Source organism: Rhodococcus sp. 3258 (assembly GCF_031456475.1).
Taxonomy (GTDB): domain Bacteria; phylum Actinomycetota; class Actinomycetes; order Mycobacteriales; family Mycobacteriaceae; genus Rhodococcoides; species Rhodococcoides fascians.
Genome location: NZ_JAVDUT010000014.1, coordinates 1 through 56740, shown reverse-complemented (window position 1 = coordinate 56740; position 56740 = coordinate 1). Strand labels below are relative to the sequence as shown.

Sequence of the window (56740 nt, the reverse complement as noted above, 5' to 3'; positions counted from 1 at the left end):
GACTCGATTCAGAACGAATCGGACTGTGTTCTGGGTTACCCGCGCTCCATTACCTGTGGCTACTATCAGGAACCTCGTGCCTTGTCGCATGGGTTCGTCCACTCGTCGCAGATTTCGAGCCATTGGCCGATCGGTGGGCACCATTCAACGCAGGAAGACGGAGATTTGGATACATCGCAGAGCACTGAAAAGGGTTCGGGATCCACGACGGTCGTCGGTGTGGTCCGCGAATCGGGGGAAGGTGAGCGACGTGTCGCTCTGGTCCCGAAGATCGTTGCCGCGCTCACGGGCAAGGGCGTCGAGGTCGTCGTGGAATCGGGTGCCGGACTCGGCGCTCTGATCCCGGATGAGCTCTATGTCGCAGCCGGGGCCACGATCGGCGATCCCTGGGGCTCGGAGGTCGTGGTCAAGGTCGCGCCGCCCACCGACGCAGAGATCTCGAGGCTGAAGTCGGGCTCGACGCTCATCGGTTTCCTCGCCCCACGCAATGCCGAGAACAGCATCGGCGCGCTGAAGGCCGCCGGAGTACAGGCGTTCGCGGTCGAAGCCATTCCGCGTATCTCCCGCGCTCAGGTGATGGACGCCTTGTCTTCTCAGGCGAACGTCGCCGGGTACAAGGCCGTTCTGTTGGCCGCGTCGGAGTCCACGAGGTTCTTCCCGATGCTGACCACCGCCGCCGGAACGGTCAAGCCGGCGACTGTGCTCGTTCTCGGTGTCGGTGTGGCCGGCCTGCAAGCCCTGGCCACCGCGAAGCGTCTCGGTGGTCGACCCACCGGCTACGACGTGCGACCGGAGGTAGCCGACCAGGTCCGTTCCGTCGGCGCGCAGTGGCTCGATCTGGGGATCGATGCTGCCGGCGAAGGCGGCTACGCGCGTGAGCTGACCGAGGACGAACGCGTCCAGCAGCAGCGTGCCCTGGAAGAGGCGATCAAGGGATTCGACGTCGTGATCACCACGGCGTTGGTGCCCGGCCGTCCCGCACCGCGTCTGGTGACGGCCGCCGCAGTCGAGGGTATGAAGCCCGGCAGCGTTGTAATCGACCTGGCCGGTGAGACCGGCGGAAACTGCGAACTCACCGAGCCCGGCCAGACCGTCGTCAAGCACGACGTCACCATCTGCTCGCCGTTGAACCTGCCTGCCACGATGCCCGAGCACGCCAGCGAGCTGTACTCGAAGAACATTTCGGCTTTGCTCGAGCTCATGCTGGTCGACGGCGCACTCGCTCCGGATTTCTCCGACGAAGTGCTCGCCGGTGCCTGCGTGACACGTGAGAAGGAGAACTGATGTACACCCCGCTTCTCGCGAACATCGCGATCCTGGTGTTGTCCGGGTTCGTCGGTTTCGCGGTGATCTCCAAGGTGCCGAACACCTTGCACACCCCGCTGATGTCGGGAACCAACGCCATCCACGGCATCGTAGTGTTGGGCGCGTTGGTCGTCCTTGGAAAGGTGCACGACCCGTCCATCGGACTGCAGGTCATCCTGTTCGTCGCGCTGGTGTTCGGAACCGTCAACGTCATCGGTGGCTTCGTGGTCACCGACCGCATGCTCGGCATGTTCAAGTCCAAGCCGGTGCCCGCCAAGACCTCGAAGGGTGCTGACTCCTGATGGACAATCTCGTCAACATTCTCTACATCGTCGCCTTCGGCATGTTCATCTACGGTCTGATGGGTCTGACCGGACCTAAGACCGCCGTGCGGGGCAACCAGATCGCCGCGGTCGGCATGTTCATCGCCGTGGTGGCCACGCTGATATCCATTCGCGACACCGGTAACTGGATCCTGATCATCGTCGGACTCGTCGTCGGCGTGGCGCTGGGAATCCCGCCTGCGCGACGGGTGAAGATGACGGCGATGCCGCAGCTGGTGGCTCTGTTCAACGGCGTCGGCGGTGGCACGGTCGCACTGATCGCGTGGGCCGAGTTCCTCGACACGTCCGGATTCTCGAACTTCAACCACGGAGAGTCGCCGACGGTGCATATCGTCATCGGCTCACTCTTCGCGGCGATCATCGGTTCCATCTCGTTCTGGGGCTCTCTCATCGCCTTCTTGAAGCTGCAGGAAACTCTGCCCGGCTCGCCGATCACCATCGGTAAGTTGCAGCAGCCGCTCAACGCTCTGCTGCTGATCGGCGCTGTGGCCGCTGCAGTGGTCATCGGCATCAACGCCACTCCGGGCGGCGGCGTGTCGCAGTGGTGGATCGTCGCGGTTCTCGTACTGGCAGGCATCCTCGGTCTCACGGTGGTACTGCCCATCGGCGGCGCGGACATGCCGGTCGTCATTTCGCTGCTCAATGCTCTGACCGGTCTGTCTGCTGCGGCTGCGGGTCTGGCGCTCAATAACACCGCGATGATCGTGGCGGGCATGATCGTCGGCGCGTCCGGCACGATCTTGACCAACCTCATGGCCAAGGCCATGAACAGGTCCATTCCGGCGATCGTCGCAGGTGGATTCGGCGGCGGCGACGCGGCTGCAGGCCCGGCCGGTGCAGGCGGGGGAACCGCCAAGGCGACCTCGGCGGCAGACGCAGCGATCCAGATGGCCTACGCCAACCAGGTCATCGTCGTGCCCGGCTACGGCCTTGCCGTCGCTCAGGCACAGCATGCCGTCAAGGACATGGCCAAGTTGCTGGAGTCCAAGGGTGTCGAGGTCAAGTACGCCATTCACCCCGTCGCCGGTCGCATGCCGGGACATATGAACGTGCTGCTCGCCGAGGCCGACGTCGCATACGACGCGATGAAGGAAATGGACGACATCAACGACGAGTTCTCACGCACCGACGTCACGTTGGTCATCGGAGCGAACGACGTGACCAACCCGGCGGCGCGCAACGATCCGTCGAGCCCGATTCACGGGATGCCGATTCTCAACGTCGATCAGTCGAAGTCGGTCATCGTCCTCAAGCGGTCGATGTCGTCCGGCTTCGCCGGAATCGAGAACCCACTGTTCTTCGCGGAAGGCACGTCGATGCTGTTCGGCGACGCAAAGAAGTCGGTGTCCGAGGTGACCGAGGAGCTCAAGGCCCTCTAGTCGGTCGCCGTCTCGGCCCGGATGGGACGCTTCCGTGTCAACGGAAGCGTCCCATTCTGCGTTGGGCGACGAGGGCAGCGGTATCGAACGGGTTTCGAGCCTCGCGGGCAGCGGCTGCGGGTGAGAAGAGCATCACCACCGAGCACGCCGGCCACCACATGCCCGTGATCAGCAGTGCGCTGACAATCCCGACGGGGGAGACGGACCCGACGACCAGTTGTGCCGCTCCGACAGCGAGGGCGGCGACGGTTCCGAGCCCGAGGATCATCGGCCGCCACGTGGCCGATGCCACCATCGACGCGGCCCCCACCAGCGCTGTGACAGCGACGAGCTGCCCGCTCGGAAGGTCGGTGGCCGTTGTCGACGACGCCGCGAGGTGACGCACCAGAGCTGTGGTCACTTCCGCGCCGACGACGCAGGCAATCACCACTCCGATGCCGTAAGGCAGTTTTCGGACCAGGGCGACAACGGTGAGGGCGGCGAGGACGGTCAGCACGGCGGTGACGTCGATCGTGTTCAGTGCTCGCGAGGCCAGGGCGGCAGCCGGGCTCGTGGAGACGGGCCACACCGGTGCCATGTTCGGCACCCACATCAGTAGTACCGACAAGAGCGCCGCACAGAGGCCCGACACCGTCAGCCGGGTGCGGATCGCCCGCCGGTGCGCTCGCTCGGTCGTGTTCGCCGAACGGCTCTCGTTGCCGGCTCCACGGGGTGACCGGATCGGTCCGCTGTCGAGACTCGGTGATCGCATGGACGCCAGACTGCCGCAGTCGGCTGAGCGTGAGGTGTGAGCATCGTGGGAACCGGCTGAGCATCTGCGGTAACGGTCGGATCACGACGAAGAAGCGTCGATTTATTGTTGTAGCCGCAACCTAGTAATGGCGATCTGTCAAATTCCTGGAGTCTGCAAACAGCCGAAAAACCGATCCGAAAGTAGAATTCGACCCTGCAACCAACCGATCGGTCGGAGTGTGTGGTCCAGTGCGGTGTAGAGGAGGCTACTCGACTGCGGCCTCCGAGTAGTTGCTCTCGAGTGTCGTACCCCGCCTACCTGGACTTCTGTGCGGATTTTGTCTCCTGTCACAGTATTTTGAAATGCGAACTATGAATTCGTTGCAAGTCGTTGATCGGATGGGCCGATCTGTGTGACTATGGTCACATAGTCCAGTTCACCCTGGGCGAGACCGTCGAAAAGGGCGTAGTTTCAGCCGCATCGGAAAACCGTATTCCCCCGTTACGGCCAAGTTGGTAACGATCTGAACACGGTCTGGTCGGCTCATCGCAACTCGTGAACGGGCATTCGGCACCAACAGAAGTCGGAAACTCGAAGGAGAAGAACATGACCACAATGTCGCAGGGGCAGCTCGATATGGTCCGCGCGTTCTTTTGCAACGAGTTCCAGGCGGACTCGCTGGACCGTACGGTGATGCCGGAGCCCACGGCCGATGCCGTTGCCGAATGGATCGACGCGCTGTCCACCAGTGGACTGTTCGCGCCAGCGGAGGTGCACAACATCTCGTCCGTCTGGTGTGCCGAGCCCGAGTCGATGACTGCACTGCTCGTCGGCGAAATCGACGAAATTGCTGTCAAGCGGCACGAGGCCGCTGCCGTTGCTACTCCGGCGCTGATCTCCGCGTTCGGTCGCGCCAGCTGACCGTCTGTGCTCGTGCCACCGGCATCCGTTGGCACCGCTTCGTTACGATCACCCGAACCGGTGATGTCCGTCGGCAACGGTGCCGCACAACGAAGTGAGGGTTTTGTATGGGCGTGGTGGGCTTGGACGAAGATGCAGTGTCGACGTGGATCGCGGAGCTGGGGATAGGCGCAACATCGCCGCTCTCGTTTCAGCGCATCGGTAACGGCCAGTCCAACCTCACGTACGCGGTTCGCGACGCCGGTGGCAGTGCGTGGGTCCTTCGCCGGCCGCCGTTGGGCAAATTGTTGGCGTCGGCTCACGACGTCGTGCGCGAGCACCGGATTCTCTCCGGTCTGCAGAATTCGCCGGTCCCTGTGCCGAAAATGATTGCGATCACGCAGGATCCAGCCATTTCCGAGGTTCCGTTGGTCCTGATGAGTTTCGTCGACGGGGTCGTCGTCGACTCGGTGTCGGCTGCCGAACAGTTGGACCCCGATCAGCGTCGACGTGTCGGACTCGGTCTGACCGCGGCGTTGTCCGACATACACCGTGTCGACCTCGAGTCGTCGGGTCTTGCCGACCTCGCCGGCCGCAAGCCCTACGCTGCGCGTCAGATCGCGCGGTGGACCACGCAGTGGGACTCCTCCCGAACCCGGGAGGTTCCTGGAATCGATTCGCTCGCAGCACGATTGACGGCCAAGATCCCCGAGCAGCACGAGGTGACGCTGGTTCACGGCGACTTCCATCTGAGCAACGTCATCACCGCTCGAAACGACGGCCGCGTGGTTGCCGTCGTCGACTGGGAGTTGTGCACGCTCGGAGACCCGTTGGCGGATCTGGGTGGTCTGCTCGCCTACTGGCCTCAGGCGGACGACGGGGTTGCCGGTCCTTTCATGGCATCGACTCTGCCCGGTTTCCCTACCCGGGCGGAGCTGGTCGAGTCCTACGCGCACAACACGGGCCGCGATGTGACCGATGCCGGATTCTGGGAAGTGCTGGCGCTGTGGAAGTTGTCGATCATCGCCGAAGGCGTCATGCGCCGGATGGAAGCCGATTCACGCAACCGCGCCGTGGGCGGCGCGCCGACCACGACGCTGATCGACGACATCGTCACCCGAGCGCTGCAGCGCGCCGACGAAATCGGGCTCTAGATTCAGGCGTCTACTGACGTTCCGATCACCAAAGTGCGTGCCGCGGTTTCGATTTCGGAGGGAATGGGGACGGGGCGACGGGAGTTCGCGTCGACGTAGACGTGAACAAACCGTCCCCGAGCGGCCAATGTCAGTGCGTCGTCCTCGGCTTCTCGGAACAAGGCCAGCGAGTAGACGATGCTGCGGGTGCCCAGCTTCTCCACCGCAAGACCGACCTGAAGGCGATCGGGAAAACTGAGCTCGGACAGATAGCGGCACGAGGTTTCGGCCACGACGCCGATCGCGGGCAGAGTCCTGATGTCCACACCCGTCGTTTCCATGAGCCACCCGTTCACTGCGGTGTCGAAGTATGCGTAATACGTCACGTTGTTGACGTGGCCGTAGTGGTCGTTGTCGTCCCATCGGGTCGACACCGGCCACAGTGCCGGGAAATCCGACGCATTCGACAATTCCACGCTGTCCTTCGGCGACTCCGTCATGGCACGACGCTAACCCGTCGCCACGTCGGCAACAAACGCGACCGGATTCGAGGCATCGGAGAGCTGAGTCCGGGCGAATGCTTCCTCGGTATCGCCGTCGTGACGTAGTCTTTGGTTGGACCGGACCAGTCCGTACCGCTGGTTCTGCGAGTGATCGAAAGGCCGGCGCAGTGGTGATGCCCGTACACCTGAGGGACAGTCAGATCCCGAAGCACGAACAGCTACGCGCAATTCTGTTGCACCGCTGCACCAAGGAGCTTTCGCCGGGGGATCTGATGCCGAGCGAGCGTCGGTTGATGGAGGACTACGGCGTCAGTCGCATCACGGTACGCGAGGCGATAGGACAGCTCGTCAACGACGGACATCTGGTTCGGGTACGTGGGAAAGGGACGTTCGTTGCTTCTCGTACCGTGCAGTCGCGGTTGCACCTGGCGTCGTTCTCCGAGGAGATGCGTGCCCAGGGGCTGACGCCGACGACGGTGGTCCTGTTCGCGCGACTCGAAAAGCCCTCGGCAGCAACGATTCGTGCTCTGGGCCTGGTCGACGGTGATCGGACGTACCACATCAAACGGCTACGGCTGGCCGATGCCGAGCCGGTCAGTGTCGACGACGGGTGGTACCGGGCCGAACTCCTTCCGGGGCTGATCGACCACGATCTGAGTCAGTCGGTGTACGAGGCCGTGCGCAACCACTACGGCCTGACCATCGATCGAGCCGAGCAGACCGTCAAAGCGACAGCCGCCGACAGTGACACATCCACGCTGCTGGGGACCAAACGCGGCGCACCGGTGCTGTACTTCGACCGAGTGTCGTTCAGCGGCGACGAACCGATCGAGCACACGGAGAGTTGGTACCGGTGCGACCGGTACCAACTCTCGATGGAGGTGCAGGGGGAGCGGCGCACCACGCAGCGCCGCTAGGCTCAGGGCAACACGAACAGCGAGTCACCCTGTGCCACCGAGGTTCCGACGGCCGCGCTCGTGACGGCATCGGGCTCGGAGTCCATCAGGACCACGGGAATCACGTCGGAGTATCCGGCCTCCGCGATCGCCGCAGGGTCGTAGGTGATCACGAGATCGCCGGACTGGACCCGATCGCCCTCTGCTGCAACGAGTTCGAAACCCTGGCCCTTCATCTTCACGGTGTCGATGCCGATGTGCACCAGCACTCCCGCCTTGTCGTCGGTGAACACGACGAACGCATGTGGGTGGAGTTTGAGGATCTTGCCGGCTATCGGAGACCGCACCTCGACGGGCCCGCTACCGGCCGCCGGGCGCACGGCGACCCCGGAGCCCACCATCTGCGAAGAGAAGACCGGGTCGGGGACGTCGGCGAGCGAGATGACCTGACCGGCAACAGGACTGGAGATCGTCGAGGTCCCGCTCACAGAATGTCGCCGATATCCTCGGCGAGGGTGTCGGCCTCCGGGCCGACGATGACCTGCACGGCTGTCCCCTTGTGGAACACCCCGTGCGCACCGGCTGCCTTGAGCGCAGCCTCGTCCACCAGCGACCCGTCCTTGACCTCGGTACGGAGCCGGGTGATGCACGCTTCGATCTCTACGATGTTGTCGGCACCGCCGAGGCCCTTCACGATCGCGTCCGCCTTGGCCATGTTCTGTTCCCGCTTCCTTCTCGTGTGCAGTGATGTCGGCGAGGTCACATCTCCGGGTTGACATGTGGTCGTCACCTGGCCAAACTACAACTGGTAATGACCGGACAGTACCCCTGATGTCATCCGGTCACAACAGTAGAACTCCCTTGCCGGACCAGCCTCGAAGAGAAGGTCGCCATGACCCTGAAGAAGACGGACTCGGCCGAAGCCGAACCGAAGAAGGAATCCAGATCTCTCGCCGGGTTGCAGCGATTCGGGCGCAGTCTCATGCTGCCCATCGCGGTTCTTCCCGCGGCGGGAATCCTGTTGCGGTTGGGCCAGGACGACCTCCTCGGCAGATTCAGTGCTCTGGGCACCGCGGCGGCCGTCATCTCCGCTGCAGGACAGGCGGTCTTCACCTGGTTGCCTCTGATCTTCGCCGTGGGCATCGCTATCGGCTGGGCCAAGAAGTCGGACGGCTCGACCGCCCTCGCCGCCGTCGTCGGCTACATGGTGATGAACGGTGTCTTCACCGCAATGTCACCGGTGGTACTGGAAGGCAAAGTCGACGCGAACGGCGATCCGGCCGTGATCGACTACGGCGTGTTGGCCGGCATCGTCATCGGCTTGCTCTCCGCCATTCTGTGGCAGCGGTTCTACCGCCAGAAACTGCCGGATTACCTCGGCTTCTTCAGCGGACGACGTCTGGTTCCCATCCTGACCGCTGTCACCGGCCTCGTCGTCGCCGTCGTCATGTCGTTCGTCTATCCGCTCTTCTACAGCGCACTGAACTGGGTCGGAAACACCGTTGCCGACCACAGTGTGGTGGGTAGCGGAATCTACGGTTTCGCCAATCGCATGCTGATTCCGACGGGACTGCACCACATTCTCAATTCGGTCGTCTGGTTCCTCGTCGGCGATTATCAGGACGCGAGTGGTCAATTGGTGCGTGGCGATCTCAACCGATTCTTCGCGGGAGATCCGTCCGCGGGAGTTTTCATGACCGGCTTCTTCCCCATCATGATGTTCGCTCTGCCTGCCGCTGCATTCGCGATCTATCGCAACGCCAAGCCGTCGCAGAAGAAGATCGTCGGCGGAATCATGTTGTCCACCGGTCTGACTGCGTTCGTCACCGGCATCACCGAACCGCTCGAGTACTCGTTCATGTTCGTCGCCTGGCCGCTCTACATCATCCACGCCGTGCTGACCGGAACCTCCATGGCACTGACCAATGCCCTGGGAATCCATGACGGCTTCTTCTTCTCTGCCGGCGGTATCGACTATCTGTTGAACTACGGAATCGCTACGAAGGCATGGCTTCTCATTCCTATCGGCCTGGTGTATGCGGTGATCTACTACTTCCTGTTCAGCTTCGTCATCAAGAAGTGGAACCTGCGCACCCCCGGCCGCGAGGACGACGCGGTGCTCGAACCCGGCCGGGCATGAGCGAATTCATCACGACGGCGCTCAGGGGGCGGGTCGTCACACCCGATGCGGTCATCGAGGATGCCGTCGTGGCGTTGTCCGGCGATCGAATCTCCTGGGTGGGTCCGGTGGCGGCGTGGCCCGACGAGGCCCCACCGCAATCGAACTCGACCATCCTGCCGGGGCTGGTCGACGTGCACTGCCACGGTGGCGGCGGGGCGTCGTTCCCGGATTCTGCCCGTGCCGATCTGATGACCGCGGTACGGCACCACCGTGGCCGCGGCACCACCACGATGCTCGCATCGCTGGTGTCGGCATCCCCTGGGCGACTGGTCGAGCAGACGTCGACGCTCGCCGATCTGTACGAGTCGGGGGACATCGCCGGGGTCCACCTCGAAGGGCCGTTCCTGTCTGTTGCCCGCTGCGGGGCGCAGGACCCCGCGTCACTCCGTGGCGGCGACACCGGTCTGCTGGCAGACATCATCGACGCCGGGCGGGGATCGGTACGGTCGATGACACTTGCTCCCGAAGTCGACGGCTTCACGGCCGTCGGACACATGTTGCGAGAGAACGGCATCGTCCCCAGCATCGGGCACACCGACGCCGACGCACGCACCACTCGCAGCGCAATCGACGCCCTCGGAGAGGGTGCCATCGGTGCCACGCACCTGTTCAACGGGATGCCCACCTGGCATCATCGGTCGCCGGGGCCGGTCAGCGAATGCTTGGCTGCCGCGGCGCGAGGGTCGATGGTGCTCGAATTGATCGGCGACGGAGTACATCTCGCCGACGAGACCGTGCGAGCGGTGTTCGATCTCGTCGGCGGTGGGAACATCGCGTTGGTGTCCGACGCGATGGCTGCAGCGGGAATGGCCGACGGCCGCTACCGGCTCGGGCCGCTGGATGTCACCGTGCACGATTCGGTCGCCCGCCTGTCGCGGGAGAACGATCCCGAGTCGGCCCCGATCGCGGGCGGCACGTCGAGTGTGCTCGACCTGGTACGCCGCGCAGTCCTCGACGCCGGCGTGCCATTGCTCGACGCAGTGTGTGCCGGGGCAACCACCCCGGCAGCATTGATCGGGATCGGGGCCGAAACCGGTTCTCTCGTCGCCGGATCGAGAGCGGACGTGCTGGTGGTCGACGCATCCTTCGAGCCGGTGCAGGTCATTCGCGGCGGACGCGCGATCGAGGAGGAAAGTTAGATGGAGATCGTCGTACTCCCCACAGCTACCGACGTGGACCGAACCGCGGCCGACATCGTCGAGCGCGTCGTGCGAACCGACTCGGTCCCGGGATCGGGCCCCGTCCTCGGGTTGGCGACCGGGTCGAGTCCCGTCGGCACGTATCGCGAGCTGGCCCGCCGACATCGCGAGGAAGGGCTGTCCTTCGCTGGGTGTCGAGCGTTTCTGCTCGACGAATACATAGGGCTACCCAGAACTGCTGAGCAGTCGTATTTTTCGTTCATTCGCGAGAACTTCGTGGACCTCGTCGATCTGGACGATTCCGCGGTGTTCTCGCCGGACGGTGAAGCCGTCGACAGCGCTGCCGAAGCGCGACGATACGACGCCGCGATCGCGGAGGCCGGTGGTATCGATGTGCAGATTCTCGGCATCGGCACCGACGGACACATCGGCTTCAACGAGCCCGGGTCGTCACTACGGTCGAGAACCCGGGTGAAGACGCTCACCGAACAGACTCGGGTCGACAATGCGCGCTTCTTCCCCTCGCCGGAGGAGGTGCCGCACCACGTGCTGACGCAAGGCCTCGGCACCATCGACGAGGCGCGTCATCTAGTGCTCATCGCTACCGGAGAATCCAAGGCAGACGCGGTGGCCGCGGCCGTCGAGGGGCCGTTGTCGGCACGCTGTCCTGCGTCCGCGATTCAGTGGCATCCACACGTGACGGTACTGGTGGACGAGGCAGCTGCTGCGTCCCTCGCTCTCACGGACTACTACCGCCACGCCTACGCGAACAAGCCTGCGTGGCAACGCCTGTGAGTCAGCGACGGGAGAATTCCGACGCCCGCTGGATCTGATCGTCGGTCGGGCGAACTCCGGTGTAGAGAACGAACTGTTCTGCTGCCTGCAGGGCAATGACCTGAGCGCCGGTGATCACCGGTTTGTTCGCCGCACGCGCCGCGGTGATCAGCGGTGTCTCCGACGGCATCGCGACCACGTCGAACACTGCCTGTGCCGCATGGATCTGCGACTCGGTGAAGGGAGTCGAATCGGCAGCGGGGCCGCCCGCCATTCCCACCGGGGTGACGTTCACCAGCAAGTCGGCTCCGACGGACTCGGCCGACCAGCCGTATCCGTACGCCTCGGCGAGAGCCGGACCGGTCGACGTGTTGCGAGCAACTACGGTGCCGCGGGTGAAACCCGAATCCCGCAGTGCGGCAACGACTGCCTTGGCCATACCGCCGCTGCCGGTCACGGCCACCGAACAATCGGTCGAGAACTCGCTCGACGCGAGCAGATCGGCCACAGCCTGGTAATCGGTGTTGTAGGCGTGCAGCACGCCCGCCTCGTTGACGATGGTGTTGACCGATGCGATCGCGCTCGCAGATTCGTGCATGACGTCGACCAGCTCGATCACGTCCTCCTTGTACGGCATGGAGACCGCGCATCCCCTGATGCCGAGTGCACGGACTCCACCGACCGCGGCCGCGAGATCGGTGGTGGTGAACGCCTTGTAGACGAAATTCAATCCCAGTTCGTCGTACAGGTAGTTGTGGAAGCGGGTTCCGATATTGCTCGGCCTTCCCGACAGAGACATGCAGAGCTGGGTGTCACGGTCGAGAAAGCTGCGCGACGACGTCGTTGCCATTGGCCAGACTTTACCGCCCGCGTTCGCATCGCTGGATCAGCAGCTGGGGGCCACCGAAGCGAGGGCGCGGCGGTCGGCCTCGGTGATCGGCAGCTCGTACTGGGCCGCCACCGACAGATATTTACCCGCGTAGAAACAGTGGTACGCCGCGTTCGGCGGCATCCACTGCGACGGCGTCTTGTCGCTCTTGCTCTGGTTGTCCGGCCCGTTGACCGCCAGCAGATTGAACGCGATGTCGTTCGCGAAACGAATGCGCTTGTCCGCTGCCCATCCGTCGGCACCCATGTCCCAGGCGGCAGACAACGGATAGACGTGATCGATCTGAATCTTGCCGGCGTCGGACTTGGTGAACTGCAACCGTTCACCGGAGTAGGGGTCGTCCAGGGAGCCCGAGAGCACCACGCAGTCTCGGGTGCCGGCCTTGAACTCGACTTCGGTCATCGACAGTGCCAGCACGTTGTCGCGGGTTCCACACCCGTCGTGCCCGCCCGGTCCGTCGTAGTCGTCCGTCCACGCCGGTCCGAACACGCACCCTTCACCGCTCTTGCATCCGCGCTCGTACCCACGGGGATCGGGTCGTGCGGCGACGACGGCCACCCGATCCAACAGCGTTTCGATCTGGGCACGGGTGGGGCTGCCCGGGGCCGGGGGTGGGGGAGCCAATCCCGGTATGTCGGACCGGTCACAGGATTCGAACGTCGCCATGACGATCGCGGCGATCACCAACGCCGCCGCTACCCACAGCTTCTTCACACACGCCCCATCGTGAAACTTCGATCTTGCCGACTCTCGTACCTCGCGACAGCAGTGTGCCGGACGGTACCGACACCGCCCGACACGGTCGGGTGTCAGCGGACCTCGATGACGACCTTGCCGAGTGCGTGCCCGTTCTCCACGAGCGCAAGAGCCTCGCCTGCGCGGTCGAGTGGAAACGTGTGATCGATGCGTGGACGAAGGACGCCCGTCACGACCAGATCGGCCAATCGGGTGAACGCCGCAGTGGTGCGCTCGCGCACTGCTCCAGACCCACCCCACTGGGCGGCGAGCACCGGGTCGGCCACGCTGACGATCGGGGCGCCGGTCTTCACAGCGGCCGCGCGAAGAGTGTCCCCGCCGACCAGATCGACGATGCCGTGCACCGGCCGCGATATCGAACCGACGTACTCGGGTCCGGACTCGACGAACTCCGCACCGAGGCTCTCGATCCACTCCCGCTTGCCCGAGCTCGCCACCCCGAGAACGTCGATACCGTCGGCACGCGCCAGCTGCAGAACCGAAGAACCCACACCGCCGCCTGCGCCGAGAACGAGAACCGTGTTGCCTGCAGTCAGCGCCAACCCTCGCAGTGCGTCGAAGGCGGTCCCGGCCGCCACCGGCAGTGTCGCCGCGACCGACCAGGACACGGCCTCGGGCTTGTGTGCCGTGCCGGCCGCATTGAGCAGCGTGTACTGCGCATACCCGCCGTGACCCGACGCCGTCGCCCCGAAGACCTCGTCACCGACCGAGAACCCGTCCACTCCCGAGCCGACGCCCACAACAGTGCCCGACACCTCCCGACCCAGCACCGCAGGCAAGGTGATCTGCACGGTGTCCTTGCGATTACCCGCCCGCACCTTCCAATCTGCGGGATTCACCCCCGCGGCATGTACCGCCACGAGAAGCTGTCCCGATCCCGGTTCCGCCACGGGGAGGTCCAGAAATGTCTCGGTGTCGGGGCCGCCGTATTCGTCGAAGCCGTACGCGATCATGGGACCACTGTGCCTCATCGATGACACATCGATGACACATCGGCGCCGGGTATGTCGGTGCGTGCTGGTTGGATGGACCGATGCTGCACGGTCTCTGGTCTCCCGGTGCCGGATTGCTGCTCTGGGACGACGAGATCAGCACCGGAGACGAACCCGACCTACCGGCGACACACTCGCACGTGCTCACCCGCACGTTCCGGCATCGCGCCCGCGTGACGTTTCCCGACTCCACTCGACGCGCCACCCCTCGGGATCCGGTCGAACTTCCGGCGATCGCGCTGGCTCCGCACGATGCGGCCGACCTGTTGCTCCGCACCCCGTCGGCCCACCCGCTGATCTCCGGCGACCTCCGGTTCCTAGGCCACGTCGCCCAGGGCATCGAACGGTGGGTCCGGGCCGGACGAGTGGTGCCGGCACTGAAATTGATGGACGGCCAGTGGTGGCCGCGTTGGCGGCTGGTCGGCGGCGAGCGTCAACGCGCCTGGCTCAGCGAGCTCGCTGTTGCGATGCCGTCGGTGCAGCGGGCGAACGAACGACCGAAGAAGCTTCTGGACGACATGGTCGAGGAGCTCACCGACCCGATCGTCAGATCGGTGCTCGGCAAGCCCGATTCCGAGCACCCGTTGCTGTCTGCCCTCGTGCGTGACGATCCGTATCTCGATGGGACGCAGAAGATCTCGATGCTGTTCGACAATTGGCGCGCCAGCCTCACCGTCGACGAACCGGCGCTGGTGCTGCGCCTGCTCGAACCGGACGATCAGGACGGCGAGACGGGTGATGCCGACGGTGCCGCGGACGATGCCGTCGAGTCGTTCTGGACACTTCAGGTGTGCCTGCGCGCGGACGGGGAGGCGCCGCGTCCGGTCCCGATGAGTCGCAAGGTCGACGCGACCTTGCTGTCGACGGCAGTACGCAAACTCGGCGAGGCCGTCGCTGCCTATCCGAGGTTGCGTGATCTGCCCACCCAGGAGGGCACCCTCGACCTGTTGTTGCCGACGTCGGTGGTCATCGATCTCGTCGAACACGGTGCCACTGCGCTGCAGGCCACCGGCACGACGGTCCTGCTGCCGAGGGCGTGGACCAGGTTGGATCCGTCGATGCGATTGCGGGTCGAGTCACCCGCGGTGACCAAAGCTGCGGCCGATCGTGCCGTCGGTATGGACGAGCTGGTGTCGTACGACTGGCAACTGCAGCTGGGCGACATGGTGCTCACCGAGGCGGAGATGAACCGGCTTGCCGTCTCGAAGGGCGACCTCGTCCGGCTGCGCGGGCAATGGGTGCTCGCCGACGGGGGACAGCTGGCGCGGGCTGCGAAGTACGTCGCCGAGCATCACGGTGACGGGACTGCGCTCAGCACGTTGATGCGTGAGATGACGTTGGCCGATCCGCCTCCGGCTCCGGTCCAGGACATCCGCGCCACCGGCTGGGCGGCAACGTTGCTCGAACCCGGGGCGGTTCCGGAAACCATCCCGGTGCCCGAGGGCGTCCGCGCGACTCTGCGGCCTTATCAGCAACGCGGACTCGACTGGCTCGCGTTCATGAGCCGGCTCGGTCTCGGTGCCGTGCTCGCCGACGACATGGGTCTGGGCAAGACACTGCAGGTGCTCACGCTGCTCGCCCACGAGAACAGCGTGACTCCGACGCTGTTGGTGGCCCCGATGTCGGTGGTCGGTAACTGGCAACGTGAGGCCGCGAAATTCACTCCTGCACTGCGTGTTCTGGTGCACCACGGTCCGACGCGGTTACGCGACGAGGAGCTCGATCGAGCGATCGCGGAGCACGACCTGATCGTCACCACGTACGCATTGATGGCCAAGGACCGCGCGCAGTTGGCCGCACAGACGTGGCGTCGCGTGGTTCTCGACGAGGCGCAGCACATCAAGAATGCAGGTACCGTGCAGGCGAAGGCGGCGCTGGCCATTCCGGCCGATCACAAACTGGCGCTCACCGGGACGCCGGTGGAGAACCGGCTGGACGAGCTGAGGTCCATTCTGGATTTCGCGAACCCGGGCATGCTGGGGCGGCCGTCGGACTTCAGGAAGCGGTTCTCGGTGCCGATCGAGCGGGAGAACGACGAGAACGCGGTCTCGCGGCTGCGTGCCATCACGTCTCCGTTCATTCTGCGTCGCGTCAAGACCGATCCCACTGTCATCTCGGATCTGCCGGAGAAGAACGAAATGACCGTGCGTGCCAACCTCACTGCCGAGCAGGCAGCCTTGTACAAGGCGGTCGTCGACGAGATGATGGCGCAGATCGCCGACGCGAAGGGCATGAAGCGCAAGGGTGCGGTGCTCTCGGCCCTCACTCGCCTCAAGCAGGTGTGCAATCACCCCGCGCATTTCCTGTCCGACGGCTCGTCGGTACTCAAGCGAGGTCAGCACCGTTCCGGAAAGATCGGATTGGTGGAGGACATGCTCGATTCCGTTCTCGGTGACAACGAGAAGGCGTTGTTGTTCACGCAGTTTCGAGAGTTCGGTGAGCTCGTGGCACCGTATTTCGCCGAGCGTTTCGGAGTTCAGGTGCCGTTCCTGCACGGCGGCGTGAGCAAGGGCAAGCGCGACGAGATGGTCGAGAAGTTCCAGAGCGACGACGGTCCGCCGATCATGATGCTCTCGCTCAAGGCCGGTGGTACCGGGCTCAATCTCACTGCCGCCAATCATGTTGTGCACCTCGATCGTTGGTGGAATCCGGCGGTGGAGAACCAGGCGACCGACCGCGCCTTCCGTATCGGCCAGCGCAAGAATGTGATGGTGCGCAAGCTGCTGTGTGTGGGCACCGTGGAGGAACGCATCGATTCGATGCTGGTGTCCAAACAGGACTTGGCGGACCTGGCGGTGGGCACCGGTGAGAGCTGGGTGACCGAGATGGACACTGCGGAACTGCAGGAACTGTTTCGTCTCAGCGAAGACGCGGTGGGGGAGTGATGGCCGACTTCTCGCAGTACGGTAAGCGTCGACAAGCCAAGGGCGGCATAGAGTCTCGTAACAAGCGCGGAGCCTTCGGGCAGACTTGGTGGGGCAGGCACTTCGTGGCCGCGATGGAAGATCTCGCCGATCCGGGCCGGATCGCACGGGGTCGGACCTATGCCCGCCAGGGTCAGGTGCTCACTCTCGGCGTCGAACGTGGGCAGATCTACGGTGAGGTGCAGGGCAGTCAGCTCGAGCCGTTCTCGGCGTCGGTCAGTGTCGAGCCGCTCACCGAAGGCGAGGTGGCCGCGCTCGTCGGCCGAGTGCGATCCAACCCCGGCATGCTGGCGGAACTCGCGTCCAACGCGATTCCTCAGGCGCTGGCGTCGGTGCTGCTTCCTCACGACAAGGGGCAACTGGATTTCGACTGTTCGTGCCCCGACGACGGGTGGCCGTGCAAACACGCGGCAGCGCTGATGTACATCGCCGCCGAGCACATCGACGCGTCCGCGGGGACGATCCTGACACTGCGAGGGGTCGATCTGGATCAGTTGATCGAGGGGGTCGGCGACAGCGACGAGGAGTTCGACCCGGACGACTGGTTCGGCGATCGTGCGGCGTTCCCCGAACTTCCCAAGGTGTCGTTCGCTCCGGCGACGGACGATCTCGATCCGCTGATCCTGCGCAGAATCTTTCGCGCCGACGGTTCGACGGAGGCGGAAGTCAGCCGGGCCTGCGCTGATCTGCGCGCGTTCTACGACCGAATGTGACCGCTCCTGGACTTACATGGACATCCGACTATAGGATGAGCGTACTTAATTCCACGCTCGAGGACGGACACCCATGGCTCGCGAACTCACGCACTTCATCGGCGGCAAGCATGTCGCCGGCACCTCCGGACAGTTCGGGGATGTGTTCGATCCCAATACCGGTGAGGTGCAGGCCCGGGTGCCCCTGGCCGACGTATCCGAGGTCGAGGCTGCCATCGCCGACGCCGAGCAGGCGCAGCGTGAGTGGGCGAAGTGGAACCCGCAGCGGCGCGCTCGGGTGCTGATGAAGTTCCTCGCGCTCGTCACCCGCGACACCGAAGAACTCGCGCGGCTGCTCTCGTCGGAGCACGGCAAGACCATCGCCGACGCCAAGGGCGACATCCAGCGTGGCGTCGAGGTCGTTGAGTTCGCCGTCGGTGTTCCGCACCTGCTCAAGGGTGAGTACACCGAGGGTGCGGGTGGCGGTATCGACGTCTACTCGATGCGTCAGCCGCTCGGTGTCGTTGCCGGCATCACCCCGTTCAACTTCCCGGCCATGATTCCGCTGTGGAAAGCCGGCCCGGCCATCGCCTGCGGTAACGCCTTCATTCTCAAGCCGTCCGAGCGAGATCCGTCCGTGCCCCTCAAGCTCGCCGAGCTGTTCCTCGAGGCAGGTCTGCCGCCGGGCGTCTTCAACGTCGTCAACGGCGGCAAGGATGCCGTCGACGTGCTGCTCACCGACGATCGCGTCAAGGCGATCGGCTTCGTCGGATCGACGCCCATCGCGCAGTACATCTACGAGACGGCGGCGCAGCACGGCAAGCGCGCACAGTGCTTCGGTGGAGCGAAGAACCACGCTTTGGTGATGCCCGATGCCGATCTCGACGAGGTCGCCGACGCTCTGCTCGGAGCCGCATACGGTTCGGCCGGCGAGCGGTGCATGGCGATTTCCGTCGCGGTTCCCGTCGGTGAGGAGACCGCCGACGCGTTGGTCGCCAAACTGACCGAGCGAGTGGCGAAACTGAAGATCGGCCGCAGCGACGACGAGAACGCGGACTTCGGCCCGCTCGTCGGTAGCGATGCGCTCAAGCGCGTCAACGACTACACCCAGATCGGTGTGGACGAGGGTGCCGAGTTGGTCGTCGATGGACGCGGATTCAGTCTCGAGGGCCACGAGGGCGGATTCTTCGCCGGCGCAACGCTGTTCGACAAGGTGACCACCGACATGCGCATCTACAAGGAAGAGATCTTCGGACCGGTCCTGATCGTCGTGCGCGCGAAGGACTACGAGGACGCGCTGCGTCTGCCGTCCGAACACGAGTACGGCAACGGCGTCTCGATCTTCACCCGCGACGGCGACACCGCTCGCGACTTCTGCTCCCGCGTCCAGGTGGGCATGGTGGGAGTCAACGTGCCGATTCCGGTGCCGATCGCGTACCACACGTTCGGTGGTTGGAAGCGTTCGGGATTCGGCGATCTCAACCAGCACGGACCGGATTCCATCCGCTTCTACACCAAGACCAAGACCGTCACTCAGCGTTGGCCGTCGGGCACCAAGGAAGCAGCTGCGCAGAATCACTTCGTCATTCCGAACATGGACTGATCGACGATGTTCACGTTGAACGAGGACGAGCGTGCCATCAACGACACTGCTCGTGATTTCGCGGACGAGTTCCTCGCACCGAACGCCGTCGAATGGGATCAGCAGAAGCACTTTCCGGTGGACGTGCTGCGCAAGGCTGCTGCTCTCGGGATGGGCGGCATCTACATTCGTGAAGACGTGGGCGGATCGGGCCTGACCCGCGTCGACGCGGTGCGCATTTTCGAGCAACTCGCCACCGGTGACCCGTCCATCGCGGCCTACATTTCCATCCACAACATGGTCGCCTGGATGATCGACACGTACGGCGACGACGAGCAACGGCAGCGCTGGCTTCCAGGGCTGTGCTCGATGGACCAGCTCGGTAGCTACTGCCTCACCGAACCCGGCGCTGGATCCGATGCGGCAAAGCTCGGTACCAAGGCCGTCCGCGACGGTGACGAGTACGTGCTGGACGGCGTCAAGCAGTTCATCTCCGGCGCAGGCACTTCCGAGGTGTACGTCGTTATGGCCCGCACCGGAGCGCCGGGTCCCCGCGGCATCTCGGCGTTCATCGTGCCGAAGGACACGGCGGGACTGTCGTTCGGAGCGAACGAGAAAAAGATGGGATGGAACGCTCAACCCACCCGCCAGGTGATCTTCGAAGGTGCCCGCGTTCCGGCTGCCAACCTGCTCGGCGGCGAGGGCGACGGATTTCGGATCGCGATGAACGGGCTCAACGGCGGACGCATCAACATCGCCGCGTGCTCGATCGGCGGCGCACAGTCCGCTCTCGACAAGGCCGTGTCCTACCTCGCCGACCGCAACGCATTCGGCGCCAGGTTGCTCGACTCGCAGGCCCTGCAGTTTCGACTGGCGGATTTCAAGACCGAGCTCGAAGCTGCGCGAACTCTGCTGTGGCGAGCAGCGGACGGGTTGCAGAACAATGCAGCCGACAAGGTCGAGATGTGCGCGATGGCCAAGCGTTTCGGTACCGATACCGGCTTCGAGGTCGCCAACGGGGCGCTGCAGTTGCTCGGCGGATACGGTTATCTCGCCGAGTACGGTGTCGAGAAAATCGTTCGCGACCTTCGGGTCCACCAGATTCTGGAAGGTACCAACGAGATCATGCGCGTGGTCGTAGCTCGCTCCATCGTGGGTGCAGCATGAGCGATGTCCTACTGGAGGTTTCGGGCGGGATCGGTCGCATCACTCTGAACCGCCCCAAAGCCATCAATGCACTCTCGCATGCGATGGTTCAGCAGATAGCTCCGGCGTTGACGCAGTGGGCAACCGACGACAGAGTCGACGTCGTCCTGCTGACCGGAGCCGGCGAGCGCGGATTGTGCGCGGGCGGCGACATAGTCTCGATCTACCACGACGCCAAGGACGGCGGCAGCGGAAGCAAGGACTTCTGGCGCGACGAGTACGTGCTCAACGCCGCGATCGCCCGCTTCCCTAAGCCCTTCGTCGCGATCATGGACGGCATCGTCATGGGCGGTGGCGTCGGGCTCTCGGCCCACGCGAACACCCGTATCGTGACCGAACGTTCGAAGATCGCGATGCCCGAGGTCGGCATCGGATTCATTCCCGATGTCGGTGGCACCTACCTTCTTTCGCGTGCGCCCGGCGAAACCGGTACCCACTTCGCGCTCACCACGGCGCGGATGAATGCGGCCGACGCCATCGCGGTCGGATTCGCCGATCACTACATTCCGTCGGACAAGCTCGAGGAGTTCTACACCGCCCTCGAGACGGTCAGCGTCGGGGAGGCCGTCGACACGTTCAGCGAGTCGGCTCCGGAATCCACCGTCGCGACTCAGCAGGAATGGATCGACGAGTGCTACGCAGGTGACGACATTCAGGGCATCGTCGACGCTCTGGCTGCATCGCCGGTGCCGGAGGCGCAGCAGGCCGCACAGGACATCGCGTCCAAATCGCCGGTTTCTCTTGCGGTGACGCTGCGGTCGCTGCGACGGGCGGCGACGCTGCCCTCCCTCGAGGCCGTGCTCGACGAGGAGTACCGCGTGTCGGTCGCGTCGCTGAGCAGTCACGATCTGGTCGAGGGAATTCGGGCGCAGGTCGTCGACAAGGATCGCAACCCCCAGTGGCAGCCGGCCACGTCGGCGGATGTCACTGCCGAGGATGTCGACCGATACTTCGCGCCCCTGGGCGACGCCGAACTCGGTCTGTCGAAAGCACTTACAGAAGGTGAGCAGTCATGAGCGAGAAGACGATCGGATTCATCGGCCTCGGGCACATGGGTGGACCGATGGCCGCCAACCTGGCTGCGGCCGGGTACACGGTGCAGGGCTTCGATCTTGTTCCCGCGGCGCTGGAGCAGGCCACGAAGGACGGCGTCACTGTGGTGGAGTCCGCGGTTGCGGCCGTCGCCGGAGCCGACTTCGTGATCACGATGTTGCCGAACGGAAAACTGGTACTCGGGCTGTACGGGGACCTGCTTCCGGCCGCGGCACCGGGGACGTTGTTCATCGATTCGTCGACCATCGACGTCGCCGACGCGCATGCCGCGCACCGGCTGGTGCACGAGGCCGGACACCGTAGCCTCGACGCTCCGGTCTCGGGCGGTGTCGGGGGAGCGGCCGCAGGCACGCTCACGTTCATGGTCGGTGGTTCGGAGGACGATTTCGCCTCCGCCGCTGCCGTTCTCGACGTCATGGGCCGCAAGGTCGTGCACTGCGGGCCGGCGGGCAATGGTCAGGCCGCCAAGATCTGCAACAACATGATTCTCGGCGTATCGATGATCGCCATCAGCGAGGCCTTCGTGTTGGGCGAGAAGCTCGGTCTGAGCAATCAGGCGCTCTTCGACGTGGCATCGACTGCGTCCGGCCAATGCTGGGCGTTGACGACCAATTGCCCGGTGCCCGGTCCGGTTCCGACGAGCCCGGCGAACAACGAGTACAAGCCCGGATTCGCGGCGGCCCTCATGGACAAGGATCTGGGTCTGGCTGCGAATGCACTGCGCGACAACGGGGTCGAGGGAGTACTCGGACTTCGGGCAGCCGAGCTCTACGCTCGGTTCAAGGAAACGTCCGGCGGCGGAACCGACGTGGACTTCTCCGGCATCATCAACGACATCCGCGAACGCTCGAACGGAGCTGCTCAGTGACCGACTACGAAACCATCCTGCTCGAACGCCGGGGACGCGTCGGCATCATCACGCTGAACCGTCCGAAAGCATTGAACGCGCTGAACTCTCAGTTGATGCGTGAGGTCGTGTCGGTGGTCGAGGAACTCGATGCAGATTCCGAGATCGGTGCCATTCTGATCACCGGATCCGAACGGGCCTTCGCGGCCGGGGCCGACATCAAGGAAATGCAGCCCAAGTCCTACATGGACGTGTACCTCGACGACTTCTTCGCGGCGTGGGATCGACTGGCCGCGGCGCGGACGCCCCTCATCGCCGCGGTCTCCGGTTATGCACTCGGTGGCGGCTGCGAACTCGCGATGCTGTGCGACGTTCTGATCGCCTCGGACACCGCGGTATTCGGACAACCCGAGATCAAGCTCGGCGTCATTCCGGGAATCGGTGGCTCGCAGCGCCTGACGCGTGCGGTGGGCAAGGCCAAGGCCATGGAGATGTGCCTGACCGGCCGGAACATGAAGGTCGAGGAAGCCGAGCGAGCTGGATTGGTCTCGCGCATCGTGCCGGTCGCCGATCTCCTCGACGACGCCATCGCAACCGCGACCACGATCGCCGAGATGTCGCTACCGGTTGCCATGATGGCGAAGGAAGCAGTGAACCGATCGTTCGAGTCGAGCCTTCGTGAGGGAGTTCTGTTCGAGCGCCGCGTGTTTCATTCGACGTTCGCCACAGAGGATCAGAAGGAAGGCATGTCGGCTTTCATCGAGAAGCGCACGCCCAACTTCCAGCACCGGTAGTGCTGGCCGCTCTTTCGGGTCGTTCCGCGGGCTCCACTCGCGTGCTTTCGGGTCGTTCCGCGGGCTCCACTCCCACCCCGACCGGTCGTTCCGCAGGCTCCACTCCCACCCCGACCGGTCGTTCCGCAGGCTCCACTCCCGGGGCCGTCCTACCTGTCGGGGGACAGGAGGGCGGCCCCGCGGGCCGAGACCAGCTCGGGCATGGTCGGCACCAGGGTCGTCAGGCCGGTCCGTAGTTCGAGAGACCGCGCTATCGAGGTGATGTTCGCGCCGCCGCCGACCACAACGATGGACTGCGGTCTGGCACCGGACAATTCGATGGTCTGCTCCACCAGCATGCCCGCGTAACGGACGGGTCCCGCGATCAGATCGTCGAAGTCGCGCCGTGTCAGCACATGCCGTGCAGTGCCGGCTGGGTCCGTGGTGCTGACGACGGAATCGACACTCAGTTGCTCCTTGATGGACCGGCTGGCGTCGATTCCGACGCGAACGCCGTTGGACGAGAGCAGCCGGCGCACCGAGTGATCGAGATCGTCGCCGCAGAACGTGGCAGTGCGCCGCGTCATGAGGGTGCGAGTGGACGCGAGATCGATGACGGTGACCGTGGTCCCGGTACTACCGATGTCGCACAGCACGGTGACGCCGTGATTGGGGACCAGCCCGATGAATCGTAGAAACCTCACTTGCGCAGCGGTTTCCGGAACGAGTGAGGCCGTGCGAGCGGTACCTCGGGTGGCGACCGTGCCGGGATCGGTGGCCACCCGGTAGGCAATGGCAGAGAACTGGACCGGGAGCGACATCGTCGCGGCGATGGAATGGATGGCGTCGACGCCGGTGGCGATCGTGGTGGCCAGCGACTGCCCGGGAGCGCGGCGCACCGTCCGCGACACGATGGGTGTGCGGTGGGGGCTGTCCAGATACGTCAGAATTGCGCGTGCACCGTGCGCACCCGCTCCGACCCCCAACACCAACACCCCGCCCCGCCCTTCAGCAGACCGACTCCGACCTGTTCCCGGAGCAATTGGACCACGAACGGTACGGCTGTGCCATTGTCTTGTGACGAGTCACCATCGAACTCAGAACGATGTGGTGATGTCATCACTGTCGAAATCGCCTGCATCCGAACGCAGTTCCGCAAGGATGCGCACCAGCGCCATCAGCTTGTCGCGCGCGAGCCCGGGCTTGGCGAACACCAGCGTGTTCAGGCGCTCGGTGGCTTCGACCGCCAACGTGCGCCCCTGCTCGGTGATTTCGACCAGGGTTGTCCGTCGATCGCTGGGATGGGGAATCCGGCGCACGTAGCCGACCGATTCGAGGCGGTCCACCGCGTTGGTCACACTGGTGGGGTGCACTTGCAGTCGGGCACTGGCCTTCGCCATCGGTAGCGCGCCGTTCTTGGTGAACGTCAACAACGTCAGCAACTCGTAGCGCGAAAACGTCAGTCCCGTCGGCTTGAGCGCTTCCTCGACCCGGGCCAGCATGATCTGCTGCGCGCGCATCAGCGAGGTGACCGCGGCCATACCGTCGGCGGCATCGGACCACCCGTGCTTGGTCCACTGACGGTGGGCCTCTGCAATGGGGTCGAGGGGAAGCGGCGACGGTGCTGGCATACACACCATCCTCCCACGGTGCCCGGTTCGAGCGTCTACCGAATGACGGTGCGAAGTACCGCGAGTGGTACCCGATCGGTGATCGCTGCTCTAGTCCGCGAAATCTGCTCGCGGGCATCGGCTGTGCGCGCGCTGTCGGTCTCGTCGACGGTCAGGGCGGCGTCCAACAGGCTCAATTGCGCCAGCGCGGCGTCGACATCGTCGGTGGAGCGCGCCGCGCGGCCGACCCTCTCGGCGAGACGAATTCCGGCCTGGACCACCATGGGACTGCCGGTCCCGTAGATGCGCACAGCATCGAGCGCATGGTCGATCAGGATCGAGACGGCCACCCGCCGCACGATCAGTCGCACCTCTCCGTCGGTTCCACGCCGTCCGCGTGACGGTGCCGGCCGTTGGACCAGTGCAACGAGTCCGACGGAGAGATCGTCGATGGCGTTACGCGCCGTGTAGGGATCGTTGACCCCGGTGGACAGCGCCCGGACCGCCATTTCCGTCATCTGCTCGACGGCGAACGCGATGTCGTGGCGCGGCGTCCTACTGGTACCGATGTCGAAAGAAGAGCGGACTCGGTCGATCGATGCGTCGGAGATGTCGGCCGAGCGATCGGCGAGAATGTCGACGAGCGGCTCGCCGGAGACGATGTGCTCGCCCGGGACCCGATGAATCTCGATCAGCGTGCCGTTGTCGCTCGCGATGCCCAGCAGTGCGTCCTCGTCGATGTCGATGATCACCCCGGATGTCTCGGCCAGGACCGTCACGTAGACAGGTGGTTTCGAGATGCCGTCGATCGAAGCGGCGTCGTCGGGAAGATCCGTCGGGTAGAGGGAGTCGACGGATTCCGACAACTCGTCGCGGACTCTCGCGGACAGGGTGGCCACCTGAATCGACTGCGCGATGTGGTGGATGAAGTAGACGAGCACGCCCACGTCGACGACGGCGAGCGCGACGGCCACGTTGACGGCGATGTCCGGGACGAACACCGAACCATCGGATTCGATCGAACGAATCGACCGCAGCACCATCAGCGAGTACAGGAACGTCGCCCCGAAGATACCCAGAACCACCTGATTCCCGCGGTCCGCCATGAAGTTTCGCACCAGGCGTGGGCCGTACGAGGAACTGGCCGTGGCGAGGACGGAGATGGTGATGGAGAACGACGTGGCGGCCACCCCCAGCATCGAGCCACCGATCGCCCCGAGGATGTCCCGGCTGCCACTCGCCCCGACGTGATAGAGCAACGAACCCGTCAGGTCCACGCGGGTGTCGAGTAGGTAGCGATCGAGGCTGACGAGCGCCTGCGCCAGTAGGAGTGCGAGAACTCCGAGGACGGCGGGAATGAACCAGAACGACTCCCGCAACCGCGCTATGTGTTCCTTCATGAGCGACAGTCTTCCCGCCCAGGAACGAATCGACACCCGCACTTGGAATCGCGGCGCTCGCTTCGTTCGAACGAGGCCTGCCGGCACAGGCCGGCCTCGATTCGTCTCAAGCGAGCAGAGCAGGCTTTCGTGCCACGGTGACGGCCCAGTCCGCGTCGGCGCGCCAGGGCCGCAGGTCCCAGGTGGAGAACCGATGTTCGACGAAAAATCCGACGGCAGTGAGATCCTCGTGGAGTTCGTCGGCCGTGTATGCCCGGTCGGTGGCGAAGCCGGTGACGAACACTCCGCCGTCGTTCAGATGTGCCCAGATGCGTTCGAGCGCAGCACGTTCGGTGCCGGGCTCCAGAAAAACCAACACGTTGCCGGCCGCGACGACCGCGTCGAACGTGCGATTCAACTCGAGCGTGGTCAGATCCGCGAGATGCACGTCGAGTTCGGGGTGACTACGCGCCTTCTCGACCAGAATCGGATCGAGATCCACGGCGGTGACGTGGTGGCCACGTCGCGCCAGTTCGGCACCGAGTCTGCCCGTACCGCAGCCGGCGTCGAGAATGTCCGACGCGGGGGAGACCACCGCGTCGACCATGCGGGCTTCACCGTGCAGATCCACGCCGCGTTCGGCCAGACGATCGAATCGCTCGATGTACCGGGCGGAGTCGTCGGCGGAGTTCTCGGCTTGCCAGCGCGTGGTCATACCGCCAGGGTAGGTCAGCTCGGTTCGTCGAGGGCCGACCGGGCTTCGGCCACGCGTGCCCGGGCCGCCTCGAGCGCCTCCGCCGTCGACTCTGCCTGTTCGACGCTTTTTCTCTCCGCGGCCCGCGCTGCCTTCGCTGTGGCTCTCGCGGCCTCCAGCTCGGCTTCGAGTCTCTCGACTTCTGCTGTCGCGCTGCGTCGTTCGGACGCAGCGCGCTCCGTGCCCTGGTCGGCAGCGTCGGCCGCATCACGTGCGGCATCGAATGCGGTTTCGGCAGAGTCGAGTTCGGCAACCAGGCGATCGTGTTCCGCCTGGCGCAGCAACTCGGCTTCGTTCTCGGCATCGGATTCCGCTGCGGACTCGGGCGCGTCATCGGCAATGTCCGGTTCGCCGTCGTCCTCGGTCTCGGTCTCGGTCTCAGGAGGATCCGGAACGAGCGAGAGCAGCGCGGGGCCGAAGCCGCTGTATGTCTCGGCCACCACCGTTCGGCCCGCACGAACCCGGTCGCGGATCTCCGGATCGGCCATTGCGGCATTGAGGGTGTTGGAAACCTCGCGCGCCGCGTTGTCGCCGACGGTCACGCCACGTTCGCGACCCAATACCACGGCTCGATCGGTGAGCGCGCGTATCGAAGCGCTTCGAGCGGTGGACAACTCACGCAGTCGATGACCGTCGCCGCGTTGCTGAGCCCGTTCGAGTTCGGCACCGAGGTCGAACAACTCGGCGACCGCGGATTCGTCCTGACGAGCGAGTGTGTTCACCAACCAGGCCACGACAGTGGGTTTACGGAGTCCGCCGATACGAGTGGCACCGGACTTGTCTCCGGCCTTCTTGAACCGGGTCACATACGCCGATCGGTGCGACACGAAGTCGGCGGGTGCCAGTGAATACAGCTCGTCGATGACGGTGTCGATATCGGGGAGATCCTCGGACATGTGAACAGTCCGTCTCGTTCGAGCAGTCACCTCGGAGAAGTGACATGCGTGAAAGATGTGTGCCCCCGGCAGGATTCGAACCTGCGGCCTTTCGCTCCGGAGGCGAACGCTCTATCCCCTGAGCTACGGGGGCGCACCGGCTTCAGCCGGCGTGCCTGTTGGGCTGTACGAAAGACTAGCGCATGTGCAACGCGAGCCGAAATCACCCCTCGGGCAGCGGCTGCGCACCCTTCGCCGCGAGCATCTGCTTCATCAGAGTCGACTCACTCGTCTGCGTTGCCACCATGGACTTTGCCAGGTTGATCACCGCAGGAGACTGCGCGTGTGTCTGGGCGTACTCCATCATCGCCAGGCCGCCCTCGTGGTGACGCAGCATCAGCTGCAAGAACATGACGTCGACGTCGGTTCCGGTCGCTTGGCGTAGTGCGGCGAGCTCGGTGGAGCTGGCCATGCCGGGCATGGCTCTGGTGGGATCGGAGGATCCCGGTTCCATCGACATGCCGCCCATCGAATGGCCGTGAGAGTCGTCGGCCGTCATCCAGGTCATGTAGCCGTCGGTCGAGATCGGCGCGCGGTCCCACAATGCGAGCCAGCCCTGCATCTGGCCCACCTGATTCTGTTGCGAGGTGAGCATGTCGAACGCCAGGCTCTTGACGGCCTGATCGGGCGCGTTGGTCAACGCGACCGCGGCCATTTCGATGGCCTGGTTGTGGTGCACCGTCATGTCCTGGGCAAATCCGACGTCGACCGAATCTGCTGCGGGGGAGTTGTCACCGCTGCGGAACGGATTCTGCGCCAGGAAGCCCAGCGCGAATCCGATCGCCAGTACGGCGATCACGGCCAAGGCGACCAGCGCAGTGCGCTGGCTCCGCTTGGTCTCGGGGACGCCGTCGACCGAGTCGACTGTCGATTCGGTCATCAGCTCGCGGGCACCTGGAGATCGCTGGGCAGCTGTGCTCCGCCGGGCAACTGTGCTCCGCCGGGCAGGCCGCTCGGCATTCCGCCTGCGCCGCTGGTCTCGCTGGCGTCGGGAGTGATGCCTGCGCCGTCCATCGGAACGGCGTCCGCACCCGGGGCCGAAGCGTCGAACAGCGGCGGGTTGTCGGGATCGAACGCGTTGTCACCGACTCCGGGCACGGATGCGCAGCTGGCACCGACCTCCGGGTAGGCGAATCGGTTGAGGCGCAGAGCCGAGATGAACTGACCGATGCGCTCGTCGTCGACGCTGTCGAGCTTGAGCTGGTGACCCCAGGACTGCAGCGAGACGGGAGTGTCGAGGCCCGGGTACGGCGACATCATCATCTGCGTTTCCCCGTCGACGCGGTCGGCGAGGGACTGAATCTGGTCCTCGTTGAGGTCGTCGGGGTTGTACGTCACCCAGACCGCTCCGTGTTCGAGGGAGTGCACAGCGTTCTCGGTGCGGATGGCCTCGGGGTAGACGATGCCGGTGCAGGTGGCCCACACCGCATCGTGCGGTCCACCGAACGGCGGCGTCTGGTCGTAGGCGACGCGTTGCGCGCGCCCGACGTGCAGGGCTGCCGGGTATTCCTTGATGGTGACGCCGTCGATTCCCGTCGACGGATCCTGATTGCTCTCGCTGGGCGCGAATTTCTGCGCCTCGGCGCGGTCCTGGTACTTGGGGTAGAGGTTGACCCCGAGGCCCACGACGAGTCCGACGACCACAACGACACCGGCAACCGTCAGCCAGGGAATCTGTCTGCCCTTGGCGGCGGGGACACCGCCCTGCTTCTTGCGAGCTGACTTCTTGTTGGCTGCACTGATGGCTTTGTCTGCCTTCGCAGCCGACTTGTTCTGACTGCCTTTGTCGGGACCCGTTGGCATCGCTGTGGTTGCTCTCTCAGTCGAGGAAAAGTGGGTGGTCGGTAGCGCTGGTGGTACGTATCTGCTGGTGACGGCCGTACTCGACGGTCGTCCGCGCAGAGCGCCCCTACTGTACGTTCTCTGTCTGAGAGCGTGCTCAGAGCCCGTGTGGACCGCATCGGCCAGGTGGCCCCGCGCTCGGACGGGCAGTGGATGCGAGTATGCCGCACACCAGCCAATAGGATGGCTACCTGTGACTCCCGCCGATCTTGCCGAATTGCTTCACGCGACCGCCGCCAAGGTGCTTGCCGACCGCGGCCTGGACGCATCCGTTCTCCCTGCGAAGCTCACGGTCGAGCGTCCCCGCAATCCCGAGCACGGTGACTATGCCACCAATGTGGCGCTGCAGGTGGCGAAGAAGGCCGGAGCCAATCCCCGTGATTTCGCCGGCTGGCTCGCCGAGGCGCTCGCGGCCGACGCCGCGATCGCCAGTGCCGACGTCGCAGGCCCCGGCTTTCTGAACATCAGGCTGGCTGCCGCAGCGCAGGGCGAGATCGTTGCCCGCGTGCTGGCCGCCGGTGCCGAGTTCGGCAACGGATCCTCGATGGCAGGCAAGAAGGTCAACCTCGAGTTCGTCTCGGCCAACCCCACCGGACCGGTGCACCTCGGTGGAACCCGATGGGCTGCGGTCGGCGATGCCCTCGGACGCATCCTGATCGCGCACGGAGCCGAGGTCACTCGCGAGTACTACTTCAACGATCACGGCGCTCAGATCGATCGCTTCAGCCGGTCGCTCATCGCCGCGGCCAAGGGAGAGCCGGCACCGGAGAACGGGTATGCGGGCGAGTACATCGCCGAGATCGCACAGCAGGTGCTGGCGAAGGAGCCAGAAGCGCTGGCGCTGGCACCCGAGGCGCAGGACGAGACCTTCCGGTCGATCGGTACCCAGCTGATGTTCGACCGCATCAAGGCCAACCTGCACGAATTCGGTGTCGATTTCGACGTCTACTTCCACGAGAACTCACTCTTCGAGTCCGGTGCCGTCGAAAAATCGGTCGACTACCTCAAGAGCTCGGGGAGCCTGTACGAGGAAGACGGTGCATGGTGGCTTCGGTCCACCGAGTACGGCGACGACAAGGATCGCGTCGTCATCAAGAGCGACGGTAATGCTGCCTACATTGCAGGCGACATCGCGTACTTCCAGAACAAGCGTCAGCGCGGATTCGACCTGTGCATCTACATGCTCGGAGCAGACCACCACGGTTACATCGGTCGACTCAAGGCCGCCGCCGCTGCATTCGGCGACGACCCCGAGACCGTCGAGGTGCTGATCGGGCAGATGGTCAACCTCGTTCGCGACGGCGTCGCGGTGAAGATGAGCAAGCGGGCAGGCACCGTCATCACGCTCGACGATCTGGTCGAAGCCATCGGCGTCGACGCGTCGCGCTACGTCATGATCCGGTCGTCCGTCGACTCGAGCATCGACATCGACCTCGCCCTGTGGGCCAGCGCCAGCAACGAGAACCCGGTGTACTACGTCCAGTACGCCCACGCCCGGTTGGCATCGCTCGCGCGCAATGCCGCCGAACTGGGGATCTCGGGCGACGATCCCGATCTGAGCCTGCTGACGCACGAGCAGGAGGGCGAGTTGATCAGGACGATCGGCGAGTACCCGCGGGTGGTGGCCAGTGCCGCCGAACTACGCGAACCACATCGGATCGCCCGCTACCTCGAAGAACTGGCGGGGGCCTACCACCGGTTCTACGGCGCGTGTCGAGTACTTCCCCAAGGAGACGAGGAGCCCGGACCTGTGAACACCGCACGACTGGCATTGGGCAACGCAACCCGACAGGTTCTGGCCAACGGCCTCGAACTGCTCGGTGTCAGCGCACCGGAGCGCATGTGAGCGCACATCCGGCAGGGCCCAAGCACGCCGATGCCCCAGCCAAGCAGTCGATGTCCGAGCGTCCGAGCGCCGCGTCGGACATGACGACGCTTCCCGAACAGGTGTGGCCACGCAACGCGGCACGCGGCGACGACGGCACGGTTCGGCTCGCGGGGGTGTCGGTCACCGACCTCGCGGCGCAGTACGGCACCCCACTGTTCGTCGTGGACGAGGACGACTTCCGCGCACGCTGCCGCGAGATGGCCGCTGCGTTCGGGGCACCCGAACGAGTTCACTACGCTTCCAAGGCATTTCTGTGTGGCGAGATCGCTCGTTGGGTGGCCGACGAGGGTCTCTCGCTCGACATCTGCTCGGGCGGTGAGCTGGCCATCGCCCTGGCTGCCGGATTCCCGGCGGATCGAATTGCGATGCACGGCAACAACAAATCCGTGGCCGAGCTCGAGGCCGGAGTGAGTGCCGGAGTCGAGCACGTCGTTCTCGACTCCAATATCGAGATCGACCGTCTCGACGCCGTGGCCGGTTCGGCCGGTGTGGTGCAGGACGTGCTGATTCGTATCACCGTCGGCGTCGAGGCACACACGCACGAGTTCATCGCGACCGCCCACGAGGATCAGAAGTTCGGCTTCTCGCTCGCCGACGGCTCGGCGATCGAAGCCGTCCGTCGGGTGTTCGCCGCAGACAACCTTCGTCTCGTGGGGCTGCACAGTCACATCGGCTCGCAGATCTTCGAGGTCGACGGTTTCGAGCTGGCTGCGCACAAGGTCATTGGGCTGCTGCGCGACATCGTTGCCGAGTTCGGCGTGGACAAGACCTCGCAGATCTCGACGCTCGATCTCGGTGGCGGCATGGGTATTTCGTACGTACCGAGTGACGATCCGCCGCCCGTCGACCAATTGGCGGCCAAGCTGGCGAGCATCGTCGAGACGGAGTCGGCCGCGGCCGGTTTGCCGGTTCCGACCATTGCCGTCGAGCCGGGTCGAGCCATCGCCGGGCCGGGCACCGTGACGGTCTACGAGGTGGGCACCGTCAAGGACGTCACCGTCGACAACGCCACCCGCAGGCGGTACATCAGTGTCGACGGCGGTATGAGCGACAACATTCGTACGTCGCTGTATCAGGCCGAGTACGACTGCCGCTTGGTCTCGCGTACCAGCGACGCCGACGCCGTGATGGCTCGCGTGGTCGGAAAGCACTGTGAGAGTGGCGATATCGTCATCAAGAACACGTGGATGCCGGCCGACGTCGGGCCCGGTGATCTGCTCGCCGTCGCAGCCACCGGTGCTTACTGCTACTCCATGTCCAGCCGCTACAACCTGCTGACGCGGCCCGCTGTGGTCGCGGTCAAGGACGGGCGTGCGCGCCTGATCCTGCGGCGGGAAACCATCGAAGATCTGCTCAGCTTGGAGGTTCAGCCATGACATCGAAGCCGATAGGCGTCGCCGTACTCGGACTCGGAAACGTCGGTAGCGAGGTCGTCCGGATCATCACCGAGAATGCAGCGGACTTCGAGGCCAGAATCGGTGCGCCACTGGAGATTCGGGGAATCGCGGTACGTCGGATCGACGGCGATCGCGGAGTACCGGCCGAACTGCTCACCGACGACCCGGCCGAATTGGTCGGTCGCGACGACGTCGACATCGTCGTCGAGGTGCTCGGCGGTATCGACATCCCACGCAAGCTGGTGTTGTCGGCGCTCGAGAACGGCAAGTCCGTCATCACTGCGAACAAGGCCCTGCTCGCCGAATACACCGGAGAGTTGGCCGACGCGGCCGAGAAGTCGCGTGCCGACCTGTATTTCGAGGCAGCTGTCGCCGGAGCCATTCCGGTGGTGCGGCCGTTGATGCAGTCGTTGGCAGGCGACCGCGTCAACAAGGTCGCGGGCATCGTCAACGGCACCACCAACTTCATCCTCTCGGCCATGGACGAGACCGGTGCGGACTACGCCGAAACCCTCGCCGAGGCAGGGCGACTGGGGTACGCCGAGGCCGATCCGACCGCCGATGTCGAGGGCTACGACGCCGCGTCCAAGGCGGCCATCCTCGCCTCGATCGCGTTCCACACTCGGGTCACGGCCGGCGACGTCTACCGCGAGGGCATCAGCAAGATCACTGCAGACGACCTCGAGACCGCGAAGTCTCTCGACTGCACCATCAAATTGCTGGCCATCTGCGAGCGCATCACCACGCCCAAGGGCAAGGAGCGCATCTCGGCCCGGGTCTACCCGGCACTCGTTCCGCTCGATCACCCGTTGGCGTCGGTGAACGGCGCGTTCAACGCCGTCGTCGTCGAGGCCGAGGCCGCAGGCCGGTTGATGTTCTACGGCCAGGGTGCGGGCGGCGCGCCGACGGCGTCCGCTGTGCTCGGCGACCTGGTGATGGCCGCGCGCAACAAGTTCTACGGAGGCCGCGGCCCACTCGAGTCCAAGTACGCCAAGCTCAAGGTGGCCCCGATGGGTGACATCCTCACCCGGTACTACGTCAGCATGCAGGTGGCCGACAAGCCCGGCGTTCTCGCTACCGTGGCCGCCGAATTCTCCAAGCGCGACGTCAGCATCTCCACCGTGCGCCAGCACGGCGCGGGTGACGGGGCCAGGCTCGTCGTGGTCACGCACCTCGCGGCCGATTCCGCACTGTCCGACACCGTTGCATCCCTCGAGCAGTTGGACGTGGTCGTCCACGTCGCCAGCGTTCTCAGATTGGAAGGCACCACAGTATGAGCGTCCACACCCCCTGGCCCGGTCTGATCGAGGCGTACCGCTCGCGTCTGGCGATCGGTCCCGACTGGAAGACCGTCACCCTGCGCGAGGGCGGCACCCCGCTGCTGCCCGCCGGGCACCTGTCCGAATTGACCGGCTGCACAGTGCACCTGAAGGTCGAGGGACTCAACCCCACCGGCTCGTTCAAGGACCGCGGCATGACCATGGCCGTCACCGACGCGCTCGCCCGTGGGCAAGAAGCAGTGCTGTGCGCGTCCACCGGCAACACCTCGGCGTCCGCTGCGGCCTACGCGGCCAAGGCCGGCATGTCCTGTGCCGTACTGGTTCCGCAGGGCAAGATCGCGATGGGCAAGCTGGCTCAGGCAGTCATGCACGGCGCGAAGATCATTCAGGTCCAGGGCAACTTCGACGACTGCCTCGAACTGGCGCGCAAGACCACGGCCGAGTTCCCGACGATCGGTCTGGTCAACTCCGTCAACCCCGTGCGTATCGAGGGGCAGAAGACCGCGGCGTTCGAGATCTGCGACGCCCTCGGCGATGCACCCGACATCCATGCTCTACCGGTCGGCAACGCGGGCAACATCACCGCGTACTGGCGCGGGTACTCCGAGTACTTCCGCGACGGCCTCACCACCCGCAAGCCGCGGATGCTCGGCGTGCAGGCCGCGGGTGCCGCTCCTCTGGTTCACGGTGCGCCCGTGAAGGACCCGGAAACGATCGCGACCGCAATCCGGATCGGCTCACCCGCATCCTGGAACGGTGCCGTCAATGCCAAGGAAGAATCGAACGGAGCATTCCGGGCCGCGACCGACGAGGAGATCCTCGAGGCGTACCGGTTGATTGCGAAGACCGAGGGCGTGTTCGTCGAACCGGCCTCCGCGGCCAGCGTCGCCGGACTGTTGGCGGCTCGAAAGGAAGGGTGGCTGGAGCCGGGCCTGACCGTTGTCTGCACGGTGACCGGCAACGGTCTCAAGGATCCCGACACTGCACTGTCGGGAATGCCTGTCGTGGAACCGATTTCGGTCGATCCCGTCGCTGTTGCGGCTGCGCTCGAGCTGGCCTGAGTTGACGGAATCTCCGGCAATGACGAAGACGCTTCCCATCGGGCTCACGGTGACCGCGCGTGTGCCGGCCTCCAGTGCCAACATCGGCCCCGGATTCGACAGTCTCGGAATGGCTTTGGGCCTGTACGACGAGATCGAGGTCACGACCACGGCGTCGGGCCTGTCGATCCACGTCGACGGTGAGGGGTCGGCGGACGTTCCGTGGGGACCGACGCACCTCGTCGTGCGGGCCATCGAGCGGGGTCTGGAAGCGGCCGGAGTGTGGGCGGATGGATTGAATGTCCACTGCCGCAACGTCATTCCGCATTCGAGAGGTCTCGGATCCTCGGCCTCGGCCGTGGTCGGCGGGCTCGCCGCGGCCAATGCACTCGCGTCGAAGGTGGACCCCGCGCTGTCGTTGTCGGACAGTCAGTTGGTGCAGTTGTCGTCCGAGTTCGAGGGGCACCCCGACAACGCGTCGGCGAGTTGCCTCGGCGGTGCCGTCGTGTCGTGGAGCGAACCGCCCAATGCCAGTGTGACGGCACGCAAGTACGCCGCCGTGCGCCTGGACGTACATCCCAGCATCAAGGTCGTCGTGCTCGTGCCCTCCGAGCGCTCCTCGACCTCGCACACACGGGGATTGCTGCCGGAGTTGGTGCCGCACCGCGACGCCGCCTTCAACGTCAGTCGCAGTGCGCTCGCCGTCGTCGCATTGACCGAGCGTCCGGATCTGCTGATGGCTGCCACCGAGGATCTACTGCATCAGGGCCAGCGGGCACAGGCGCTGCCCGACACCACCCGGTGGATCGCGACGTTGCGCGCCCGCTCGATCGCCGCGGTGGTGTCGGGAGCAGGCCCTACCGTCATGGCCCTGTGCACCGAAGAATTCCCGGCCGATCTGCGCGACGCTGCGCTGGCCGAGGGATGGCGAGTTCTCGACCTCGAGGTGGCCGACGGAGTCACGGTCGCATGACCGACACCGAATAGGGTTCTTGCCGAGCGAGGACAACGACGCTATGGTGAACCCTGTCCGTACATCGTGCGCTTCAGACGCCGGTTTCGTCAGGGCAATCAGGTCACTGTATTCGGGGGAGTTCAGAACGTCCGAGTGATGTGACGCTCCTGGCTCGGTCCTTCCCGTAGTTCGCTGCGGTCCCGGACCGATGGTGTCGTCGGCGGAGTGCGTCGAACATGAACGGCAATATCCGAGTTCGGCAGAAAGCCGAGCTGCGGAACGAACCCTCGGCTGCGCATCGAGCGAGCGAGGGAAGGAAAGGACCTCCGTGACCGATACGGAACTCATCTCTGCGCCCGAAACGTCACGCCGTCGCGCCGGCCTGTCCGGAATGGTTCTCACCGAGCTACGCAGCCTCGCTGGCGAACTCGGCATCAAGAGCATCTCCGGCATGCGCAAGGGCGATCTGATCGCGGCCATCACCGAGCGTCAATCGGGCACCGCGCCGGCCAAGTCCGCTGCGCCGAAGTCCGATGCGCCGAAGAGCGATGCACCGAAGGCCGACGCTCCCAAGGCTCGACGCGCTGCTGCGTCGGCAACGGTTGCCGACGAACGACCCGCAATCGACACTGCTCCCGAGCCTGCGACGGCTGCCGACACGTCGGACGCAGCACCCGAGGCCGGACGTCGCACCCGGGGCCGCCGCGCCGCGGGTCGCCGCGCAGGTGCGCCCGACCAGTTGCCACTGGACGGCAGCGGCGACACGGCCGCATCGGCCCCCGCTACCGCGGAGTCGACCGCTGCAGCGGAGACCACCGACAAGCAGGACGATTCCGGCGAGAACGCCGCAGCGGAGCGCCCACGTCGTAGCCGCGGCGAGCGCAACCGCCAGGACGGTGCCGAGCGCGAACCGCGTGACACCGACAACGGCAACCGCAACCAGGGCGATCGCAACCAGGGCGATCGCAACCAGGGGGACCGGGACGGCGGCAATCGCGACAATGCGGGCCGCAACCAGGGCGACCGGGACAACTCGAACCGCGACTCCAACCGTGAGAACGGCAACCGCAATCAGAACGACCGTGGCGGACGCAATCGCAATCAAGGCGACGGCCGCAACGACAACCGCAACGACAACCGAAACGACAATCGCAACGAGGACCGCAACAACGGCCCGCGCGACAACCGTGACAACAACCAGGACGACGACGGCGAAGGCCGCGGTCGCAGGGGTCGACGGTTCCGTGAGCGTCGTCGTGGACGCGACCGCGGCGAGGGCAACGAGGGCGGCGGCGGTCGCGAGCGCGACACCGAGATCCGCGAGGACGATGTTCTCCAGCCGGTAGCCGGCATTCTCGACGTTCTCGACAACTACGCGTTCGTTCGGACCTCGGGTTACCTGGCCGGACCGAACGACGTCTACGTGTCGATGAACCTGGTGCGCAAGAACGGCCTTCGCCGCGGCGACGCCGTCACCGGTGCCGTTCGGGTGGCGCGTGAAGGTGAGCAGTCGGGTCAGCGTCAGAAGTTCAACCCGCTGGTGCGTCTGGATACCGTCAACGGGGGAGAGGTCGAGGCCGCGCGCAAGCGTCCGGAGTTCGGCAAGCTCACCCCGCTGTACCCCAACCAGCGGCTGCGCCTCGAGACCCAGCAGAACATCCTGACCACGCGCATCATCGACCTGGTGATGCCCATCGGTAAGGGTCAGCGCGCGTTGATCGTCAGCCCCCCGAAGGCCGGTAAGACGAGCGTTCTGCAGGCCATCGCCAACGCGATCGCCATCAACAACCCCGAGTGCTACCTGATGGTCATCCTCGTCGACGAGCGTCCCGAGGAAGTGACCGACATGCAGCGCTCGGTCAAGGGCGAGGTCATCGCCTCGACCTTCGACCGCCCGCCGGGTGACCACACGGCGGTCGCCGAGCTGGCGATCGAGCGTGCCAAGCGTCTGGTCGAGGCCGGCCAGGACGTCGTTGTCCTGCTCGATTCGATCACTCGACTGGGCCGCGCGTACAACAACAGCTCGCCTGCTTCGGGCCGCATCCTCTCCGGTGGTGTCGACTCGACCGCGCTGTACCCGCCCAAGCGATTCCTCGGCGCGGCACGAAACATCGAGCACGGTGGATCGCTGACGATCATCGCCACGGCCATGGTCGAGACCGGATCCACCGGCGACACCGTGATCTTCGAGGAGTTCAAGGGAACCGGTAACGCCGAGCTCAAGCTCGATCGCAAGATCGCCGAGCGTCGGGTGTTCCCCGCGGTGGACATCAACCCGTCCAGCACCCGTCACGACGAGCTTCTTCTCGCTCCGGACGAGGCTGCGGTGGTGCACAAGCTGCGTCGCGTGTTGTCCGGTCTCGACTCGCATCAGGCCATCGACCTGCTGGTCGATCGCCTGAAGAAGAGCAAGAACAATCTCGAATTTCTGATGGAAGTTTCGAAGACCGCTCCCGGCGGCATCAACGATTGATCCCGTGTTCCCCGGGTCCGAGGGTCCGGGGAACAAGAGGGCAGGTGCCCGCGTTGTAAGCATCTGTCGGCACAGAAGTACCGACGATTAGCAGGGCAGATACACGCTCTGGCATAATCAACGGCCGAGTCCGGTTCCGGTTCACGTCTTCGATCAGCGAAGGCGACCCGGCGACCATTACAAAGAACGGTAAGGACACCATGAAGGCAGGAATTCACCCCGACTACACACTGACGACAGTCGTCTGTGGTTGCGGCAATACTTTCGAGACCCGAAGCACCACCGACAAAGAGCGCATCAGCGTCGAGGTCTGCTCGCAGTGCCACCCCTTCTACACCGGCAAGCAGAAGATTCTCGACACCGGCGGTCGCGTCGCTCGCTTCGAGGCTCGCTACGGCAAGCGCGCCGGCAAGAAGGCCGACGCAGACAGCTAGCTGTTTCGCCGACGCCCGTCCTGTGAACTACAGGGCGGGCGTCGGCTTTTTTGTGTCCATACCCGGTTTCACCCGTTCGGAGAGTGAGTCGTCACCATGGCGAGAACAGACAAGCCTTCGGCCATCGACGACATCCTCGCCGAACACTCCGGCCTCGAGCAGCAACTGGCCGACCCCGCCCTGCACAACGACCCGTCCGCAGCGCGCAGGGCAGGCAAGAGGTTCGCCGAGCTGGCACCGATCATGTCGGCGCACACCAAGTTGACCGCCGCTCAGGACGACCTCGAAGCCGCACGTGAACTCGCCGCCGACGATTCGTCGTTCGCCGCAGAGATTCCCGAGCTCGAGGCAACGGTTCTGCACCTGGAACAGACGCTGACCGATCTGCTGGCACCACGCGACCCGCACGACGGCGACGACATCGTGATGGAGGTCAAGTCGGGTGAGGGCGGCGAGGAATCGGCGCTCTTCGCGGCCGATCTGGCGCGGATGTACGTGCGCTACGCCGAACGCCGCGGCTGGCGAGTCGAGGTTCTCGACGCGAACGTCTCGGACCTGGGTGGCTACAAGGACGCGACGTTGTCGATCAAGACCAAGGATCCGCTCGACGGCGTCTGGGCGCGGCTGAAGTTCGAGGGTGGCGTCCATCGCGTGCAGCGGGTGCCGGTCACCGAATCGCAGGGACGCGTGCATACCTCCGCGGCCGGCATTCTGGTGTATCCGGAGCCCGACGAGGTCGAGGAAGTGCAGATCGACGAAACCGATCTGCGCATCGACGTCTACCGCTCGTCCGGCAAGGGCGGTCAGGGTGTCAACACCACCGACTCCGCTGTCCGCATCACCCATTTGCCCACCGGCATCGTCGTCACCTGTCAGAACGAGCGATCGCAGTTGCAGAACAAGGCACGTGCGATGCAGGTGCTGGCGGCGCGTCTGCAGGCGGCCGCTGAGGAAGCAGCCAACGAAGAGGCCTCGGCCGGCCGAGCCAGCCAGGTGCGTACCGTCGACCGCTCGGAGCGGATCAGGACGTACAACTACCCCGAGAATCGCATCACCGATCACCGCATCGGATTCAAAGCGCACAACCTCGACGCTCTGCTCGACGGTGACATGGATGCACTGCTCGACGCGCTCGCCAAGGCAGACCGCGACGCACGTATGCAAGCAGAGTAATTGCGCGGCAACCGTTTTCGGTTCTCACGCTGCTGATCGAACGAATCTCGAGCTACCCTGGCGATCGGATTCGACCCGCCCGCGCGCCACGAAAGGCACACCCGAGATGAATCAGGCCTTGACCCCCGCAGGCGAGAACGCCGTCACCGAACTCGCCTCCCGCTACGGGGTGTCCACCGACGCCGTCCGCACCATGCTCGACGCCGTCAACAACGGCCGCGGCACCATGGCGCAGTTCAACATTCCCGAGCTCGGCGGCAGTGGGCAGTGGATGCGCGGCGGTATGACGATGGTGGGCAACATGTTCGATCACGGCCTCAAGAGTCGGGTCGACGGTTTGTGCCGCGATCTGTCCGCCGTGTTGGCGCAGCATCAGGTCTATCCGCCGAGAGATGCCGGTACGGGATCGTTCGGCGGCACTTCCTTCGGCGGGGGCTCGTGGTGGCCGTCGGATCTGGGTTCGCCGAGTTCGAGCGGTGGCCAGAACGGATCGCAGTACGCGGTGTTTCCGGGATCTTGTCGCCTCGCTGTCCTCGTGGGAGGGGAATTGGCGGTGTACGACACCCTCGATCACTCCATCGGGGGAGTGCAACAGCAGCAGGGTGGGGGTCCGGGTTCGGTGGAGTTCACCAGCCAGTACGGCACGTTCACCGCGGCGAGTCTGCCGCGCGTCGACCAACGGTCCGCCGACGCGCCACCGCAGAACATGCCTTCGTCGCAGCAGCCGCAGCCGGCGGCACAGAATTTCGCGTCTGCGCAGTCGGGTTCACCTGCTCACACCGGTGTCGACATCTCGGACATCACCGCTGCGATCGAGGCGCTCGCCGGTCTGCATGCGAAGGGATTTCTGACCGACGACGAGTTCTTCGCCAAGAAGTCGGAGCTGCTGGGGCGGCTGTGAGTCCGGTGTCGGACCGCCGTGGCAGTCTGTACAAGTGAGCCGCAAGCCGTTACGCCTAGCCATCCTCGAAGCGACGTCGATGCTCGAGGCCGCCGGTGTGCCGAGCCCTCGGGTGGATGCGGAGCTACTCGCCGCGCACCTCGTCGGAGTCGATCGCGGTCGGCTGGGGTTGGTGCCGTTGGTGGAGCCCGAGCTCGTCGAGGCGTACTTCCGAACAGTCGAGCAGCGCGCGAAACGTATTCCCCTGCAATACATCACGGGAACGACGTCATTGGGAAACATCGATGTCGAGGTGGGTCCCGGGGTGTTCGTTCCACGTCCCGAAACCGAGTTGCTGTTGGCGTGGGCGCTCGCTTTTCTCGAGAACGTCGGCCATCACCCGCCCGTGGTGCTGGACCTGTGCACGGGGTCGGGCGCGCTGGCGCTGGCCATCGCGAACGCACGCCCGGATGCCGTCGTGCACGCCGTCGAGCTCGATCCATCGGCGTTGGCGTGGGCCCGGCGCAACGCGGATCTGCGTGCCGAGCAGGGTGATTCGCCGATCACGTTGCATCACGGAGACGTCACTTCTCGGGAGCTGTTGACCGACCTCGACGGCTCGGTGGACATGATCGTCGCGAACCCGCCGTACATTCCGGACGGGGCCGAGCTCGATCCGGAAGTACTCGACCACGATCCGCACATCGCGCTCTTCGGCGGCGAGGACGGGTTGTCGGTCATCGAGCCGATGATCGGCAACATCGCGCGGTGGCTACGTGTCGGCGGCGGAGTCGCCATCGAGCACGACGACTCGAACGGGGAGGGCGTCGCTGCCCTGTTGTCTCGGCGACGAGTCTTCACCCAGGTCACCGAGCATCCGGACCTGGCCGGCCGCCCCCGCTTCGTCGTGGCGGCACGGGCGACGCCGCCCTCTGCCTGAGCGGCAAGGCGGCAAGCCGGCGGCACCTGACATCACTTCGTTACCGAAGGTGGAAGGATAGGCGGAGTGAGTACCGTCTACGACTGCCGTGAAGCCGATGCGCGGGCTGCCGGATTGACCGCAGCGCGCGGTGCCCTCAAATCCGGTCGACTCGTCGTGATGCCCACCGACACGCTCTACGGGATCGCCGCCGACGCGTTCGACGGCAGCGCGGTCACCGACCTGCTGCGCGCCAAGGGGCGGGGACGCGATATGCCGGTCCCGGTCCTCGTCGGTTCGTGGAACACGATCGACGGCCTGGTGCAGAGCGTCCGGCCGCGGACCCGAGATCTGATTCGAGCCTTCTGGCCCGGTGCATTGAGCATCGTGGTCCAGCAGGCACCGTCGCTGGCGTGGGATCTGGGTGATGCTCAGGGAACCGTCATGCTGCGGATGCCGCTGCACCCGGTCGCGCTCGAGCTCCTTCGTGAAGTAGGTCCGCTGGCGGTGTCCAGTGCAAATATTTCGGGAAGTCCGCCCGCCACCACGGTGACGCAGGCGCGAGAACAACTCGGTGGATCTGCAGCGGTTTATCTCGACGGGGGGCCGGCCGACCACGCGGTGGCCTCCACCATCGTGGACCTGACCGGTGAGCACGCACGAATCCTGCGGGTCGGTGCCATTCCCACGGAGCAGATTGCCGAGGTTCTCGGTGTCACCGCCGAAAGCCTGGTCCCAGGAGCGTCCTGACATGCCCGTCCGTTCCGCATGAGCGTCGAGGTGCTTGCCCAGTCGAATCTGGGCGCAGGCGTTCCGATCCGCGAGCTGCTGCTTGTTTTCCTGACGGCCGCTGTCGTCACGTTCTTCGCGACCGGTGGCGTTCGAGTGGCCGCGATCAAGTTCGGCGCAGTCGCCATTCCTCGTGATCGTGACGTCCACGTGCAGGCCACCCCGCGGCTCGGGGGAGTGGGCATCTACGCCGGCATGCTCGCCGCGCTGCTGTTCGCCTCGCAGCTGCCCGCGTTGGCCCGCGGATTCGATGTCGCCTACAACCGCGACATTCCGGCTGCGCTGGTCGCAGGCTTCGTGATCGTGCTGGTCGGCGTCATCGACGACCGCTGGGGTCTCGACGCACTGACGAAGTTCGTCGGCCAGGTGACGGCGGCCGGCGTCCTGGTCATCATGGGTGTGAGCTGGGTTGTGCTCTACCAGCCCTGGGGCGGCGAGCCCGGCCAGCCGGGCAGCACCTTGGTGCTCGACCAACTTCAGGCCGGGCTGGTGACCGTTCTGATCACCGTCGTCATCGTCAACGCGATGAACTTCGTCGACGGCCTCGACGGGCTCGCAGCCGGACTCGGCCTCATTTCGTCGGTCGCGATCTGCATCTTTTCGGTGGGCCTGCTGCAGGAACAGGGGGGCGACGTCGGCGTCTACCCACCTGCCTTGATCGCGGCGGCGCTGGCCGGTGCCTGCCTGGGATTTCTGCCGCACAATTTCCAACCGGCGCGCATCTTCATGGGCGATTCGGGGTCCATGTTGATCGGGCTGACGCTGGCCACGATCTCGACGAGTGCCTCGGGGCGCATTCCGTTGACGGCCTACGGTCCACGCGATCTGCTGGGTCTGTTGTCGCCGCTCCTGTTGGTCGGTGCCGTGATGCTCATTCCGATACTCGATCTGTTGCTCGCCGTCGTTCGCCGCACTCGGGCCGGGCGAAGTCCGTTCAGCCCCGACAAGATGCATCTCCATCACCGACTCCTGCAGATCGGCCACTCGCATCGACGGGTGGTCCTGGTGATCTACCTCTGGGTCGGTGTGCTCGCGTTCGGTGCGGTCGGATCCTCGCTTCTCGACCGGCGCATCGTGGTGCTCCTCGTCGCTGCCGGTCTGGTGTTCGCGCTCGTCGTCACGGCTGTGCCCACTCTGCGGGTGGATCGATCGCCCGGATCCGAACGCCGGGGTGTCCGACGCCGCTGATCGGCTCGGTGGTTCTTCGGTCGTGTCCCGGCTGGTGCAGGCCACCGGGTGCCACTGGGTACTCTCGACAACTGTGACCTTCACCCCGCAGCCCATGCCCGACCAATTCGCACCGCTTCGTGCCGCGGTCCGCTACGGCCTCATCGGCCTGGTGGTACTGACGGTGGTGAGCGTGGGGATTTCGGTTGCTGCTGCGGGAACTCCAGGATTGTGGGGATCGATCATCGGAGTGGCCATCGGGGGCGGGTTCGTCATCACGACCGCGCTGTCGGTGGCTCTGACCACGCGGTTTCCCGCGTCGGCGGTCGGAGCGCTGTTGCTCGGTGGGTGGTTGGTCAAGATGGTCATCGCGCTGATCGTGCTCGTGGCACTCAAGGATGCGGACTTCTACAACCGGTATTCGCTCGGGCTGACCATTCTGGGGGCTCTGGTGGTGGTCCTGGGCGCGGAGGTGTTCGGTGTCGTCAAGACGAAGGTGGGCTACGTCGACAGCGTTCCTGCCGACGGGAACCCCGACAAGTCGTAGTACGACAAGCTGTCGTAATCGGTTAAGCTGAGGGCCGCCTACACAACGTCGTAGTTCTGTTGATAAAGTTTGCATCAAGCGATGGGCAAGACCGGGACGAAAGAGACTTTTTCCCCGGACTGGACCCCCGCAGGTAACCATCAGCGTGAGCTTCCTTACAGTAGGCCCGGAGTCACAGACTTCGGCAACGTAGGGTTTCGCCCTGAGAGTTGCCGAGTCGACGTGAGTCGCCGACACCCGACAGACGCTTGGCCGATGAAGACCGGGCCTCAGCCTCTGACGATTGCGAGCCGATTTTCGTCGACTTGATAGATCGTCATTGTCCGATCGAACCGCAGCCGTTACTCGGTTGCGGCCCGAACACGGGAGAGACCGCTGAGCGTCACCACTCTGGCTGCGGAGTTCCATCCGCCGTCACTATCCGATTTCTTTCCTCCCGCGGTGCTGTTCGAGGGAACCCCGTTCGAGCTCGACCGGCTGATGCTCATCCGCATCCTGATGTCGGCTCTGCTGATCGTCTTCATGCTGATCGCTCTGCGCAGCCCCAAGATCGTTCCTCGCGGAATCCAGAACGTCGCCGAGATCGCTCTCGACTTCGTCCGGATCCACGTGGCCGAGGATGTCCTCGGCAAGGAACAGGGACGCCGCTTCCTGCCCGTCATCATGACGATCTTCTTCACGGTCTTCGCGGTGAATCTCAGCGCGGTCATACCGTTCCTGAACATCTCGGCCAACGCCCGCATCGGTCTGCCGATCGTGTTGGCCGCAGTCGCGTACATCGCGTTCGTCTACGCCGGTGTGAAGAAGTTCGGTGCAGCCAAGTTCGTCAAGGGCACGATCGTGATCCCGGGCATTCCGAAGGCCATGCACGTGCTGCTGATCCCGCTCGAGTTCATCTCGAACTTCGTGCTTCGCCCGTTCACGTTGACGGTGCGACTGCTGGCCAACATGCTCGCCGGCCACATCATGCTCGTGCTGTTCTTCAGCGCCACGCAGTTCTTCCTCTTCGAGGCATCCGCCGGCCTGAAGATCTTCGCCGCACCCTCGCTCATCATGGGCTTCCTGTTCACGATGTTCGAGATGCTCGTGATCTTCCTGCAGGCATACATCTTCGCGCTGCTGACGGCGATCTACATCGATCTGTCGCTGCACGCCGACTCGCACTGACCGACCAACAGACCGAACTAGCTACACCGCCACCTCCGACACCCGGATGTGGACCGAAGAAAGGGAACGGAAAACCGAATGAGCCTTGAAGTTCTGGCCCAGGCGCAGGAAATCACCGCCAGCGGATACGGCGCCATCGGCTACGGCCTCGCAGCGATCGGTGGTGGCATCGGCCTCGGCCTCGTCGTCGCCAAGAACATGGAAGCAACCGCTCGTCAGCCCGAGCTGGCCGGTCAGCTCCGTACGACCATGTTCCTCGGCATTGCATTCACCGAGTCCCTCGCCCTGATCGGCCTCGTCGCCGGCTTCATTCTCTGAGAGCGCGATGACAAACGCGATAACGCTGCTCGCAGCCGGGGCGGAGGGGGAGGAATCCCAGAACCCGCTGCTGCCCGCAACATACGACATCGTTTGGTCGATCGTCTGTGTCGTGATCATCGGCTTCCTGTTCTGGAAGTACGTCGTACCGCGTTTCCAGACGGTCCTCTCCGAGCGTTCCGAGCTCATCGAAGGCGGAATCAAGAAGGCCGAGCAGGCACAGGCGGAGGCGAAGGCTGCTCTCGAGCAGTACCACGCTCAGCTCGCCGACGCTCGTTCCGAGGCTGCGCAGATCCGCGAGGAAGCGCGCACCCAGGGACAGGCGATTCTCGCCGAGATGAAGGAAAAGGCGCAGGAAGAGAGCGATCGGATCGTGGCCGCAGGCCACAGTCAGCTCGTTGCTCAGCGTCAGCAGATCGTCACCGAACTTCGTGGCGACCTCGGACGTACGGCCGTCGAACTCGCCGAGAAGGTCATCGGAGAGCAGCTCTCCGATGACGCGAAGCGTTCCAGTTCGATCGATCGCTTCCTCAACGAGCTGGATTCCGTCACCGCGGACTCCGCATCAGGAAAGTGAGTCGAACCATGTACGCAACTTCTCGTGAGGCGCTCGCCCGCACACGGTCGGTCGCCCACGAAGCTCTGGGGTCCGCGTCGGGCGGCGAGGCAACGGCCGTCGCCGCTCAGACCGGTGCCGAGTTGTTCGCCGTCGTCGAGACTCTCGACGCGCAGCGCACGTTGCGTACCGCTCTCGCCGACTCCTCGGTCGAGGGCGATCGACGAAGCGCTCTGGCCGGAGAGGTCTTCTCCGGCCAGGTGTCGAGCGCAACGGCGACCATCGTCAAGGCTGCGGCAGGCGAAAGCTGGTCCACCGCCCGCGACCTGCTGAACTCGCTGGTCGAGCTGGGACGCGAAGCTCTGCTCCGCGCTGCTGCCGATCAGGACCAGCTGGACACGGTCGAGGACGAGCTGTTCCGGCTCGGCCGCATCGTGGCTGCCAACCCGCAGCTCGAGCAGGCATTGTCGGATCGCTCCAAGCCGGCACAGGCCAAGCGCGAACTGCTGGGTCGTCTGCTCTACGGCAAGGTCACCGCGGTCACCGAGGCGCTCGCGGTGCAGGCCGTCACGCGTCCACGGAAGGCGGCACCCGCCGACGTTCTGAACGGACTGGCAGATCTGGCCGCCGAACAGCGCGACCGCGCAGTTGCACACGTACGCAGCGCAGCCCCACTGAGCGACAGTCAGCTCGAAAAGCTGACCGCAACCTTGACCCGCACGTACGGCAAGCAGGTCACGGTGCACGTAGAGGTCGATACCGAACTGCTCAGCGGACTTGTCGTTCGTATCGGCGACGAGGTCATCGACGGTAGCGGGGCAGGCCGCCTCGCTGCATTGCGAAAGACGCTCAAATAGTCCGACACGGACACAGTAACGAGAAGAATTGCCTCGGCATTCGAGGCTTTTCATACCGCGATCATTCGAAGGAAGAGCAGGAAACACTATGGCGGAGCTGACGATCTCCTCCGACGAGATCCGTAGCGCGATCGATAACTTCACCGCGAGCTACTCACCGGAGTCTTCCCGCGAGGAGGTCGGCACGGTTACGGACACGAGCGACGGAATCGCTCACGTGTCCGGATTGCCGTCGGCGATGTCCAACGAACTCCTGGAGTTCCCGGGCGGAGTCCTCGGTGTCGCGTTGAACCTGGATGCCACCGAAATCGGTGCCGTCATCCTCGGTGACTACGAGCACATCGAAGAAGGCCAGGAAGTCAAGCGCACCGGAGACGTGCTGTCGGTCCCCGTGGGCGACGGCTACCTCGGTCGCGTCGTGGACCCGCTGGGCAAGCCCATCGACGGCCTCGGCGACATCGAGTCCTCCGAGACCCGCGCCCTCGAATTGCAGGCTGCCTCGGTGCTCGAGCGCCAGCCCGTCGAGGAGCCGCTGCAGACCGGCATCAAGGCGATCGACGCCATGACCCCGATCGGCCGCGGCCAGCGTCAGCTCATCATCGGCGACCGCAAGACCGGCAAGACTGCGGTCTGCATCGATGCGATCCTGAACCAGAAGGCCAACTGGGAGAGCGGCGACGACAAGAAGCAGGTTCGCTGCATCTACGTCGCCATCGGCCAGAAGGGCTCCACGATCGCAGGCGTCAAGGCTGCACTCGAAGAGCAGGGCGCACTCGAATACACCACCATCGTCGCCGCACCCGCGTCCGACTCGGCCGGCTTCAAGTGGCTCGCTCCGTACACCGGCTCGGCCATCGGCCAGCACTGGATGTACCAGGGCAAGCACGTCCTCATCGTGTTCGACGACCTGACCAAGCAGGCCGAGGCCTACCGCGCGATTTCGCTGCTGCTGCGTCGCCCGCCGGGCCGCGAGGCATACCCCGGTGACGTCTTCTACTTGCACTCCCGCCTGCTGGAGCGTTCGGCGAAGCTGTCCGACGAGCTCGGTGGCGGATCGTTGACGGCACTGCCGATCATCGAGACCAAGGCCAACGACGTCTCCGCGTACATCCCGACCAACGTCATCTCCATCACCGACGGCCAGGTCTTCCTGGAATCGGACCTCTTCAACAAGGGCGTCCGTCCCGCCATCAATGTCGGTATCTCGGTTTCCCGAGTCGGCGGCGCTGCGCAGACCAAGGGCATGAAGAAGGTCTCCGGATCCCTTCGTCTCGAGCTTGCTCAGTTCCGTGAGCTCGAAGCCTTCTCGGCGTTCGCGTCCGACCTCGATGCGGCGTCCAAGGCGCAGCTCGAGCGCGGCGCTCGCCTGGTCGAGCTGCTCAAGCAGGATCAGTACGCACCGGTTGCCGTCGAAGACCAGATCGTCTCGATCTGGCTCGCAGGCCAGGGCACGTACGACTCCGTTCCGGTCGGCGATGTTCGCCGCTTCGAGACCGAGCTGCTCGAAGATCTGCACCGCAACGCAAGCGGCGTCTACGACAGCATTGCCGGTGGCAAGGCTCTCGACGACGACAACCAGAAGGCACTGACCGAAGCGACCGAGAAGTTCAAGGCCGGCTTCGTGGACTCGGACGGCAACCGCGTCGTCAACGAGGCCGAGGCAGACACTCTGAACGCCGACGAGGTCAGCCAGGAGCAGGTCAACGTCACCCGCAAGACAGTCAGCAAGTAGGCCGGCGATGACAGGTGACATGACGAGCACAGAAGGGAGCGTGAACAGCTAGATGGCAAGCATTCTCGAGCTTCGCTCCCGTATCAAGTCGGTCAACTCGACGAAGAAGATCACCAAAGCGCAAGAGTTGATCGCAACTTCGCGAATCACCAAGGCGCAGGCCCGCGTTGCCGCATCGAAGCCGTACGCGGAAGAGATCACCAAGGTGCTCTCCGCACTGGCGAGTGCATCGAGCTCGCTCGATCACCCGTTGCTCAACGAGCGACCCGAGCCCAAGCGTGCTGCAGTCCTGGTCGTGACCAGTGACCGCGGTATGTGCGGTGGCTACAACTCCAACGTCCTCAAGGAAACGGAGGAGCTCTTCCAGCTCCTGCGCTCCGAGGGCAAGGACCCGGTCATCTACGTGCTCGGCGCAAAAGGCCTGGGCTACTACACGTTCCGTGAGCGAGACGTGAAGGGTGCCTGGACGGGCTTCTCGCAGGAACCCGGATACGCCGATGCAGCGAAGGCCAGTAGGCATCTGGTCGAGCTGTTCATGGCGGGTTCGGGCACCGAGGTGGAGGCTCCCAACGGTGAAGGCACCGTCGAGGGCGTGGACGAGTTGCACATCGTCTACACCCGCTTCGTGTCGATGCTCACGCAGAAGCCCGAAGTTCGCCGGATGGCACCACTCGAAATCTCGTACACCGACGAGGAATTCGAGATGGGTGCGGACGCGTTGACCGACTCACCGACCGCGGATGTGCAGGCACAGTACGAGTTCGAGCCGGAGGCAGGCACTCTGCTCTCGGCGCTGCTGCCCAAGTACATCAGCACCAGGATCTACGCGTCGTTGCTCGATGCAGCAGCGTCGGAGTCCGCGGCGCGTCGTACCGCCATGAAGGCAGCGACGGACAACGCGAACGAATTGGTCGAGACCTTGAGCCGTCAGGCCAACCAGGCTCGGCAGGCCCAGATCACCCAGGAAATCAGCGAAATCGTCGGTGGCGCCAACGCGTTGGCCGACAGCGCAGGAAGTGACTAAGCAATGACCGCAGCAGTAGCCCAAGAGAACGCGAGCGGAGCGGACACACAGTCCGGCCGTGTCGTTCGGGTCATCGGCCCCGTTGTGGACGTCGAGTTCCCGCGCGGCTCGATTCCCGCACTGTTCAACGCCCTCAACGCAGAGATCACTCTGCCGACCGTGGCCAAGACCCTGACGCTCGAGGTTGCACAGCACCTCGGTGACAACTTGGTTCGCACCATCTCGATGCAGCCCACCGACGGCCTCGTCCGTGGCACGGCTGTCGTCGACTCCGGCAAGCCGATCTCGGTTCCCGTCGGTGACGTCGTCAAGGGCCACGTGTTCAACGCCCTCGGTGACTGCCTGGACACCCCCGGACTCGGCCGCGACGGCGAGCAGTGGGGCATCCACCGCAAGCCACCAGCCTTCGATCAGCTCGAGGGCAAGACCGAGATCCTCGAGACCGGCATCAAGGTCATCGACCTGCTGACGCCGTACGTCAAAGGCGGAAAGATCGGTCTGTTCGGTGGTGCCGGTGTCGGCAAGACCGTGCTGATCCAGGAAATGATCACCCGTATCGCACGCGAGTTCTCGGGCACCTCGGTGTTCGCAGGAGTCGGCGAGCGTACTCGTGAGGGCACCGACCTTCACCTCGAGATGGAAGAGATGGGCGTCCTCCAGGACACCGCCCTCGTCTTCGGACAGATGGACGAGCCGCCCGGCACGCGTATGCGCGTGGCGTTGTCGGCACTGACCATGGCGGAGTACTTCCGCGATGTGCAGGGCCAGGACGTGCTGCTGTTCATCGACAACATCTTCCGCTTCACGCAGGCAGGTTCGGAGGTGTCGACCCTTCTCGGTCGTATGCCGTCGGCCGTCGGTTACCAGCCCACGCTGGCGGACGAGATGGGTGAGCTCCAGGAGCGCATCACCTCGACCCGTGGCCGCTCGATCACCTCGCTGCAGGCGATCTACGTCCCCGCCGACGACTACACCGACCCGGCTCCGGCCACGACGTTCGCGCACCTCGATGCGACGACCGAGCTGTCGCGTCCGATTTCGCAGATGGGTATCTACCCCGCTGTGGACCCGCTGAGCTCGACCTCGCGCATCCTCGAGCCCGGCATAGTCGGTGCCGAGCACTTCCGCGTCGCCAACGAGGTGAAGCGCATCCTGCAGAAGTACAAGGAGCTGCAGGACATCATCGCCATCCTCGGTATGGACGAGCTTCAGGAAGAGGACAAGGTTCTGGTCGGCCGCGCACGCCGTCTCCAGAAGTTCCTCGGCCAGAACTTCATCGTTGCCGAGAAGTTCACCGGCGAGGCCGGTTCGGTCGTGTCCCTCTCGGACACCATCGAGGCGTTCGACAAGGTCACCAAGGGTGAGTACGACCACCTTCCCGAGCAGGCCTTCAACAGCTGTGGTGGTCTCGACGACGTCGAGGCAGCCGCGAAGAAGATGGCCGGAAAGTAGACCGACGTGACTTCTTCCGAGAAGAGCGGCATGGAGGTCTCCCTGGTCGCTGTGGAGCAGAAGCTGTGGTCCGGTACTGCGACCATCGTCAGTGCTCAGACCACCGAAGGTGAGATCGGCATCATGGCCGGCCACGAGCCTGTCCTCGGCCAGCTGGTCGAGGCGGGCACGGTGTCGATCACGACGACCGACGGCGAGAAGATCATCGCTGCGGTGCACGGTGGCTTCCTGTCGGTGACGGGTAAGACCGTCACAGTGCTGGCGGAGTCCGCCGATTTCGCCGATGACATCGATGTCGAATCGGCACGGGCTGTAGTGGCAGAGAACGGCGACGACCTCGAGGCCATTGCGGTGGCCAAGGGACGTATCCGCGCTGTCGAGCGGTCCTAGGTGCACGAGAAGCCGCGACGAGACCTGCGATGCACTCCGGATTGATTGCTCTGATCATTCTGGTTGTGCTGCTCGCAGGGCTCGTCGCGGCTTTTGCGTATCGTCTTGCAGTGCTGCGGCGAGGTGGTACGGCAGCGATCATGCGCGTGCTGCCGTCCGAGGGCGGTGCCGGTTGGCGACACGGCATCATTCGGTACGGCGACAACACGTTGGTGTTCTTCAAACTGTCCAGTCTGCGGCCCGGGCCCGATCATCGGCTCGGTAGACAGGACGTTCAGGTGGGGGACCGACGGGCCCCCCGCGACACCGAGTTCGACATCATGACTCCGGACATCGCTGTGCTGGAGTTGTCGGACAACGGCAAGAAGTACGAAATGGCACTGGACAGAAGTGCGTTGACCGCTTTCCTGTCCTGGGTGGAGTCACGCCCGTCGGGGCGCTCGCGCCGCCGTCGGCCGGCGGCCTGAACGAGTCGCTTGCCGGAAATCAGTCGGTATCGGTACCTGTCGAGCGGCTCGCTCCGGGTACCCACTGCACGTCGCCCTCCGGGTTTGCGTACCTGCTCAGGATGAACAGCAGGTCCGAGAGCCTGTTGAGGTACTTGGCCGGTAGATCGCTCGTCGTTTCCGGGGAGGCATGAACCGCTGCCCAGGCCGACCGCTCCGCGCGCCGAGCCACGGTGCGCGCGACGTGCAACAACGCCCCCAGAGGTGTTCCGCCGGGCAGGATGAACGACGTCAACGCCGGTAGCTCGTCGTTGAATTCGTCGCACCAGGCTTCGAGGCGGTCGATGTAACTCTGATCGATCCTCAGCGGTGGGTATTCCGGATTGTCGACGACAGGCGTCGACAGATCGGCACCGGCGTCGAACAGATCGCTCTGAACGGTCCGGATGACGGTTCGCACGGCTTCACTCGGATTTCCCAGTGCCAGTGCGACTCCGAGGTTCGCGTTGGTCTCGTCGCAATCTGCGTAGGCGATCAGCCGCTCGTCGTTCTTGGAGACCCTCGAGAAATCGCTCAATCCCGTGGTCCCGTCGTCGCCGGTCCGGGTGTATATGCGCGTGAGGTGAACGGCCATGCGGCTACGGTACCGCGCGGGTGCCGGTCGGTACCGCTGGCTACGCTGTCGAAGTGAGTGAACGCTTTTTGGTCAACGGTGGTAATCGCCTCGTGGGTGAGGTGGCGGTCGGTGGTGCGAAGAACAGCGTCCTCAAGCTGATGGCCGCGGCCCTGCTCGCCGAGGGAACCAGCACGATCACCAACTGCCCCGACATCCTGGATGTTCCGCTGATGGCGGAGGTGTTGCGCGGACTCGGGTGCGAGGTGGAGCTCGACGGTTCGGTCGTCCACATCACGACCCCGGCGATGCCGAAATACCACGCCGATTTCGCGGCTGTTCGCCAGTTCCGAGCGTCGGTCTGTGTCCTCGGCCCTCTCGTCGCGCGGTGCAAGCGAGCGGTGGTGGCATTGCCGGGCGGAGACGCCATCGGGTCGCGTCCGCTGGATATGCACCAGTCCGGACTGCAGTTGCTGGGGGCGCGCAGCGAAATTCAACACGGATGCGTCGTTGCGGAAGCCGACGAGTTGCGCGGCGCGAACATCAGGTTGGCTTTCCCCTCTGTGGGAGCGACGGAGAACATCCTGATGGCGGCTGTGCTCGCTACCGGTGAGACCGTGATCGACAACGCGGCACGCGAACCGGACATCGTCGACGTGTGCAACATGCTCAACGAGATGGGTGCCGATGTCCGGGGCGCAGGCACCTCGACCCTCACCATCCGGGGTGTCAGCGCGTTGAAGCCGACGACTCATCGCGTCATTGGCGACCGAATTGTCGCTGCTACGTGGGGAATCGCAGCCGCAATGACGCGCGGGGACGTTCGCGTGCGGGGGGTCAACCCGAAACATCTCTCGCTCGTACTGGACAAGCTGCGGTCTGCGGGTGCCGAGGTGACCAGCGAACCGGACGGCTTCCGCGTCGTTCAGCACGAACGGCCGCGAGCAGTGAACTTTGCGACGTTGCCGTACCCCGGGTTTCCGACGGATCTGCAACCGATGGCTATCGGGCTCGCGACCGTCGCCGACGGGACGTCGATGATCACCGAGAACGTGTTCGAGGCACGCTTCCGGTTCGTCGAGGAGATGATCCGACTGGGCGCTGATGCGCGTACCGATGGCCACCATGCTGTGGTTCGCGGTGTTCCCCAACTTTCCAGTGCGCCGGTGTGGTCTTCGGACATTCGAGCTGGGGCCGGGCTGGTCCTGGCCGGGCTGGTGGCGGACGGTACTACCGAAGTGCACGACGTGTTCCACATCGACAGGGGCTATCCGCGATTCGTGGAAAACCTGACCGCTCTCGGCGGGAGCATCGAGCGGGTCAGCTGACCGACCTCTTCTCGAGAGCGTCGACCAGTACCCGTAGCGCGCGCTCGAATCGATCGTCCGCCACCGACCCGTAGCCGACGACGACGCCACCATCGGTGGTCGGCGATCGCGTCGAATGTGCGAGTGTCGGCAGATCGACTCCGTTGTCCGCGCAGTCGGCTGCAATATCGCGTGCAACGTCTGCGTCGAGTACGAGCACCGTGTGCAGTCCGGCACCGACGCCCCGAAGTTCGCCGAATGGTGCTAGCGCAGCGGCGACGACGCGGTCACGTGCCCGATAGATCCGACGTGCCGTGCGTACGGACCGGTCCCATTCGCCGTCGCGCAACAGTGAGGTCATGGCCTGCTGGACGGGAACCGACGGGAAGTCGCCGATGGCGCGACGTGTGTCGGTGATGCGCTCGACCATCGACGGGGGAGCCACCATCCATCCGAGGCGTACGCCGGCGCCCAGCGTCTTCGATACCGTTCCCAGGTAGACGGCACGGTCCGGAACGAGCTCGGTGACCGTCGTCAAAGGTGCTATGCCGTAACGGAATTCGGAATCGTAGTCGTCCTCGATGATGGTGGTTCCGGTATTTCGTGCCCAGTCCGCCAGGGCGCGCCGACGGCCGATGGGCATGAGTCCGCCGGTGGGGTACTGGTGTGAGGGGGTGATGTAAACGGCCGGGGTGCCGTGAGGAACCGATTCGAGCTCGTCGACGACGAGGCCCTCGCGGTCGACGGGGATGTCGTGAACGGACCACCCGCGGTGTGTAGCGAGGGCAGCAGCAGCCCGGTATCCCGGATTCTCCAGTGCGAGAACATGTTCGACGCCGACGTTTGCGGAGAGGGCACCCAGTGCCAGGTCCAGACCGTGAATGCTGCCCGTGGTGACGACGATCGAACTTGCGGTGGTGTGCAGCCCGCGTGCACGGCCGAGCAAGTCGGCAATGCGCATCCGCAAGTCGAGTGAGCCGGCCGGATCGGGATAGTCGCCCGGCGGGGGAGAGCCACCGACGTCTCGCCATGCCCGCTTCCACGCATCGGATGCGCGAGGCGGAGTCCACGGTATTCCGGGGCGCAGCGAAATGCGCTGAGTAGTCGGTTGGCCTTTCTGTTCTCGGTGCAGCCTGTGGTCCGACCGAACGGCATGCCGAACATCTCGGACGTAGTTGCCGGATCCGCGACGTGCCTCGAGCCATCCTTCGGCGACGAGCTGCTCGTACGCCTTCTCCACCACCGCACGAGCCAGACCCATTTCGACGGAAAGTGCTCTGGTACTTGGCAATCGGACGCCCGGCTCGAGCTCGCCGCGATCGATTGCCGCCCGGATACCGTCGGCTACCTGAACGGGCAACGTGCGGTGGTCGGCTCGATCTATCGCGATCGACAGGGCATTCGGCGGCAAGGTCATCGTGCGTCACCTGTTCATGGCAGAAAGTGGCCTAGCGTTATTGCTCCCTATTGGACCATGACAGTGAGCCAACGGGGCGGCACTCTGGTGGCATGACGGCCGACGAAACACTTCTGTCCCCAACATCCAGAACCACCGTGGTCCGAGGTCGGCAGCGTGCGCAGTCGGAGCGGACGGCGTTGCTCGACGTGCTCCGATCGGCTCGCCTCTGTCATATGGGGGTACTGGTGGGGAACGTGCCACGTGTGCTCCCGACCGTGTTCGGCCTGGATCCGGAGGGGCCGGACAGGGCGGGAACCCTGTACCTCCATGGTTCGGTCGCCTCTCGAAGCCTGGTGGAGGCGCCTGATCAGGACATCTGCGTGACGGTCACGGTCGTCGACGGGTTGGTCCTGGCCCGGTCCGCGTTCCATCACTCGATGAACTATCGAAGCGCCGTCATCGTGGGACGGCCACGTCGAGTGGAGGACGAGGACGAACGGGCACGGGCATTGGACGCCATAGTCGATCAGGTCGTTCCGGGTAGAAGCACACATCTGCGGGCGCATACGAGGAAAGAGCTTGCGGCGACGAGCGTGTTGGCGCTTCCGCTGTACGAAGCATCGGTGAAAGCGCGGACCGGCGGACCGATCGACGACGAGGCCGACATTGCCGCAGGTGAAGTGTGGGCGGGTGTGATTCCGACCGGTGAATACGTCGGCACTGCAAAGCGTGGGGAAGATGTGGAACCGAACCTCGATGTGCCCGACCACGTTCTGGCGTTGTCCCGCGTGTGAAAGCGATTTCTGTAGACCGTTCGCAAGATATGGCTGGCGTCACACGCGGGGAGATGTCGGCCGAATGCGAGGCACCCATGCGCGCGGCTCCTCCGACCTGCGCAGATGCCGGCGGTAACTCGATCCACCTGCCGATTTGCGTGTGTGGGGTTGGTGGCGTAACTTTTGTCGAGTCAGAGCGACGGACACCGACCCGGTCTTCACGGACTGGGTGAACGAGG

General features: G+C 64.7%; 56 protein-coding genes and 1 tRNA gene. 40 read left to right on the top strand and 17 right to left on the bottom strand.

Features of this window, described 5'->3' with window-relative positions:
* The first annotated feature begins 165 nt into the window (after positions 1-165).
* From J2X62_RS24915 to J2X62_RS24905, 3 genes are read left to right on the top strand one after another with little or no spacing between them, the layout of a single operon-like run.
* Positions 166-1284 (top strand): Re/Si-specific NAD(P)(+) transhydrogenase subunit alpha, encoded by a 1119-nt coding sequence (locus J2X62_RS24915; protein WP_032391964.1) that lies wholly within the window; start codon positions 166-168, stop codon positions 1282-1284.
* Positions 1284-1607: an NAD(P) transhydrogenase subunit alpha gene (locus tag J2X62_RS24910; protein ID WP_027497943.1), complete on the top strand. Its 324-nt coding sequence runs from the start codon at positions 1284-1286 to the stop codon at positions 1605-1607. The genes J2X62_RS24915 and J2X62_RS24910 overlap by 1 nt, the downstream gene beginning before the upstream one ends.
* The gene (locus J2X62_RS24905; RefSeq protein WP_027497942.1) at positions 1607-3028 is read left to right on the top strand and encodes an NAD(P)(+) transhydrogenase (Re/Si-specific) subunit beta; all 1422 of its coding nucleotides are present in this window, start codon (positions 1607-1609) and stop codon (positions 3026-3028) included. Before J2X62_RS24910 ends, J2X62_RS24905 begins: the two co-directional genes overlap by 1 nt.
* Positions 3029-3065: 37 nt before the next feature.
* On the opposite strand, the gene J2X62_RS24900 is transcribed toward J2X62_RS24905, so the two are convergent.
* Complete coding sequence (locus J2X62_RS24900) at positions 3066-3779, bottom strand: hypothetical protein (protein ID WP_310184148.1); 714 nt, start codon at positions 3777-3779, stop codon at positions 3066-3068.
* 588 nt (positions 3780-4367) lie between these two features.
* Here J2X62_RS24900 and J2X62_RS24895 point away from each other — a divergent pair.
* Entirely contained in the window at positions 4368-4682 is a 315-nt protein-coding gene (locus J2X62_RS24895; protein ID WP_141214498.1) for a hypothetical protein, read from the top strand.
* Positions 4683-4789: 107 nt separating this feature from the next.
* Positions 4790-5815, top strand: a complete 1026-nt coding sequence (locus J2X62_RS24890) for a phosphotransferase family protein (RefSeq protein WP_032373990.1) — start codon at positions 4790-4792, stop codon at positions 5813-5815.
* Positions 5816-5817: 2 nt separating this feature from the next.
* On the opposite strand, the gene J2X62_RS24885 is transcribed toward J2X62_RS24890, so the two are convergent.
* The gene (locus tag J2X62_RS24885; RefSeq protein WP_027497940.1) at positions 5818-6294 is read right to left on the bottom strand and encodes a thioesterase family protein; all 477 of its coding nucleotides are present in this window, start codon (positions 6292-6294) and stop codon (positions 5818-5820) included.
* A gap of 173 nt (positions 6295-6467) precedes the next feature.
* Here J2X62_RS24885 and J2X62_RS24880 point away from each other — a divergent pair, with 173 nt between their 5' ends.
* Entirely contained in the window at positions 6468-7214 is a 747-nt protein-coding gene (locus J2X62_RS24880; RefSeq protein WP_027497939.1) for a GntR family transcriptional regulator, read from the top strand.
* A gap of 2 nt (positions 7215-7216) precedes the next feature.
* Here J2X62_RS24880 and J2X62_RS24875 read toward each other — a convergent pair whose 3' ends face one another.
* Both J2X62_RS24875 and J2X62_RS24870 read right to left on the bottom strand, forming a co-directional pair.
* The gene (locus J2X62_RS24875) at positions 7217-7681 is read right to left on the bottom strand and encodes a PTS glucose transporter subunit IIA (protein WP_045840903.1); all 465 of its coding nucleotides are present in this window, start codon (positions 7679-7681) and stop codon (positions 7217-7219) included.
* The gene (locus J2X62_RS24870; protein ID WP_027497937.1) at positions 7678-7908 is read right to left on the bottom strand and encodes a glucose PTS transporter subunit EIIB; all 231 of its coding nucleotides are present in this window, start codon (positions 7906-7908) and stop codon (positions 7678-7680) included. The genes J2X62_RS24875 and J2X62_RS24870 overlap by 4 nt, the downstream gene beginning before the upstream one ends.
* Positions 7909-8085: 177 nt before the next feature.
* On the opposite strand from J2X62_RS24870, the gene J2X62_RS24865 reads away from it, so the two are divergent.
* Genes J2X62_RS24865 through nagB form a run of 3 tightly spaced genes read left to right on the top strand, consistent with a single transcriptional unit; the run spans position 8086 to position 11309 of the window.
* Positions 8086-9333: a PTS transporter subunit EIIC gene (locus J2X62_RS24865; protein ID WP_032391967.1), complete on the top strand. Its 1248-nt coding sequence runs from the start codon at positions 8086-8088 to the stop codon at positions 9331-9333.
* Positions 9330-10514 (top strand): amidohydrolase family protein, encoded by a 1185-nt coding sequence (locus J2X62_RS24860; protein WP_310184141.1) that lies wholly within the window; start codon positions 9330-9332, stop codon positions 10512-10514. The genes J2X62_RS24865 and J2X62_RS24860 overlap by 4 nt, the downstream gene beginning before the upstream one ends.
* Positions 10515-11309, top strand: a complete 795-nt coding sequence (gene nagB, locus J2X62_RS24855) for a glucosamine-6-phosphate deaminase (protein WP_310184140.1) — start codon at positions 10515-10517, stop codon at positions 11307-11309.
* Position 11310: 1 nt separating this feature from the next.
* On the opposite strand, the gene J2X62_RS24850 is transcribed toward nagB, so the two are convergent.
* The 3 genes from J2X62_RS24850 to J2X62_RS24840 form a co-directional block, all read right to left on the bottom strand.
* The gene (locus J2X62_RS24850) at positions 11311-12138 is read right to left on the bottom strand and encodes a shikimate 5-dehydrogenase (protein ID WP_310184138.1); all 828 of its coding nucleotides are present in this window, start codon (positions 12136-12138) and stop codon (positions 11311-11313) included.
* A gap of 36 nt (positions 12139-12174) precedes the next feature.
* Positions 12175-12891 carry an HNH endonuclease family protein gene (locus tag J2X62_RS24845; protein WP_052718588.1) on the bottom strand — a complete coding sequence of 239 codons (717 nt, stop codon included), beginning with the start codon at positions 12889-12891 and terminating at the stop codon, positions 12175-12177.
* Positions 12892-12986: 95 nt separating this feature from the next.
* Entirely contained in the window at positions 12987-13886 is a 900-nt protein-coding gene (locus J2X62_RS24840) for an NADP-dependent oxidoreductase (protein WP_094643559.1), read from the bottom strand.
* Between the two features lie 80 nt (positions 13887-13966).
* On the opposite strand from J2X62_RS24840, the gene J2X62_RS24835 reads away from it, so the two are divergent.
* The 7 genes from J2X62_RS24835 to J2X62_RS24805 all read left to right on the top strand — a co-directional run bounded on the left by J2X62_RS24835 (position 13967) and on the right by J2X62_RS24805 (position 23023).
* On the top strand, positions 13967-16810 hold the full coding sequence (locus tag J2X62_RS24835; RefSeq protein ID WP_310184136.1) for a DEAD/DEAH box helicase: 2844 nt from the start codon (positions 13967-13969) through the stop codon (positions 16808-16810).
* Positions 16810-17562, top strand: a complete 753-nt coding sequence (locus J2X62_RS24830; RefSeq protein ID WP_032368786.1) for an SWIM zinc finger family protein — start codon at positions 16810-16812, stop codon at positions 17560-17562. Before J2X62_RS24835 ends, J2X62_RS24830 begins: the two co-directional genes overlap by 1 nt.
* Before the next feature lie 73 nt (positions 17563-17635).
* Entirely contained in the window at positions 17636-19144 is a 1509-nt protein-coding gene (locus J2X62_RS24825; RefSeq protein ID WP_032365569.1) for a CoA-acylating methylmalonate-semialdehyde dehydrogenase, read from the top strand.
* 6 nt (positions 19145-19150) lie between these two features.
* Positions 19151-20290 (top strand): isobutyryl-CoA dehydrogenase, encoded by a 1140-nt coding sequence (locus J2X62_RS24820; RefSeq protein ID WP_032383699.1) that lies wholly within the window; start codon positions 19151-19153, stop codon positions 20288-20290.
* A complete protein-coding gene (locus tag J2X62_RS24815) occupies positions 20287-21345 on the top strand; it encodes an enoyl-CoA hydratase/isomerase family protein (protein WP_230074618.1) in 1059 nt (352 codons plus the stop codon). The genes J2X62_RS24820 and J2X62_RS24815 overlap by 4 nt, the downstream gene beginning before the upstream one ends.
* A complete protein-coding gene (gene mmsB, locus J2X62_RS24810) occupies positions 21342-22250 on the top strand; it encodes a 3-hydroxyisobutyrate dehydrogenase (protein ID WP_310184127.1) in 909 nt (302 codons plus the stop codon). The genes J2X62_RS24815 and mmsB overlap by 4 nt, the downstream gene beginning before the upstream one ends.
* Positions 22247-23023: an enoyl-CoA hydratase gene (locus J2X62_RS24805; protein WP_027497924.1), complete on the top strand. Its 777-nt coding sequence runs from the start codon at positions 22247-22249 to the stop codon at positions 23021-23023. Before mmsB ends, J2X62_RS24805 begins: the two co-directional genes overlap by 4 nt.
* Positions 23024-23172: 149 nt before the next feature.
* Here the strand turns inward: J2X62_RS24805 and J2X62_RS24800 are convergent, their stop codons facing one another.
* From J2X62_RS24800 to J2X62_RS24765, 8 genes are all read right to left on the bottom strand, one after another.
* Positions 23173-23997 (bottom strand): hypothetical protein, encoded by an 825-nt coding sequence (locus tag J2X62_RS24800; RefSeq protein ID WP_027497923.1) that lies wholly within the window; start codon positions 23995-23997, stop codon positions 23173-23175.
* A gap of 102 nt (positions 23998-24099) precedes the next feature.
* Positions 24100-24633, bottom strand: coding sequence for a MarR family winged helix-turn-helix transcriptional regulator (locus tag J2X62_RS24795; protein WP_032365573.1), 534 nt, complete (start codon positions 24631-24633; stop codon positions 24100-24102).
* A gap of 35 nt (positions 24634-24668) precedes the next feature.
* Positions 24669-26012: a DUF2254 domain-containing protein gene (locus J2X62_RS24790; protein ID WP_204859330.1), complete on the bottom strand. Its 1344-nt coding sequence runs from the start codon at positions 26010-26012 to the stop codon at positions 24669-24671.
* A gap of 106 nt (positions 26013-26118) precedes the next feature.
* Entirely contained in the window at positions 26119-26706 is a 588-nt protein-coding gene (locus J2X62_RS24785) for a class I SAM-dependent methyltransferase (RefSeq protein WP_032365574.1), read from the bottom strand.
* Positions 26707-26720: 14 nt separating this feature from the next.
* Positions 26721-27641 carry a hypothetical protein gene (locus tag J2X62_RS24780; RefSeq protein ID WP_027497920.1) on the bottom strand — a complete coding sequence of 307 codons (921 nt, stop codon included), beginning with the start codon at positions 27639-27641 and terminating at the stop codon, positions 26721-26723.
* Positions 27642-27701: 60 nt separating this feature from the next.
* Positions 27702-27774: transfer RNA gene (locus J2X62_RS24775), tRNA-Arg, on the bottom strand.
* 69 nt (positions 27775-27843) lie between these two features.
* A complete protein-coding gene (locus tag J2X62_RS24770) occupies positions 27844-28560 on the bottom strand; it encodes a DUF305 domain-containing protein (protein ID WP_027497919.1) in 717 nt (238 codons plus the stop codon).
* Positions 28560-29483, bottom strand: a complete 924-nt coding sequence (locus J2X62_RS24765; protein WP_027497918.1) for a DUF3105 domain-containing protein — start codon at positions 29481-29483, stop codon at positions 28560-28562. The genes J2X62_RS24770 and J2X62_RS24765 overlap by 1 nt, the downstream gene beginning before the upstream one ends.
* Before the next feature lie 232 nt (positions 29484-29715).
* On the opposite strand from J2X62_RS24765, the gene argS reads away from it, so the two are divergent.
* The 22 genes from argS to J2X62_RS24655 all read left to right on the top strand — a co-directional run bounded on the left by argS (position 29716) and on the right by J2X62_RS24655 (position 52427).
* Positions 29716-31368: an arginine--tRNA ligase gene (gene argS, locus J2X62_RS24760; protein ID WP_310184119.1), complete on the top strand. Its 1653-nt coding sequence runs from the start codon at positions 29716-29718 to the stop codon at positions 31366-31368.
* Positions 31365-32786, top strand: a complete 1422-nt coding sequence (gene lysA / locus J2X62_RS24755; protein ID WP_032365576.1) for a diaminopimelate decarboxylase — start codon at positions 31365-31367, stop codon at positions 32784-32786. The genes argS and lysA overlap by 4 nt, the downstream gene beginning before the upstream one ends.
* Positions 32783-34084 (top strand): homoserine dehydrogenase, encoded by a 1302-nt coding sequence (locus J2X62_RS24750; RefSeq protein WP_027497915.1) that lies wholly within the window; start codon positions 32783-32785, stop codon positions 34082-34084. The genes lysA and J2X62_RS24750 overlap by 4 nt, the downstream gene beginning before the upstream one ends.
* Entirely contained in the window at positions 34081-35148 is a 1068-nt protein-coding gene (thrC, locus tag J2X62_RS24745) for a threonine synthase (RefSeq protein WP_027497914.1), read from the top strand. Before J2X62_RS24750 ends, thrC begins: the two co-directional genes overlap by 4 nt.
* Positions 35149-35167: 19 nt before the next feature.
* Positions 35168-36100 (top strand): homoserine kinase, encoded by a 933-nt coding sequence (gene thrB, locus J2X62_RS24740; protein WP_032365577.1) that lies wholly within the window; start codon positions 35168-35170, stop codon positions 36098-36100.
* Positions 36101-36410: 310 nt separating this feature from the next.
* Positions 36411-38555, top strand: a complete 2145-nt coding sequence (gene rho, locus J2X62_RS24735; protein ID WP_080735671.1) for a transcription termination factor Rho — start codon at positions 36411-36413, stop codon at positions 38553-38555.
* 200 nt (positions 38556-38755) lie between these two features.
* Positions 38756-38989 (top strand): 50S ribosomal protein L31, encoded by a 234-nt coding sequence (rpmE, locus tag J2X62_RS24730; protein WP_008715081.1) that lies wholly within the window; start codon positions 38756-38758, stop codon positions 38987-38989.
* A gap of 96 nt (positions 38990-39085) precedes the next feature.
* Positions 39086-40162: a peptide chain release factor 1 gene (gene prfA, locus J2X62_RS24725; RefSeq protein ID WP_027497911.1), complete on the top strand. Its 1077-nt coding sequence runs from the start codon at positions 39086-39088 to the stop codon at positions 40160-40162.
* Positions 40163-40268: 106 nt separating this feature from the next.
* Positions 40269-41063 carry an SHOCT domain-containing protein gene (locus J2X62_RS24720; protein WP_310184114.1) on the top strand — a complete coding sequence of 265 codons (795 nt, stop codon included), beginning with the start codon at positions 40269-40271 and terminating at the stop codon, positions 41061-41063.
* A gap of 34 nt (positions 41064-41097) precedes the next feature.
* Positions 41098-41982: a peptide chain release factor N(5)-glutamine methyltransferase gene (prmC, locus tag J2X62_RS24715; RefSeq protein WP_027497909.1), complete on the top strand. Its 885-nt coding sequence runs from the start codon at positions 41098-41100 to the stop codon at positions 41980-41982.
* A 66-nt stretch (positions 41983-42048) separates the two neighbouring features.
* Positions 42049-42711, top strand: coding sequence for an L-threonylcarbamoyladenylate synthase (locus J2X62_RS24710; protein WP_027497908.1), 663 nt, complete (start codon positions 42049-42051; stop codon positions 42709-42711).
* 18 nt (positions 42712-42729) lie between these two features.
* On the top strand, positions 42730-43938 hold the full coding sequence (locus J2X62_RS24705) for a glycosyltransferase family 4 protein (RefSeq protein ID WP_027497907.1): 1209 nt from the start codon (positions 42730-42732) through the stop codon (positions 43936-43938).
* A 94-nt stretch (positions 43939-44032) separates the two neighbouring features.
* A complete protein-coding gene (locus tag J2X62_RS24700; protein ID WP_045840958.1) occupies positions 44033-44464 on the top strand; it encodes a hypothetical protein in 432 nt (143 codons plus the stop codon).
* Positions 44465-44905: 441 nt separating this feature from the next.
* Positions 44906-45631, top strand: a complete 726-nt coding sequence (gene atpB / locus J2X62_RS24695; RefSeq protein WP_027497905.1) for a F0F1 ATP synthase subunit A — start codon at positions 44906-44908, stop codon at positions 45629-45631.
* A 78-nt stretch (positions 45632-45709) separates the two neighbouring features.
* Positions 45710-45949: an ATP synthase F0 subunit C gene (locus tag J2X62_RS24690; RefSeq protein ID WP_008715092.1), complete on the top strand. Its 240-nt coding sequence runs from the start codon at positions 45710-45712 to the stop codon at positions 45947-45949.
* Between the two features lie 7 nt (positions 45950-45956).
* Positions 45957-46526 carry a F0F1 ATP synthase subunit B gene (locus J2X62_RS24685; RefSeq protein ID WP_027497903.1) on the top strand — a complete coding sequence of 190 codons (570 nt, stop codon included), beginning with the start codon at positions 45957-45959 and terminating at the stop codon, positions 46524-46526.
* 8 nt (positions 46527-46534) lie between these two features.
* Complete coding sequence (locus J2X62_RS24680; protein ID WP_027497902.1) at positions 46535-47362, top strand: F0F1 ATP synthase subunit delta; 828 nt, start codon at positions 46535-46537, stop codon at positions 47360-47362.
* An 88-nt stretch (positions 47363-47450) separates the two neighbouring features.
* Entirely contained in the window at positions 47451-49094 is a 1644-nt protein-coding gene (atpA, locus tag J2X62_RS24675; protein WP_032365581.1) for a F0F1 ATP synthase subunit alpha, read from the top strand.
* A gap of 52 nt (positions 49095-49146) precedes the next feature.
* On the top strand, positions 49147-50118 hold the full coding sequence (locus tag J2X62_RS24670) for a F0F1 ATP synthase subunit gamma (protein WP_027497900.1): 972 nt from the start codon (positions 49147-49149) through the stop codon (positions 50116-50118).
* 3 nt (positions 50119-50121) lie between these two features.
* Positions 50122-51570 (top strand): F0F1 ATP synthase subunit beta, encoded by a 1449-nt coding sequence (gene atpD, locus J2X62_RS24665; RefSeq protein ID WP_027497899.1) that lies wholly within the window; start codon positions 50122-50124, stop codon positions 51568-51570.
* A 30-nt stretch (positions 51571-51600) separates the two neighbouring features.
* Positions 51601-51960, top strand: a complete 360-nt coding sequence (locus J2X62_RS24660) for a F0F1 ATP synthase subunit epsilon (RefSeq protein WP_027497898.1) — start codon at positions 51601-51603, stop codon at positions 51958-51960.
* 29 nt (positions 51961-51989) lie between these two features.
* Positions 51990-52427 carry a DUF2550 domain-containing protein gene (locus J2X62_RS24655; RefSeq protein WP_027497897.1) on the top strand — a complete coding sequence of 146 codons (438 nt, stop codon included), beginning with the start codon at positions 51990-51992 and terminating at the stop codon, positions 52425-52427.
* Between the two features lie 19 nt (positions 52428-52446).
* On the opposite strand, the gene J2X62_RS24650 is transcribed toward J2X62_RS24655, so the two are convergent.
* Positions 52447-53040, bottom strand: coding sequence for a cob(I)yrinic acid a,c-diamide adenosyltransferase (locus J2X62_RS24650; RefSeq protein ID WP_310184108.1), 594 nt, complete (start codon positions 53038-53040; stop codon positions 52447-52449).
* A 53-nt stretch (positions 53041-53093) separates the two neighbouring features.
* On the opposite strand from J2X62_RS24650, the gene murA reads away from it, so the two are divergent.
* On the top strand, positions 53094-54347 hold the full coding sequence (gene murA / locus J2X62_RS24645; protein WP_027497895.1) for a UDP-N-acetylglucosamine 1-carboxyvinyltransferase: 1254 nt from the start codon (positions 53094-53096) through the stop codon (positions 54345-54347).
* Here the strand turns inward: murA and J2X62_RS24640 are convergent.
* The gene (locus tag J2X62_RS24640) at positions 54340-55743 is read right to left on the bottom strand and encodes a PLP-dependent aminotransferase family protein (protein WP_310184105.1); all 1404 of its coding nucleotides are present in this window, start codon (positions 55741-55743) and stop codon (positions 54340-54342) included. The genes murA and J2X62_RS24640 overlap by 8 nt on opposite strands.
* Positions 55744-55835: 92 nt before the next feature.
* Here J2X62_RS24640 and J2X62_RS24635 point away from each other — a divergent pair, with 92 nt between their 5' ends.
* Positions 55836-56519 carry a pyridoxamine 5'-phosphate oxidase family protein gene (locus J2X62_RS24635; protein ID WP_310184103.1) on the top strand — a complete coding sequence of 228 codons (684 nt, stop codon included), beginning with the start codon at positions 55836-55838 and terminating at the stop codon, positions 56517-56519.
* Positions 56520-56740 lie beyond the last annotated feature (221 nt).

Bases quoted from the DNA above. Each gene is read 5' to 3' on its own strand.
- J2X62_RS24910 (WP_027497943.1), top strand. From the start codon at position 1,284: ATGTACACCCCGCTTCTCGCGAACATCGCGATCCTGGTGTTGTCCGGG.
- J2X62_RS24905 (WP_027497942.1), top strand. From the start codon at position 1,607: ATGGACAATCTCGTCAACATTCTCTACATCGTCGCCTTCGGCATGTTC.
- J2X62_RS24900 (WP_310184148.1), bottom strand. From the start codon at position 3,779: ATGCGATCACCGAGTCTCGACAGCGGACCGATCCGGTCACCCCGTGGA.
- J2X62_RS24895 (WP_141214498.1), top strand. From the start codon at position 4,368: ATGACCACAATGTCGCAGGGGCAGCTCGATATGGTCCGCGCGTTCTTT.
- J2X62_RS24890 (WP_032373990.1), top strand. From the start codon at position 4,790: ATGGGCGTGGTGGGCTTGGACGAAGATGCAGTGTCGACGTGGATCGCG.
- J2X62_RS24885 (WP_027497940.1), bottom strand. From the start codon at position 6,294: ATGACGGAGTCGCCGAAGGACAGCGTGGAATTGTCGAATGCGTCGGAT.
- J2X62_RS24870 (WP_027497937.1), bottom strand. From the start codon at position 7,908: ATGGCCAAGGCGGACGCGATCGTGAAGGGCCTCGGCGGTGCCGACAAC.
- J2X62_RS24865 (WP_032391967.1), top strand. From the start codon at position 8,086: ATGACCCTGAAGAAGACGGACTCGGCCGAAGCCGAACCGAAGAAGGAA.
- J2X62_RS24860 (WP_310184141.1), top strand. From the start codon at position 9,330: ATGAGCGAATTCATCACGACGGCGCTCAGGGGGCGGGTCGTCACACCC.
- nagB (WP_310184140.1), top strand. From the start codon at position 10,515: ATGGAGATCGTCGTACTCCCCACAGCTACCGACGTGGACCGAACCGCG.
- J2X62_RS24850 (WP_310184138.1), bottom strand. From the start codon at position 12,138: ATGGCAACGACGTCGTCGCGCAGCTTTCTCGACCGTGACACCCAGCTC.
- J2X62_RS24840 (WP_094643559.1), bottom strand. From the start codon at position 13,886: ATGATCGCGTACGGCTTCGACGAATACGGCGGCCCCGACACCGAGACA.
- J2X62_RS24835 (WP_310184136.1), top strand. From the start codon at position 13,967: ATGCTGCACGGTCTCTGGTCTCCCGGTGCCGGATTGCTGCTCTGGGAC.
- J2X62_RS24830 (WP_032368786.1), top strand. From the start codon at position 16,810: ATGGCCGACTTCTCGCAGTACGGTAAGCGTCGACAAGCCAAGGGCGGC.
- J2X62_RS24825 (WP_032365569.1), top strand. From the start codon at position 17,636: ATGGCTCGCGAACTCACGCACTTCATCGGCGGCAAGCATGTCGCCGGC.
- J2X62_RS24820 (WP_032383699.1), top strand. From the start codon at position 19,151: ATGTTCACGTTGAACGAGGACGAGCGTGCCATCAACGACACTGCTCGT.
- J2X62_RS24815 (WP_230074618.1), top strand. From the start codon at position 20,287: ATGAGCGATGTCCTACTGGAGGTTTCGGGCGGGATCGGTCGCATCACT.
- mmsB (WP_310184127.1), top strand. From the start codon at position 21,342: ATGAGCGAGAAGACGATCGGATTCATCGGCCTCGGGCACATGGGTGGA.
- J2X62_RS24795 (WP_032365573.1), bottom strand. From the start codon at position 24,633: ATGCCAGCACCGTCGCCGCTTCCCCTCGACCCCATTGCAGAGGCCCAC.
- J2X62_RS24790 (WP_204859330.1), bottom strand. From the start codon at position 26,012: ATGAAGGAACACATAGCGCGGTTGCGGGAGTCGTTCTGGTTCATTCCC.
- J2X62_RS24785 (WP_032365574.1), bottom strand. From the start codon at position 26,706: ATGACCACGCGCTGGCAAGCCGAGAACTCCGCCGACGACTCCGCCCGG.
- J2X62_RS24780 (WP_027497920.1), bottom strand. From the start codon at position 27,641: ATGTCCGAGGATCTCCCCGATATCGACACCGTCATCGACGAGCTGTAT.
- J2X62_RS24770 (WP_027497919.1), bottom strand. From the start codon at position 28,560: ATGACCGAATCGACAGTCGACTCGGTCGACGGCGTCCCCGAGACCAAG.
- J2X62_RS24765 (WP_027497918.1), bottom strand. From the start codon at position 29,483: ATGCCAACGGGTCCCGACAAAGGCAGTCAGAACAAGTCGGCTGCGAAG.
- J2X62_RS24750 (WP_027497915.1), top strand. From the start codon at position 32,783: ATGACATCGAAGCCGATAGGCGTCGCCGTACTCGGACTCGGAAACGTC.
- thrC (WP_027497914.1), top strand. From the start codon at position 34,081: ATGAGCGTCCACACCCCCTGGCCCGGTCTGATCGAGGCGTACCGCTCG.
- thrB (WP_032365577.1), top strand. From the start codon at position 35,168: ATGACGAAGACGCTTCCCATCGGGCTCACGGTGACCGCGCGTGTGCCG.
- rpmE (WP_008715081.1), top strand. From the start codon at position 38,756: ATGAAGGCAGGAATTCACCCCGACTACACACTGACGACAGTCGTCTGT.
- prfA (WP_027497911.1), top strand. From the start codon at position 39,086: ATGGCGAGAACAGACAAGCCTTCGGCCATCGACGACATCCTCGCCGAA.
- J2X62_RS24720 (WP_310184114.1), top strand. From the start codon at position 40,269: ATGAATCAGGCCTTGACCCCCGCAGGCGAGAACGCCGTCACCGAACTC.
- J2X62_RS24705 (WP_027497907.1), top strand. From the start codon at position 42,730: ATGAGCGTCGAGGTGCTTGCCCAGTCGAATCTGGGCGCAGGCGTTCCG.
- J2X62_RS24700 (WP_045840958.1), top strand. From the start codon at position 44,033: ATGCCCGACCAATTCGCACCGCTTCGTGCCGCGGTCCGCTACGGCCTC.
- J2X62_RS24690 (WP_008715092.1), top strand. From the start codon at position 45,710: ATGAGCCTTGAAGTTCTGGCCCAGGCGCAGGAAATCACCGCCAGCGGA.
- J2X62_RS24685 (WP_027497903.1), top strand. From the start codon at position 45,957: ATGACAAACGCGATAACGCTGCTCGCAGCCGGGGCGGAGGGGGAGGAA.
- J2X62_RS24680 (WP_027497902.1), top strand. From the start codon at position 46,535: ATGTACGCAACTTCTCGTGAGGCGCTCGCCCGCACACGGTCGGTCGCC.
- atpA (WP_032365581.1), top strand. From the start codon at position 47,451: ATGGCGGAGCTGACGATCTCCTCCGACGAGATCCGTAGCGCGATCGAT.
- J2X62_RS24670 (WP_027497900.1), top strand. From the start codon at position 49,147: ATGGCAAGCATTCTCGAGCTTCGCTCCCGTATCAAGTCGGTCAACTCG.
- atpD (WP_027497899.1), top strand. From the start codon at position 50,122: ATGACCGCAGCAGTAGCCCAAGAGAACGCGAGCGGAGCGGACACACAG.
- J2X62_RS24660 (WP_027497898.1), top strand. From the start codon at position 51,601: ATGGAGGTCTCCCTGGTCGCTGTGGAGCAGAAGCTGTGGTCCGGTACT.
- J2X62_RS24655 (WP_027497897.1), top strand. From the start codon at position 51,990: ATGCACTCCGGATTGATTGCTCTGATCATTCTGGTTGTGCTGCTCGCA.
- J2X62_RS24650 (WP_310184108.1), bottom strand. From the start codon at position 53,040: ATGGCCGTTCACCTCACGCGCATATACACCCGGACCGGCGACGACGGG.
- J2X62_RS24640 (WP_310184105.1), bottom strand. From the start codon at position 55,743: ATGACCTTGCCGCCGAATGCCCTGTCGATCGCGATAGATCGAGCCGAC.
- J2X62_RS24635 (WP_310184103.1), top strand. From the start codon at position 55,836: ATGACGGCCGACGAAACACTTCTGTCCCCAACATCCAGAACCACCGTG.